Source organism: Streptomyces sp. NPDC051104 (genome assembly GCF_040682835.1).
GTDB lineage: Bacteria > Actinomycetota > Actinomycetes > Streptomycetales > Streptomycetaceae > Streptomyces > Streptomyces cynarae.
In genome coordinates, this window is record NZ_JBFBBS010000047.1 from 1 (window position 1) to 41983 (window position 41983).

Below are 41983 nucleotides of genomic sequence, written 5' to 3' on the forward strand. Positions count from 1 at the left end.
ATCTTGAGCCTCAGCAACTCGAAACCCTAAGCAGGGAACGGCGTGTTTTATGCATCAGGGCTGGTCAGGTACCCACACATCAAGCAGAAGAGCCATTTTTTTTCCGGCCGGCCGGTGAACCCGTCCCGGTTCCCCTCCCGTTCCTCCAGGGAGGAACTCCTGCGGTTGTGGTGTTCATCGGCCGGCCGTCGCAGGACCGGGGCGGTCGTCCTCGCACTCTTCCCCGATGTGGGGCGGTCGCTCCACCCACGGCAGCCGACCGGACACGCCCGCGTCGGACACCGGGCTCGCCGGGGGGTGCGGGCCGGGAGCGGGTGTGCGGGCTCAGGACTTCGAGGCCAGGAAGCCGAGCCGGGCCGTGGCGGCGTACTCCGAGTACCGCGTGTAGCGCAGACGGCCGTTCAGGCCCACGTCGTCCCAACGGACCTGCTCATCGGCGGCACATGAGTGGCAATGGGCGGCAAATGTGACCAACTCCGCCTTCTCCCCTCACGATTGCGCCCACCCGCCCCGGCACGGCAGAGTGTTCCAACTGCCGGAACCGGCAAGGGAGATACCCTCACACCGTCACGTCGTGACGTCGCGGACGTACCGGAAGGGAAGCGCGTGAGTCGGATATCGGTCCGGGGAGTCGCGGTGGCCTCGGCCACGGCGGTCACCGCTGTCGGAAGCGTTGTCGGAGTCGCCTCGGCCGACACCCAGCAGTCGAACGGCGCCGAGGCGGCGTCGGCCGACACCACGCTCCTCGCGGACATACCCGCGGGCCAGCAGGCGCAGGTGCAGTCCGCGTCGCTGACGCAGCAGGCCGAAGCCCAGGCCGTCGCCGCGGACTCGAGCGGAAAGAAGGACGCCGAGGAGGCGGCCCGCAAGGTGGCCGCCCAGACCGCGGTCGCGAAGAAGGCGGCGGCCGAGAAGGCGGCCAAGGAGCGCGCCGAGGCGAAGGCCGCGGCCAGCAACGTCGGCGCGGGCGGCTCCTCCAGCTTCCCGGTCCAGAGCAGCTACACGGTTGCGCAGATCCAGGCGATGGCGAGTCAAATGGTCGCCGCGGACCAGTTCCAGTGCTTCAGCCACATCGTGGACCACGAGTCCGGCTGGAACTACCACGCGGTCAACGCCTCCTCCGGTGCCTACGGTCTCTTCCAGGCCCTGCCCGCCGGCAAGTACGCCTCGGCCGGCGCCGACTGGCAGACCAACCCGGCCACCCAGATCAAGTGGGGCCTCAACTACATGAACACCAGCTACGGCAGCCCCTGCAAGGCCTGGTCGTTCTGGCAGGCCAACCACTGGTACTGAGATCCTTCGGACCCGGATCGGCGACCGCCGCTCAAGCCCGCACATGTCCCGCCCGCGAGGACACACTTCGAGTCGGCTGCGTAGGGTCGATAGAAACTTGTGTCGGGGCCCGAGGGACGAAGTATGAACGGAATGCCGCAGGACGCCGGTCCGGTTCAGGACGCGGGCCGCGCAGGCGGGCGATGTGTCGGCGCCGGCCCTGCTGCTGGAGCGGCACCGGCCCGGGGTGCGCGCGGTGGCGGTGAGACCACCTCCTACCAGCAGATAGCCGAAGCCTGCGCGGTCCCCGTCGATACCGTGCGCAGCAGGCTGAACCAGGCACGCACCGCTCTGGCACAGGCCCACGGCCCCCAGTGAACCGGTGCACCTCCGAAATCCGCGCAGGGCCGCGCGAGTCCGCTCCGCCCCACCGCGGAAACCGCCCGTTCCCGCGAGGCTCAGTCGCGCCACTCCACCTTGAACACCCACACGTACCGGCCCGCCCTGCGAGCCGCCGCCGGTACGTCCACGACCAGGGCGCCGTTGCGGAGGGTCCAGCTGAGGGGCCGGTCATGGCCGAGCATGGTCACTTCGTCGCCGCTGCGGACCGGCACGGGGGCTTCGACGGTGAGCGTGGGGCCGGGCTCGGCGAGCGAGTGGATGTAGAACGCCTCGCCCGGGCGGACGGTGAACCTGAGGTCCTCGCCCAGCTGGGCCATCCGCGACCAGTACGTCGTGTCGTAGATCGCCTCGCCGTTGGTGCGCAGCCAGCGGCCGGTCTCGCGCAGACGGGTCTGCATGATCTCCGGGATGGTGCCGTCGGCGCGGGGGCCGATGTCGAGGAGGAAGTTGCCGTTCTTGGAGACGATGTCGACGAGACTGTGCACAACCTCCTCGGCGGTCACGTAGGCGTCGTCGGGCGTGGCCCGGTTGTAGCCGTAGCTGAAGGGGTCGAGGCCGCGGCTGGACTCCCATGTGGCGACGACCGTGTTGTCATAGGGCTGTCAATGGCGGGCAGAAGAAAAGGAGTTCAGCTATTGATCGGATGACTCTGGAGTGCTGGAGGCCGACCACCGCCTGGAAATGCCCGTCCGTCTTCTCCGCGCCGGCTCAGGAAGGCGCTCCGGTCAGGACTTGTACCTTGCCGGTGTCGAGTGAGTAGTAGGCGCCGACGACCGACAGGGAGCCCTTGCGCACCAATGGGGCGAGGTCCTGGTTGGAGCGAAGGGCGGTAGCGGTCAACTTGACCTGGGCTCGCGCCATCGTCTCGACCGGGTCGGCACCGCCCTCCCTCGCTGCCTGCTCGTACGCCGGCCGCAGAGCTTTGACGATCGCCTGGAGGTTCCCGGGCAGAGGTTTGCCGTCACGCATGGACTGGTACGCCGCTTTGACGGCGCCGCAGCGTTGATGACCGAGGACGACGATGAGCGGGGTGCCACTCGTCATGGGTCCGTACTCGACAGAACCGGTGACCACGGGGTCGACCGCCTGCCCGCCCGTGCGCATGACGTAGAGGTCACCCAGCCCGGTGTCGAAGAGAAGTTCAGGCGGCACCCGGGAGTCGATGCACGACAGAACCGCCCCGAAGGGCTCCTGTTCCTGAGCCACGAACTGACGCCGGTCCGGATCCCGGTCGGGATGCTGAAGGTTTCCGCTCACCCAGCGTGCGTTGCCGTCCATCAGTCTCGCGAACGCGGCGGCGGGCGTGGTCGGCCGCGCTCCGGGCGAAGCGCTGCTCCCCGACGTGCCGGCGCTCGTCGACGAACACCCCGCAAGCGCGACCGTGGCGCCCGCGAGTGAGCCGGTGAGCAGAGCTCTACGGTTCGGACGCCCTGCTGTGCCCATCGGTCGTTCCCCTCTGTGCCGCTGGAACCCGTGCCTGCCCCTGCAGACCAGGCTGATTGTTCAGCGTGGTGGGGGTGGCCTGGCGACAGGCACGCGTGGGCGCGGGCTGCTTTGCCCCCGACGGCCCACGGGTGAGACCGGCGATGACCGGCTCCCGGTCACGGTCGAATTCGGCGGCGAGGGTGTGGTGCGGGGACTGGAGGTCGTCCTTCGAACGGAACCAACACCGCAGCAGCGCGTGGGGGTGCCGGCGAAGGCCGCCTCGCCGCCTTGGCCGGCAGGAAGGCCACCTACGCGGCGGAGGGCCGACGTATTGTCGTCGGAGAGGTCGGCAAGGCCCTCGGGTCAGCGTCGGCCAAGCCCGCTTCCGAATGATCCACTGCCTCCCGCACCGCTGACGCCGGCAGACGCCCGCATACGTGGCGGCTGCTGGTGGTGGGCGCCTGAGCGGCGCCCGATGAGGACACCAGGCACTTGGCCCCCGCGTGGCCCGCCGTCCCGGGACCGGCGGGCCGGCGCTTCGGAAGGCGCCGTCGCGGGGTAACCGGAACATACGCCTCCGCTCGCCGAAACGGAAGACCTCTCGGGCACTCGCTCATGCGTTCGAGCATGAGAAACCGTGCCGCCGAGCGACGCGGGAGGGCCGGCGGGCGGCCTTCGGCCGCGAGGGCAAGTCACCCAGCCGTCTCAGTGGCCGGCGGTGGCGTTCCAGTCGACCAACTGGACGATCACGCCGTTGGGGTCCCGTACCTGGAAAGCGCGCTCGCCCCACTCTTCCTCGGTCAGCGGCATGGTGACCTTGACACCTTCGCCCTGCAGGCGCGCCAGCTCGCCCTCGAGGTCGTCGACGACGAAGGCGAGGATGAGTCCGGCGGCGTGCTCGTCGCGCTGGTCTGCCGGGAGGGTCCGAAGCCCCCGCCGCAGGAAGACGACGTTCACGCCGAGGTCGTCGCGCGTGAGGGACGCAAAGCCGTCGGCAGCCATCTCCTCACGGAAGCCGAAGTGCGTGCGGAGGAAGGCGCTGGAGGCCTGAACATCGTCGACGTTGAGTGACACGGCACTGGAAGTGACCTTCACGGGGCTCCTCGGATGTCGGATCTCTATACGGCGTACAATGTACATTGTACAGAGATCGGGTGCGAGAAGATTGGACTCGTGCCTACCGACCGAACCAGCGCCGGCGATCCGGCCCGTACCCTGCAAATGCTGTGGCGTGAGGCCGCCCCCGATCGCGGCCGCGGGCCACGGCGCGGGCTGAGCATCGACGCGGTGGTCGAGGCGGCCACCGCCATCGCCGACGCCGAAGGCCTGGAGGCGGTGACCATGCGCCGCGTCGCCCAGGAACTCGGCGTGGTGCCGATGACGCTCTACACCTACGTCCCCGGCAAGGCCGAGCTGCTCGACCTCATGCTCGACGCCGCCTACGCCCGCATGCCCCGCACGGACACAGCAGGACAGCCCTGGCGCCAACGCGTCACCGCCATCGCCGACGAGAACAAGGCACTCTTCGAACGCCACCCCTGGGCCGCGGCCGTCTCCACCTCCAGGCCCCCGCTGGGACCGGGACTGATGCGGAAGTACGAGCACGAGCTGTCCGCATTCGAAGGCCTCGGCCTGACCGACATCCACATGGACGACTGCCTCACCTACCTGCTCACCTTCGTCCAGGCATGCGCCCGAGCCACTGCCGACGCCCGGGCCGCCCAGCACGACAGTGCCATGAACGACGAACAGTGGTGGCAGGTCAACGCCCCGCTCCTGGCCCGGGTCCTCGACCCGGACACCTACCCCACCGCCGTCCGCGTCGGCACGGCGGCAGGCACAGCACACGGCAGCGCCTACGACCCCGACCACGCCTACGCCTTCGGGCTGCGACGCACCCTCGACGCCTTCGCCGCCCTCATCGACCAGAGCCGCAATACGAACGCACCCACCTCGACGTAAAGGCGTCAAGCCGGTGCCGGGTCAGTGCGCCACGCCCTGGAGGGGCAGCGGGGAGACGCAGGTCACATCCGTCCATGTCACAGGGAGTCCGGCTACCCCACGATATTTCGCGACCGCGACGGCAGGATCCTGCACCCCTTGGTCCTCGAGGTGCTCGGCGGGCAGATTCAGGCCATCCGCGTGGTGATCAATCCCGACGAGCTCGGCCATCTCGGACCGGTCGCCGACGCCTGGGCCATCGACCGGGAGGTGAAGCAGGCCCGTAGGCAGTCCACCTGACCCCGACGGTGGTGCGGGGCTCAGGCGCCGGCAGGGCGTGCGTCGTCGGGGTGCGCCTACAGGTCGAACTCCACGTGGTCCACGTCGGTGAACTGCACCTCCAGGCCCTGGGCGCGGCGGCCGCGGTCACGGAAGTAGATCTCGCCCAAGCCCTCGGCCGCGATGTCGCGCAACTGCTGCTCGGTGGCCCCCTGTTCCTGGGCATCGAAGAGACGGGCCGCGAACTCGGGGGGCAGCGCCACGGTCAGGTGACGCTGCCGCGGGTCGTCGGTAGTGCCCGGGGCGGCGGTGTACCCGAAGCGGGCGCGGGTGTCGATGACGATGCCGGTCCTGCTGGCCGCCTGCTTCTTGGCCCGGGCGCGGACCTGCGGCTGCCAGCGTCTGCGGACTTCGCGCTCGAGCCGCTCGGCGAGCTCCGGTCTGGGCTTTCTGAGCTGGTCCCTGACATAGCGTTCGACGGTGCGCTGGGTGATGCCGACCAGCTCGGCCACCGGCCTGGTGCCCTTGAGCTGCTTGACGAGGTACCGCATCTGGGCACCGGCGCTCTTGGGGATCGGGCGGGTGAACGCCTTCTGCAGGACCTCTTCGAGACCGTCCCCGACCGTGTCCATCGGTCAGCCCCCTTCTCACTCTCCGCCGTCGGTGGCGGTGATGTGGCCGTCCTTGATGTACCGGGCGAGGTTGAGGTCCTGGCCGTGCCTCTCGCGCACCTCTTCGGCCCACAGGGTGGTCTGGGTGCCCTCGTGCTTGACCATCCCCGGCAGGACGCCGAGCCGGAAACTGCCGGGAACGGTCTTGCCGCCCTGGTGGGGCAGGACGTCCAGTGGGCTCGGTCCGTCGGCGGCGTAGACGGCGCAGTCCGACAGGATCGCCACAGGGTACCGTCCGGTGGCCGCGGCGAGGGCGAGCATCTTTCGGTGCATGTTGACACGGGCCCGGGAGATGACGGCGGCGCGGATGTCGGGCCGCCATGTCGGCCGGGACAGTGCCGGCCACGGCCGGCCGGGGCGCCATCCGCCGCCGCGCGGGCGCTCCCTCAGTTTGCCGATGCCGCCCTTGACGGTCGCCTTGATCGCGGACAGGACGACTGCCATCTCCGCATCGCGCTGCTTGTAGCCGTCCATCGCCGCCAGGAACTCCTCCGGCGTCAGCCCCTCCGGCACGCCGAGGTCGGCCATGGTGGCCACGTATGCGTCGCGGAGCCGCTTGTACCAGCTGTCCAGGTAGCGGCCGCTCGTGGGCCGGACGTACGCCTCGAGGGGCGCGACGTCGTAGCCCAACTCGACCGCATAGGCCACGGTCGGCGTCGCGTACCAGGCCGGTCCCTGGGGCTGGTCGCCCTTGGGGGTGAACGGGCTGGGGAGCAGGTCCCCGTCGAGGTGCTTCCACTCCCCGGCGACCAGCACCTGGGACAGGTCGACATGGGAGAGGTCGACCAGCCAGGAGCCGGGCAGCTTCGGGTCGAAGGTCGGGTGCTTGACGTGGACCGGCTCGCAGGCGAGGCCGACGACCGCTCCGTTGGCGGCCGCACCGAAGGCGAGGTTGACGTCGATGCCCACCACGTAGCGCTTCAGGCACTCGTCATCCGTGAGCGGCCGGGCCCAGTCGTACGCCTCCTCCAGCAGCATCTCGGCCGGGCCCCGCTGGTGGAACCGCGGCAGGTCGGCGAGGAGGGGGTGCCCGTCCGGCGCCTCGCACGGCGCGCAGTCCACCGGACGGCTGCCCAGCGAACCGGGATTGTGCTCACTGTGGCGGCGGCCGTCGGCGGCCGGCTCGCTCGCCCTCGTGGGCGGGTGCAGAGCGGTCATCAGCTCAAGGCCCGTCACCGCGGTGGAGCCACGTGGGGTCATCACCCGCTGCGCGTACGTGCCCAGGAGCCGGGCGAGCTCCACCGGCGGAAGCTGCGCCGCGCCGTCCCAGTGACGCGTGTCCAGGGCGTCCCAGGAAGGGATGCACAGCTGCACGCACTGGCGCCTGCTGCCCTCGGCCGGGCGGTAGATCCGCGCCCACGGCCCGAACCCCCGCTTGGTCAACTGCCAGTCGGACCGCTGCAGTTGCTTGACGACCTTGTGGGAGTCGGGGATCCGCCCGGCGAGGCGTTCCTCCTGGGCGAGCCGGCCCGGCAGCCCGTAGCGCTCGCAGGCGGACGCGGTGAGCACGAGCAGCGGGTCCGCGTCCTTCCCCGAGCCGTTCAGGCGCGGGGCGCCGAGCCTGGCTTCGGTCAGGGTCCACTCGACCAGGGAGGCGAGGGACTTGGCGGGCACGTCCAGGACAAGGCCGCCGACGCAGTATGCGAGGACCTGGCCGTCCCGGTCGGCGTCGACGACGGCGAGCGGCCCGTTCTCGAACCGCGGATCGACCTCGGTCGATGTGGGCCCGGTCGCAGCGGCCTTCTGTGGGGCGGCCTTCTGCGGGGCGGACTTCTGCGGGGCGGCCTTCTGCGCGCCCGGCCGCGTCATGGACGGCCTTGTGGTGGCCGCCGGACGGGATTCCGCTACGGGGTTGGGAGGCAGCGCGGGGTTCTTGGAGGCCGTCTTGGCCGCAGCATCCGGCGCCGGACTGGTGGACGGAGTCCGTTCCTCTGCGGGTACGGCTCCCGAGGGCGCAGGCACGGTCGCGGACGTCCCGTCGACCGGCATGGCGGCTGCCGTGTCGGGGTCACCGGAGGAGGCGGAGTGGGCGGGGTAGAGCTCCGCGAGCTTCTTCAGCAGGTGCGCGTAGGCCTCGCGCTCGGGCGGCCTCGGTTCTGTCTTCCCGTTCTCCCAGCCGCTCACCGTAGCGCGCCGCACTTTCAACGCGCCGGCGACCTGGTCCAGCGTCAGCCCGTGGGCCTGGCGCAGACGTTTGCGTTCCGCCGGCGGCGGCAGCGGCGACGCGGATGCGATCAACGCCTCGACCGCCTCGAACAACTCCGACATGGAAGACCTCCGGCCCCTACCCTAGCTCAGGTAAAGGTACGGATTGCGTACGATCGGCGCACATTTCGCGCACGCACGGCTGGCAATGATCTCTCGCAGGTGGTCGTCGTGCGCCGTGGTGCCGGCGACCGGCGGCAGTCCGCGCGTCTTGCGCCGCGCTCCCCCACCACGGTGACCGTTCCGCTCGCCCGACCGCCCACGGCCGGGCCTCCGCCGGGCTCCGGCCCCTCAGGTATGCGTCCCCGCGGGAGCTGGCTTGCGGGCCAGTTCGTAGGCGAAGCCGACCCTTTCGGTGAGGCCGGCGCCGGCCGTGTAGCGGCTGAGTTCGGCAGTGAGGTCGGCGTCGAACTCAGCGGCGTGGTCCGCGAGTACGGCAGGCGGCAGGAACGACGTCGACCGGATGTGCCCGGCGAGCTCATCCATCGTCCAGTGGTGCTCGGCGGAGAACTCGTGTCGCCCGGCGGGCTCGAACCCGGCACGGGACAGTACGTCGCGGTCAGGATCCTGCTGCCGTGCTCTGTCCCAGCCGGGCGGAACGCGGCCGGCCGCACCGAGCGCGTCACGCCATCTGAGCAGCAAGTCGTCGAGCGCGCGCTGCCAGTCTCCCGGGCCAACCCACGGGGAGGTCGACCAGCACAGGGCGACACAGCTGCCCGGCTCGAGCCAGCCGTAGGACTGCTCCGCGACCAGGGCCCGGTGCAGCCGGTGGAAGGCGTTGCCGACGACGATCAGCTCGAAGCTGCCCGGCTCCGCCCGCAGCTCCTCGGCGATTGTGGTGACGGCGTGGACATGGGACGCCCCGGCGGCGATCGCTTTGGCGCGGACCACCTCGGTCATGTCGGGTTCCGCGTCCACGGCCCATACTTCCGCGAACCAGCCACGCAGCGGGAACGCGAGCTGGCCCGTGCCGGATGCAAGGTCGAGCAGGCGTCCGCTCCCTGACGGGGCTGTCCGGCGGACAAGGTCGCTGATCATCGCGTCCGGGTAGGGCAGCCGGAACCGGTCGTAGTACGCCGCGGTGCCCCGGTACAAGCCGGGCTCGAACCTCACCTCGCCGGTCATACGGGCACCATGGCATGAATTCGAGTCGGGGTGGGGCGGAATCCGCGCGGGACGCGGAACGGCCGGGCGGCTGCAGGGGACAGCCGCCCGTCCGCGCCCCGCGTCGAGCGCAGACGGCGACGCGTGAAGTGCCCTCTTCGGTCAGTTGTGCCCGTCCGTGGAGGGCGTGATGACTTCCCCTCCGTGTTCGACTCCTTGCGCGAGCCGTTCGACCAGGAGCATCGCCGCGTCGTCCGCCAGGCGGCCCCCGGCGTGGCGGATCAATCCTTGGTGCAGCTGCTCGAGGAACTCCGAGGGAGTGCACGGGTGCACCGCTTCCATGGCCTCATGCAGGGGGAAGAAGACCCCGTCAGGGCTGCGTGCCTCGATCACGCCGTCGGTGTGCAGAAGCAGACGGTCACCGGGCTCGAACGGATAGTTCTCCGCCTTGGCCGGCGTGACGGTGAGGAAGTCCTCCAGGCCCAGGGGCGGCAGTGGCGAGCTGGGCATCAGGGCCTCGACCTTGCCCTTGCGCAGCACGAGCGGCGGCGGATGCCCACGATTGACCACCTGGACCGTGCAGTTGTCGCACACCTGGGCAACGACGGCGGTGACGAAGTCCTCGGCCCGCTCTTCCTCACAGCCTTGATCGATCGCGTTTCTCCCGGTGCTCTGCCGTTCCAGTGCGGCCGCGCAGTGGTTCATCACCTCGACCAGTTCGGCGTCATAGTGCGCGGCCTCCCGGAAGGCACCCAGCACCGCAGCGGCCAACCGCACGGCGGGCAGTCCCTTGCCACGGACGTCCCCCACGATCATCCGGACCCCGTACCGGGTGTGCACAGCCTCGTACAGGTCTCCGCCGATCTGGGCCCCCGTCTCCGCCGCGCGGTACATGCTGGCCATCCGCAGCGGACCCAGCCGGGCGGGCACGGGCGGCAGGACCACCCGTTGCGCTGCCATGGCGACGCGGCGTACCTGGTCCAGCTCGCTCTGCCTGCGCATGCGCATGGTGTTGCTCATGACGATGCTGGCCACTGACACCACGAAGAGGGACAGGAGGTTGCTGTAGGCCTGTCCGCCCCAGTTCTCGTGGAGGATCGCCGTGATCACGGTGACGGCAAGAGCTCCGGCCGCTGCCGAGAGGGTGCCTTTCGGCCCCATCGTGAGCGACGCCAGGGCCGGCATCGCGGCGAGGATGGGACCGGTGGCCACGGCGTGTGCGGGCGAGAGCTCGATACCCAGCGCGAGCACGATGATCACGAACGGCACACACTGCGCGAGTCTGAGGAGGACCCCGCTGTGCCCGCCCGCTCCTGGAGGATCGGATGAGCCGAACAGCGACCGCATGGCTACAGCCTGCCTCGCTGAAGTCCCGTGCTCCACTCAGCGCCCTTGTCTCGGCCGGGCCGGTCGATCGTCGCCCGGCTTGTCGGTGTCGGCTCCTGGTCGGCCCGGGGCACGAAGAGGGCGGTGCAAGGACCTTCCGGGGCGTGTGACGCCTACGTCAGGGCCTTTCAGCAGCCGTTCCGCGAGGACCGCGGCCGATGCGGGGTTCTGCCCTGTGTACAGGTTGCGGTCCACCACCGTGTACGGCTTCCGGATCTCGCCGCGGGTGAAATCGACGCCCAACTCCTTGAGCTCGTCCTCCAGCAGCCACCGGGCCCTGGGGCCCAGTCCGACGGCGTTCTCCTCGTCGTTGGTGAAGGCCGTGACCTGGTAGCCGGCGAAGGGCGAAACACCGTGCACCCTGGTGGCCAGCATCGCGGCCGGCGCATGGCAGACGACGGCGAGCGGTTTGCCGGAGGCGAGCGCGGCGGTCAGCAGCCGGCCCGCGTCGGCGTCGGCCCACAGGTCCTCCATCGGACCGTGGCCGCCGGGGAAGTAGACGGCGTCGTAGTCCTCCAGGCGGGCGTCCGACAGCTGGATCGGCCGTCGCATCTCCTCCGCGGAGCGGATGATGCCCTCCAGTTCGAGGGCGGTCTCCGCACTGCCTGCCATCTCCGGGCGCAGGCTCATCATGTCCACGTTCGGGACGACGCCGTGGGGAGTGGCCACTACGACCTGGTGGCCGGCTTCCGTGAGCGCCTTGTAAGGGGCCGCGAACTCCTCGGCCCAGTAACCGGTGGCATGTCTGGAGCCGTCCTTCAGCGTCCAGTACGTCGCATCGGTCATCACGAACAGTAGCTTCGCCATTACGGAAACGCCTCCTCATCCTCGCCCGACGCGGCGGGAGGTCGTGCACCCCGTCACGTTATGCCGGTGTCCGATCAGGCGCATGCGGGCGGCTGCCGGCAACGCCCGCCGGACATCCGTGCCGCCGAAGCCCTCGGCTGTCGGATCAGGCGCCGGGCGCAGGGCAGGTGGGCTTCGACGATCCGTCGGGTGTCAGCCCTTCGCCAAGTGCGGCGATCGCGGCAGGTCCGTGGCCGGCGGCGAGTAGTGGGGTGCGCACGTCGAGGTCGAGGTCGGGGAGGTAGCCGAGCAGGACGTCGACCGGTCCCTCGATCCGCACTCGGCCGAGCGCGGCCGGCAGCAACAGGCTCTCGGCCCGGGCCAGTCGCTCGCGTCCGCCGGGGGTGGCCACGGTGACGGGCGGCCCCGCGTTGCTGAGGACGGGAGTGGTGCCCACCACCCCGGCGTTGACCGCGCCCGCGGCGACGATCATGCCTGGCCGCGGCCCCCACAGGGCGGTTGCGGCGGCCAGCACCGCACCGGCCCCGAGGGCGTAGCGCAGCCCTGCCCATGGCAGCGCCTGCGGCCAGTTCATGTCCCTGGCCCGCCCCAGTACCTCGGCGAGCCGCCACCGGCTTCCCGTCACCGCCGCCATCCTCCGGGTCAGAAGTCCGCCCCTTCCCCAGGACGTGTGGCTTTCCCGACCGGATGTATGCAAAGCCGCCCCTCGCGGCGTGGCGCCTTTCGTCAGTCCGTCACGTGCTCGCCGATGTCCCGGAGGCCGGCCGTCGATGCCCCCGTCGGCCGGCCGCATCCGAAGGCGGCCTCCACGAAGCACTGGCGGTACGCGGCTTCTGCCCCGTGGCTCAGTGCGCGCTCCAGCGCCGGGCCGGATACCGGAACCCTGCGGGACCAGCCGCCGCGGAGCAGGGACACGGCGAACCCGGTGAGGAACGCGTCCCCGCAGCCCATGGTGTCGGACATGGACAGCGGGTCCGCGGTCCGGGCCGGTACCGCGGCCGTGGTCCGCCCGTCGTACGCCATCGCCCCCTCAAGACCGCGGGTGGCCAGCGCCATTCCCGCCCCGCGGCCCACGGCATCGGAGAGCAGCTCACGCGTGGCGGTCTCGTCCAGATGGGAGCACGACAGCCGTGCCAGATCCACATGGGGGCAGATCCGGTCGAGGTAGGCAGGGGTTCGGTACTCCTTCGTCGGAGAGGTCGAAATTGATCAGCGAGCCGGCCGCGGCGAGCTTGGGCAGTTCGCTCTCGGTGCGGGAGTAGACGCTGGAGTGCACCAGCGTGAACGAGGCAGCGTAGGCCATCAGGCGGGCGTCCAGCGTGAGCGGTTCGCGAGCGCTGACGCCGCCCCCGTTGTAGCCGAGGAACTCCCGTCGCCGTCCCGCACGCACAGGGTGGAGACAGACGTCTCGCCGTGGCGCACCACGCTGTGCTCCACGGCCACGCCCTGGGCCGCCACCGCCGTACGGACGAACGTTCCGAGGTCGTCGTCGCCGAACACCCCCAGATAGGCGGCGTCCAGGCCCAGGCGGCGGGCGAAGACGGCGACGTTGACGCAGTTGCCGCCGGGGTAGTCGATGCCGCGGTCCACGAAGCGGTCGACGGTGTTGTCGCCGAAACCGAGGACGTTCATCAAGGTCTCCCGAGACGGCGGGCGCGGCGTGCGGGACGCGGCGCCCGCCCTGGGCGTGCCGGTGCCGGGACACCGGCACGCGAGAGGCGGATGGACGATGCGGAAGCGGGCCGGCGGATCAGTAGTCCATGACGCGGTAGAAGCGGCGCAGGTCGAGGGAGTGGCCACGCACTCGCTCCAGGTGCTTGCTGACCCTGTCCATCACGGTGTCCAGCACCAGCGGCGCGAGCAGCCCCCGGAACTCGGGGCTGATGCCCTCCAGGGCGTAGTCGCGGGCGTCGAAGACGGTGACGTCCTTGGACACCCGCCGGGCGAACGCCTCGGCCCGGTCGGTGAGCGGCCGGGTCTCGTGCTCCCCCTGGAAGACGATCACGCTGGTGTTCTCCTCCAGCAGTTCCAGGGACCCGTGGAAGAACTCCGCGCTGTGCACGCGCGTGGTGCGCAGCCACTGCATCTCCTCGAGGATGCCTGGACCGAGCGCTGAGCGGCGCCGCGCTGGACACGGTCGTCGTGGACAACCGGGGCGCCGCCAAGGCGGCGGTGGCCCGGTTCACCGACGCGGGGCACACGCGCATCGCGGTCGTCTCGTCGGCCTCACCCGCCGACGACTCCGCGCGCCTGGCGCCGGGTGCCGACATCTGGACCACCACCGAGCGGCTCACCGGCTACCGTCAGGCACTGCATGCCGCCGGTATCCCGCGCGAGGGGGAGCTGATCCGGCACACCGGCTACGACCGGGCCTGGGCACGCTCCGCCGTACTCGAGCTCATGACCTGTGAGGACCGGCCCACCGCGCTGTTCACCACCGACAACGTGGCCACGCCGGCACCCTGGACGCCTTGCTCGACCTGGACGCCCGCATCCCCGACGACGTCTCCGTCATCGGCTTCGACGACGCGGAATGGGCCACGCTGATCCGGCCCCGGCTCAGCGTGGTGAGCCAGCCGGTGCAGAACTGGGCGGCCTGGCGGCGGACATCCTGGTCCGCCGTATCAACGGCGCCTCGCCCCGCCCCCGGCGCCACACCCTCCGCACCGCCTACATCGACCGCGAGTCGACCGGCCCGGTCCCCGCCCCCGTACGGCGGCTGCGGGCACCGCAGAGCTGAGGCGGGCGCCGTACCCCGTCGGCTCGGAGCCCCCGCGAAGCAGGTACGTCCCGCTGAGATCGATCCGACCGGGATGTCGTGTGCCTCCGAACACGACTCGGCTGCGCCCAATCCGCCGGCGCGGCCCAGGATGGCGTCGTTGCGCGCGCCGGCCGTCCTGTTCGCGCTGATGATCGTCGGCACGGTCGGTGCCTACGGCATCGCCTACCCGCTGCACTCCATCGCGCTGACCTCCGTCTTCCTGCCGGTCCTCGGCCTCGGCGGAGCGAGCTTCGCGGTGTTCACCATCTGGCTGCCCGAGCAGTACCCCACGCGGATGCGCGCCACCGCCTTCGCCCTCACCACCACCTTCTCGCGCTGGGTGGCCGCGGCCGGCACCTTCCTCATCGGCTACGGCATCCACGCCACCGGCTCCCTCACCCTCCCGCTCAGCCTCACCGCCGTCGTCTTCGCCGTCGGCATGCTCCGGCTCGCCCGCGAGACCCGCGACCAGGCGCTCCCCGCCTGACGACCGGCTCGGCGAAATCAGCCGACAGCGCGTCCAGGGCCGGTTCGCTCACCCCGGGCCGGCCTTGGGCGTCGTCGCCACAGACGTCGAACCGGGTTTGCCTTCGACGAGTTCGGGTCCGACCCAGGGCCGAGGCGGCATGACACCCGTGAGCCACACATCCGGGTCCGGCACTAACGCTCGAGGAACGGGCCCAGTACCGAGACGAGTTCGGCCGGCGCGTCCAGCGCGATGAGGTGGGCGGCGGTGGGGAACTCGACCAAGGTGGCATCGGGGATCTCAGCGGCGTACCGGCGGGCGATGTCCTGGAAGTCGGCGACATCGAGCTTGCCGATCCCGACCAGTGTGGGGACGGAGATGACGGCGATGTCACCGGTTGCGCCCCCCTGGGAGTGCTCTCCCACGATCTCTTGGTTCACCAGCGACGTTCGTATCGGGTCCCGGAGTCGGTCGGCCAGTCCGACAGCGACGTCCTCCCACTGCCGAGCCGGCCCGCGCAGCCACATATCCAGGTTGATACGGACGGCGGCGTCCAGGTCGCCCGAAGCCAGCGCCGCCGTTTCCGCCTCGTCGTAGGTGACCATTTCCGAAGACCAGTGGTACCCCCGCCATGGCGGGGCGAGCACTGCCAGGGAGTGTACTCGGCCGGGGTGGGTGAGGGCGAAGTCCAGGGCCACGCGACCGCCCCAAGAGGCGCCGACGAGCCGGACACGTTCGTGGTCGAGGTGGTCCAGGAGACGGCGCAGATCGTCAGTCTCGCTGAACGGGCCGGTCGGGGGTGCGGACTCACCGAAGCCACGCAGGTCGTAGCGGATGACGGTGTGCCGTTCTGCCAGGTCGGGTGCGATGGCGTCCCACATACGGTGGTCTGCGACGCCGGCGTGCACGAGTACGACAGGAGGCCCGTCGCCGTCGCCGTCGACGACGTAGGGCAGCTGACCGAGATCATCGGTAAGAGTGAGCATCCGCAGATGCTCGCAGTACGACAGGACACGTGCCACCCGATAAGGGAAGCCTCCGCTCTCGCTGCCATGCCGTCCGACTCGGCTCAAGGTCGGAGCCACAACCCTTGAGCCCGGCGAACCACTTCGGTCGCAGCACTAGCCTGCTCCGCATGCCCGACAACACCACGCACGCGCGACGCGACGACAGGCCCGAGGACTCCCGGCGGGCGCGCCTGAGCCGGACCTTCGACGAGGACGCGGAGTTGTACGACCGGGCCAGGCCCGGATATCCGCCGGAGCTGTTCGACGACCTCGCGGAACTCGCGGGTGCCCGGCCCGGCAGCCGCGTCCTGGAGGTGGGCTGCGGCACCGGCCAGGCGACGGTGCCTCTGGCCGAACGGGGCTGCCGGATCACGGCCGTCGAGGCGGGACCGCACATGGCCGCGGTCGCCCGCCGCAACCTGGCCGGGGCCCCGGCGGTGGAGGTGGTGACGGCGGACTTCGAGAGCTGGCCGCTGCCCGAGGAGCCGTTCGACGCGGTCGTCTCGGCGACGGCGTTCCACTGGATCGACCCGGCGGTGCGGATGGCCAAGGCCGCCGACGCCCTGCGTCCGGGCGGGGCGCTCGCCGTGGTGCGCAGCCAGCATGTGAGGGGCGGCACCGAGGAGTTCTTCGTCGAGGTCCAGCGCTGCTACGAGCGCTTCGACCCGGACACGTCACCCGGGCTGCGGCCTCCCGCGGCCGCGGACATCGACGGCACGGACCATGCGGAGGAGGTCGCGCGAAGCTGCCGGTTCGGCCCCACGGTCTTCCGCCGCTACGAGCGGGATCTCACGTACACCACGTCGGACTATCTGGAGCTGCTGCGGACGTACTCCGGCCACCGGGCTCTTCCGGAAGCCGCCAGGACCGGGCTGCTGGAGTGCGTCGCGGGCCTGATCGACGGGCGGTACGGCGGCCGGGTGACCAAGCGTTACCTCATCGAGTCGGGGGTGTCGCACAGGCGGTGACGCCGGCCGGCGCCGCGGTACGCCGCGGTGCCGGCAGGTCGGCTTCGTCACCCGTACGCGGTGCGGGTGCCGGTCGTCAGGCGCTGCTGCCCGTTCCCGTTGTGCTTGGCGTGTCCGCCTTACACGACCACTGTCCGGAGAAAGGGTTCCCGTGGGCGCGGTGCCTGCCAGACGGTTCCGGCGGGCACCGCACACCCTTCCGCCGGTTCAGGCCGCTACAGCGGCGGGCTCGTCCGTGTCGGACAGCCGGTCCATGAGCGTGGCCCGGGCCCGCGCCACCCGTGAGCGAACCGTGCCCACCGGGCAGCGGCTCACCTCGGCGGCCTTCGCGTACGGCAGACCGAGCAGTTGGGTGAGGATGAACGCCTCCCGGCGCTCGTCCGTCAGTGAGGAGAGCAGGTCCAGCAGGACGATCCCGTCGTCGAAGCCGGGCAGGCCCTGCGGCTGGGCCAGTTCGACGGCAAGCTGCCAGTCCGCCGTATCGGACAGGCGCGGCCGGGCGGCGGCGTACCGATGACTGTCGATCACCGCACGGCGGGCGATGGACAGCAGCCACGCGCGGGCCGACGACCGCCCTTCGAAGCGGTGCAGACTACCGAGGGCGCGCAGGAACGTGTCCTGTGCCAGGTCGTCGACCGCCTGCGGATCGCCGCACAGGTGGGTGACGTAGCGCAGGACGTCGCGGTGCAGGGCGCGCACGAAGCGTTCTACGGCGTCCGTGTCGCCGCCCCGGGCGGCCAGGGCCCACGCAGTCGTCGACTCGTCGTCCGGTACCGCTGCATCACTTTCGTCCCGCGAGGTGGGCAGGGCAGGAGTAATCACCTGGAGTCCTTCTCGGGTCATCCGGGGTCCGGACCTCGGACACGCGAGAGCGCGGGCGGTCCGACGAGTTCCGGCGATTCCGGCGAGTGGGGAGACGGCCCTACGGTGCTCAGGCGCCAGGGTGCTTGGCGCTTTGGCGCTTTGGCGCCTGCGTGGGCGTACGGCCGTGACCCGAGGCGCGTACGGCGGCCTCGGGAAACCAACTGTCTTCAGACGACAGCCGTCCCCACAGGGGGGCCTCGATGGGTGATCGCGTGGACGAGAAGCAGGAGGCACGGCGCCCGGTGCGAGCGACGGCGACGCATCCGGGTGCGCGGGTGGTCCGGGGTGAGGGGCGGGGCGAGCAGCAGCCGCAACGGCGCGGCCAGCCGTCCGGCGACGGCCCGCAGGATGCGGAACGCGGCCTTCTCCCCGCACGCCAGCCACAGACCGCACAGCAGCGCGGCGAGCAGGTGGGCGGCCAGCATGCCCAAGGACGAGGTACCGCCCGAGGAGTGGCCCAGGTGAGCCATGGGGCTCATGCCCATGGACTCCATGCCCATGGAGTCCATGGGCATGGAGTCCATGTCCATGGGCCCCATGCCGTCCCCCGTGGAAGCCAGGGGACCCATGTCCAGGGAGGCCATACTTCCGAACGCCGGTCCCGCACCCGCCGACTGGGCGAGCGAGAACGCGGAGTGCAGCATGGCCTGGGCAGCGACCACGACAGCCACGATCAGGGGCAGCCCGCGCTCCCGGCCTGCCAGGCACCAGCCGACGGCGCCGGTCACGGCAGCACCCGCGGCCAGCGGCCACGCGGGGACGTGGCTGCCGGACATCGTGACGTGCCCAAGGGCGGCGAGCAGCACGCAGACGGCCGCGAACACCGCGGCCCGTGTCGCGCGAGAACACCACCCGACCGTCATGGCGCCTCATCCTCGCATCCGGACATGGTTCGTCAGGCGTGGGTACGGAAAACGCCCCGGCTCTCCACTCAAGCAGAAGCGCGTGATCCAGGACACAGCGCGGGCCGTGAACTGGCTTACGAGTCGGACGCGGACACCGTTCAGTTCCCGGCCCGCTCGACGGAATCGAGGCACCGGAGGGAGCACAAGAGCACGGCTGCGGTCTCCGCGCCCCCGCACGCACCTGGGGCGTGCGTCCCCGCCGTCCGTGCCGGGTATCCCCTGGACAATCCCCGCGCGACGGCCGGTCCCGGACACCCGGATACCGAGGCGCCGCAATCCCACACCCACGGAAGGTGGAGCAGCATGTCCGAGATCAACGGCCTGGAACCCGTGGCAACGTTCTGCGGGAACTGCAACTGCGGCTGTCCCCAACTGTTCGTCGACCCGAACGCCTCGGCCGACCGCCGGATCGTCCTGACCGACGACTTCGGCCAACGCGTCCAGATGAGCGCCGACCAGTTCTCCTCGCTCATCGACGACGCCAAGGCCGGCAAGCTGGACGGCATCGCCCTGCCCTGACCCACCACCGCTGCCGCGCACCGCAGTCGCCCGGCATCGCAACGGATCGCTTCGGGTCGGTTCCCCTGCGCAGGAGGAGCCGCCCGTCGCCGGCCTCCGCGAGTGGACCCGTCGGGTCCGACCACCTGTCCGGTCTGCTCGGCGGCCGGACACAGCCACAGCTCCGCGCCTGCGTACCCTGTTCCCCGTGTCCGCCTCCCGTCTGCGTCGCGTCGCCGTCCTGGTGCTCGAGGGTGCGAAACCGCTTGACGTCGGCATCCCCGCTCAGGTGTTCACGACCCGGGCGAGCATGCCGTACGAGGTGCGGGTGTGCGGTGCGGCACCAGGTCTGGTGACCGGCGGGGACGGCCTGTCGTACCACGTCGCGCACGGCCTCGACACGCCGGCGTGGGCCGACATCGTCTTCATCCCCGGTTACCGGTTCCCGGACCGCGACGACCCGCCGCAGGCCGTCGTCGACGCGTTGATCGCCGCCCACGCTCGGGGCACGCGGCTCGCCGCCATCTCGACGGGCGCCTTCGCGCTCGCCGCCACGGGCCTGCTCGACGGCAAGCGTGCCACGACCCACTGGCACTACACGCGGGCGTTCGCGGCGAAGCATCCGCTCGTCCAGGTCGACGAGAACGTCCTGTTCGTCGACGAGGGCAGTGTGCTGACGTCGGCCGGCGCCGCCTCGGGCATCGACCTGTGCCTGCACATTCTGCGCGGCGACCTCGGGGTGGCCGCCTCCAACCACGCGGCCCGGCGCCTGGTCGCCGCCCCCTACCGCAGCGGCGGTCAGGCGCAGTACGTACCGCGCAGCGTGCCCGAGCCGCTCGGCGAGCGGTTCGCCGCCACCCGGGAGTGGGCGCTGCACCGGCTCGACGAGCCCCTCACCCTCCACGTGCTCGCCCAGCATGCGGCGGTGTCGCCGCGCACGTTCTCGCGGCGCTTCGTCGAAGACACCGGGTACACGCCGATGCAGTGGGTCATGCGCGCCCGCATCGACCTGGCCCGCGAGCTGCTCGAGCGTTCGGAGCGGAGCGTCGAGCAGATCGCCGCCGAGGTCGGTCTCGGCACCGGGGCCAATCTGCGGCTGCACTTCCAGCGCATCCTCGGCACCACTCCGAGCGAATACCGGCGCACCTTCGCCCGGGGCGAGTAGCCCGCCGCGGGTGGCGCGATCCTTGCGAACCATGGCGATCGCGCCGCTGTCACGGGCGGCTGTCGCACCGGCAACCTGGTGGCGGACCGAAGGGACACATTCATGACTCGCATCGCCATCAACGGATTCGGCCGCATCGGACGCAATGTGCTGCGCGCACTGCTCGAACGCGACAGCGACCTCGAGGTCGTCGCCGTCAACGACCTCACGGAACCCGCCACGCTCGCGCGGCTGCTCGCCTACGACACGACGGCCGGCCGGCTCGGTCGCCCGGTGACCGTCGACGGGGACGCTCTCGTCGTCGACGGCCGTCGCCTCACGGTGCTCGCCGAGCGGGAACCGGCGCAGCTCCCGTGGGCGAAGCTGGGCGTCGACATCGTTCTCGAGGCGACCGGCCGCTTCACCTCGGCCAAGGCCGCCCGCGCCCACCTGGATGCGGGCGCGAAGAAGGTGCTCGTCAGTGCGCCGTCGGACGGCGCCGATGTGACCCTTGCGTTCGGGGTCAACACGGACGCCTACGACCCGGCCGTACACACGATCGTCTCGAACGCCTCGTGCACGACGAACGCGCTCGCACCGCTCGCCGCGGTGCTGGACGAACTCGCCGGCATCGAGCACGGCTTCATGACGACGGTGCACGCCTATACACAGGAACAGAACCTGCAGGACGGTCCGCACCGCGACGCCCGCCGCGCCCGCGCCGCGGCTGTCAACATCGTGCCGACCACGACGGGCGCCGCCAAGGCGATCGGCCTGGTACTGCCGAACCTCGACGGCAAGCTGTCCGGCGACTCGATCCGGGTGCCGGTCCCCGTCGGCTCGATCGTCGAACTCAACACGACCGTCGCCCGCGACGTGACGCGCGACGACGTGCTGGCGGCGTACCGCAGCGCGGCGGAGGGGCCGCTCGCCGGGATCCTCGAGTACTCGGAGGACCCGCTGGTGTCGTCCGACATCACGGGCAATCCCGCTTCGTCGATCTTCGACTCGGCCCTCACCCGCGTCGACGGCCGCCATGTCAAGGTGGTCGCCTGGTACGACAACGAGTGGGGCTTCTCCAACCGCGTGATCGACACACTCGAGCTCCTCGCCACCCGCTGACCGGAATCCCCGCGCTGAACCGTCCGGTCAGGTCGGGGGCGCGCCGCTGTCGATGCGCGTGAGGGCGCAGGTCCGGCGCCAGGCGGCCCCTGGACCGCCTGTGGGGCGTTCCAGGGGCCGCTCGTCAAGCGGGGATTCCGGAGTGCGCGTGTTTCAACTGGTGGTGAGCATCCCTTCGCGCAGCCGGGCGAGCGTGCGGGACAGCAGGCGGGAGACGTGCATCTGGGAGACGCCGAGGCGTTCGCCGATCTGCGCCTGCGTGAGTTCCTCGACGAACCGCAGGTGAATGATCTGCCGGTCCCGCTCGCCGAGTTCGGCGATCATGGGGGCCAACGCCTGGAAGTCCTCCACCAGTTCGAGCGCCTGGTCGTCGGCGCCGATGAAGTCCGCGAGCGCCGTCTCACCGTCCTCGCTGTTGCTGATGGCGGCGTCCAGCGAGGAGGAGTTGTAGCCGTTGGCCGCCAGACGAGCCTCGATGACCTCCTCCTCGGACAGGCACATCAGCTCCGACAGCTCCTTGACCGTCGGAGCGCGGCCCAGGCGGCTGCGGAGCTCCTCGGTGGCGCGTGCGAGCTGGACCCGGGCCTCCTGCAGGCGCCGTGGCACGTGCACCGCCCAGGAGGTGTCACGGAAGAACCGCTTGATCTCGCCCACGATGTACGGAATGGCGAAGGAGGTGAACTCCACCTCCCGCGAGAGTTCGAACCGGTCGATCGCCTTGATCAGGCCGATCATGCCGACCTGGACGATGTCCTCCATCTCCTCCGGCCCCCGGCTGCGGAACCGGGCCGCCGCGAAGCGGACTAGGGACATGTTCATCTCGATCAACGTGTTGCGCGCGTACTGGTACTCGGGCGTACCCTCCTCCAGCACTGCCAACTGGTCAAAAAACAGCTTCGACAACGCACGGGCGTCCTTGGGTGCGACCCCGGACGGGTCGGCGAGCTGCGGAAGTCCGGCTATGTGCGCGTCCATCTTCGCCGTGATCGCTGCCGTCACGTGTTTCCCTCCCGGATCCGAGCAGGCCTCCCTGCCTGCACAAGCTGACGAAGCCTCGTGTACCCCGGCATCCGCTGCACATGCCTGCGTTCGGCGCACGGCTTTCCACCGCGGCTCCCCACCGAGGCTTCCCCGTCGCGGGCGGCGGGACAGCCCGGTGGCCGGGACCGCGGGGCCGGATCTCGTGGGAGGGGGTGAAGACAGCGTGGGGCCGCTGCAAGGCCGCGGCCTCCACTGGCTGGGCGCACGACCCGGGGGTCGCCGCAAGCATCGCGCGTGCGGCGCACCCTGACGCGCCGCTCGGGCTACCCGGAGCGGCGCCGGGCTCCCGTGCGCCGCTTCAGCGCGCGGCGTTCGGTTTCGCTCGTACCGCCCCACACACCGATGGCCTGATCGGTCTCGAGCGCCCACTGCAGGCACTCCTCCTGCACGGGGCAGCGTCGGCAGACCGCCTTGGCCCGCTGAGTCTGCAGCAGTGCCGGACCCGTAGTGCCGATCGGGAAGAAGAGGTCGGGATCCTCGTGTCGGCACGCGGCGTGGTCTCGCCAGTTGTCCATGAAAAGTCACCTGCGATCGAAAGTCGTCCGTGCCCTTGGGAAACGTGCACTTCGTGTACGCGCTTCGGGTCACCTGCCGACGTACGGATGAAACCGGGCGAAAAGCCGTGCGTGTGCAGCTTCGCGGAATCCTCACAACTGCCCGCTCGGACGAGCCGACCGCTCCGCTGCGTCAGACGGGCCGCGCCCGCGGCGAGGCGGACCTGGTCAACCTCTGGGCGGGGCAGACATATCCCTTGGTGCGCGACCTGCCGGCCGCCGAACTGGTCCGCCGCATCGACACCGAGGCCAGAACCGCACTGCGGGCGGCGCTGTCCGCCGTGAACCGCCCCGGCCCCCCGACCGCACAACCGTAGGACTCAGCGGCGGCCCACATCCCGTGCGGGTGCCCTCACTCGACGCCCCGGAAGGTGTTGCGGTACGCGCGTGGCGACACACCGAGGGACTCGCGGAAGTGCTGCCGCATCGCGGTCCCCGTGCCGAACCCGGTCCTGGCCGCGACGCGGTCGACCGGCTCGTCGGTGCGCTCCAGAAGTCGACGCGCGTACTGCAACCGCTGCTGCGTGAGCCACTGCATCGGGGTGACGCCGGTCTCCTGCCGGAACTTCCGGGTCAGCGTGCGCACGCTCATCGCCGCCCGGCAAACCAGGTCCTCCAGGGTGAGCGGTTCGTCCAGGTGCCGCAGCGCGTACGCCCGCGCCGCGGCGGTCGAGGTGTCCCCCGGCTCAGGGACGGGCCGCTCGATGTACTGCGCCTGTCCGCCGTCGCGGTGCGGCGGTACCACCGTGCGCCGGGCGACGGCGTTGGCGATGTCCGCGCCGTGGTCGCCACGGATCATGTGCAGACACAGGTCTATTCCGGCGGCCACGCCGGCGGAGGTCAGTATGCCGCGGTCATCCGTGTAGAGCACGTGGGGATCGACGTCTATCTCCGGGTACAGCGCGGCCAGTTCGGCGCACGACTTCCAGTGCGTCGTCGCCCGCCGTCCCGCCAGCAGCCCCGCCGCCGCCAGCACGAACGACCCGGTGCAGATGGACGCCAGCCGCCCCGTCGCGGGCATGCGCTCCAGAGCCCCGCGCACGTCGTCGCTCAACCGCCCGCGGACCTGGGGCTCGTAGTCCTCCAGAGCGGCCGGCACGATCACGGTGCCGGCGTCCTCCAGCACCTCGGGCCCGCAGGGCACGTTGACGGTGAAGTCGGCGTCCGTGGGGATCTCGCCGGGCGACGGGGCACAGGTCACAACGGAGTACAGCGGCCGTCCCCGGTCGTCCTCGGCCGTCCCGAACAGACGGTGCACGATACCCAGTTCCATCGGCAACAGCCCCGGGCGCACCAGTACCACCATCCGGTGCGCCGTCCCACCTGTGACAGTCATGGCCGGATTCTTTCACTACCGGTCCATCTGGCCAGTGGTTTCGGGCCGCGGTCTCCACCAAGCATGGACGGCATGCGAGACACGAGCGGCAATCCCCGAACCCCCTTGGCCCACCGTGCCTGGTGGGTCGCCACCGTCACCGGAGCAGCCGTCGTCGTGGCCGGCGCGTTCTCCACCATGCCCGGCATCCTCCAGGAACCGCTGCACGACGAGTTCGCCTGGTCGCGCGGATCGATCGGCCTCGCCGCCTCGGTCAACATGGTCCTCTACGGACTCACGGCCCCCTATGCGGCGGCCCTGATGGACCGCTTCGGCGTCCGCCGGGTCGTCGTCGCCGCGCTCGGCGCCGTCGCCGCGGGCGCCCTGCTCACCACCGCGATGAACGCGGCTTGGCAGTTCACGCTCTGCTGGGGGTTCCTCGTCGGCCTGGGCACCGGTTCGCTGTCGATGACGCTGGGGACCACCGTGACGAACCGCTGGTTCGTCCGTCGCCGCGGCCTGGTCACCGGAGTCCTCTCGTCGGGCAGCGTCCTTGGGCAGATGGTCTTCCTTCCCGCCCTGTCATGGACCATCGAGCACCACGGCTGGCGCCCCGCCCTGGTAACCCTCGCCCTGGCGGCCCTCGCCGTCACTCCCCTGGTGTACCTGGTGGTGCGCAACCACCCCGCCGACCTCGGCCAACGCCCCTACGGCAGCCTGACGTCCGTGCCGCGGCCGGCTCCGGCGCCCGGCGCCGCGCGCCGCACCCTGACGGCTCTGCGCAGCGCCTCGCGGAGCATCCCCTTCTGGTTGCTCGCCGCAGCGTTCGCCATCTGCGGGGCGTCCACCAACGGCATCATGTGGACCCACTTCGCGCCGGCCGCCCATGACCACGGGATGCCGGTCACCACCGCCTCGACACTCCTGGCGTTCATCGGCGTCTTCAACGTGATGGGCACCATCGCCTCCGGCTGGCTCACCGACCGCAGCGACGCGCGCCGACTCCTCGCCGCCTGCTTCATCCTGCGCGGCCTGCTCCTGGTGAGCCTGCCGCTGATCATGACGGCCACGGCCGACCCGCCGATGATGGCCTTCGTCGTCCTCTTCGGCCTGCTCGATCTCGCGACGGTCCCCCCGGTCATCGCCCTGTGCCGCACCTTCTACGGCGACGACAGTGCCATCGTCTTCGGCTGGGTCAACGCCGCCCACCAGGTCGGCGCGGCGTCGGCCTCCATCCTCGGCGGGGCGGCCCGCGACGCGTTCGGCAGTTACGACCCCGTCTGGCTGAGCCTGATCGCCGCCTGCGCGGCCGCCGCGCTGCTGTCCCTGGTCATCCACGCGAGCACGCCGGAACGACCCGGGGTGCCGCAGGAACAGGCCCGTGCCGGCGCCGACGCCGACCCATGAGAAGACCGAACGCCGCAGCCGCAGACCGCCAGTCGCCATCGTGGCAGCGCACCGACAGCAGAAGCGCCGGGGTGTCGCTCGCCGGGTCAGGCGAAGCGGGCGATGACGGTCGTGGTCGGTCGCAGGTTCCGTACGGCGGGCAGCCCGAGCGGGCAGAGGCGGGATGTCCTAGTGCCGCAACAGGCAACGTTCGCCCCGTCGCGACGCCCGGCACTCCCCCAAGCTCTCGGCTTCGCTCGAGCAGGGGGGACCCCCACCCCCAAGCTCTTCGAGCAGGGGGTACCCCCAGAGCACGCACCGGACACCGCTCCTTGACGGGCAAACGTTGCCTGCCGCGGCACTTAGCGGGCGTTCTCCCTCTGGCGCCGGAAGGGCGTGGACCGGTTCGCGACGGTGGTGCCGCGTGCCGCGTCGCGGGCCGGGCCGTCGGGGACGGTGAAGGCGAACACGGCGGTCGCGGCCGCGATCGCGGCCAGGGCCAGGTAGGCGTGCTGGTAGGCGGTGACGGGCGGGTCCGCCGCGGCCGCCGAGGGGGTGCTCATGACGAGGGCCATGGTCACCACCGCCGGTGCGAGGGCGCCTCCGGTCTGGCGTACGACGGTGTTCAGCGTGGACGCCTGGGCCAGGTCCGGTCGCGCGACGGTCGCCAGTGAGGCCACCGTGGTCGGCATGAAGACGCCGCCCATGGCGAGGCCGAGCAGGAACATGTAGCCGCGGAAGGTCCACAGGCCGGTGTGCTCGTCGCAGGTGGCGAAGAGCAGCAGGACCGCGCTGACACCGGCCAGGCCGCAGCCGACGATGACCCGGGGGCCGATCCTCGCGTAGAGGGCCCCGGCGACCTGAACGGTCAGCAGGACGCCGAAGGCCTCGGGGAAGGTGCTGGTGCCGGACTCCAGGGCGGTGCGGCCCTGCCCCTGTTGGAGGAAGAGCGGGCCCAGGTACATGGCGCCCAGGATCGGCACCAGACCCACCAGATTGATGAGGTTGGTGTCCCTGAAGAGCCGGTCCGCGAAGAGGCGGAGCTTCAACAGGGGCTCGGCGGTACGCAGTTCGAAGGCGATGGTGGCGGCGAGCAGGACCGCGCCGAGCACCAGGGCGGTGACCACGCCGGCGGAGGACCAGCCGCGGTTGGGGCCTTCGCTGATGCCGAACATCACGGCGCCCAGGGCCGCCGCGCTCAGCAGCAGTCCGCGCAGGTCGAAGCGGCCGGGCCGGGGGCCGCAGTGCCCGGACAGGAACAGCACCCCGAACAGCACGGCCGGCAGGCCCACCGGCAGGTTGACGTAGAAGACCCAGCGCCAGGACAGGTGGTCCACCAGTAGGCCGCCGAGTATGGGGGCGGCGGCCGGGGCGATCTGCTGGGGGATGATCATGTATCGGGAGATCCGCACCTGCTCCGAGGAGTTGAAGGTGGAGAAGAGCAAGGAGGCCGAGGCGGGGAAGAGGACTCCGGCGGACAGTCCCTGGAGCGCGCGGAAGGCGACGAGCTGGCCGAGGCCGGCGGCCGCGCCGCACAGCAGTGAGGAGCCGAGGAAGCCGGTCAGCGCGGTGAGCAGGACGCGTTTGGCGCCGCATCGTCCGACCAGCCAGGCCGAGGCGGGGATGGCCATGGCCAGGCAGACCGGATAGGCCACGACCACTCCGTCCAGGGCGGCGGTGGTCAGCCGGAACTGGCGGGCGATCGACGGCAGCGCCACCGTGGTGATGGCTCCGTCGACGATCGCGATGAACGTCACGCAGACGCACATGACGGGGACGACCAGGCGCTGGCTGGGACGGAGGGAGGGGCGGGGCAGGACGGGGAGACGGCGGAGCGGGAGCACGTACTGAGCATACTCAGTATGAGGGTGCTCATAGAATGGATTATCGCGACGGAGCGGGGAAACGACATGGCAGTGCAGGGCAGCAGCGACATCCTGGTCGACGAGCTCTACGAGACGACGCAGCAACTGCGCCGCTTCGTGGAGTCCCGGCTGCGGGCGGGCGGCGCCTCGGTCGCCCGGCTCCGCGCACTGCGGATGCTCGCACGGGCGGAACAGCCTCTGCGGATGCGGGACCTGAGCGAGATGACGGGGGTCGCGGCACGGACCACGACCAGCATCGTCGACAGCCTGGAGCGCGACGGGCTGGTGGAGCGCGTGCGCCATCCGGAGGACCGCCGGGCCTTCCTGCTCCGCCTCACCGACAAGGGCCGGCGGTGTCACCGCGAAGCGGAGGAGGTGGACCGCCTGGCGCTGGCCGAAGCCACAGCCGCCCTGAGCGCGGAGGACCGCGCCGAGCTGCGCGCCCTGCTCGCACGGATTCGCGAGGCCACGGCCTGACACCGGTTCGGCAGCCCCTGCCGCGCGGTGACACGGACCTCGGCGTCAGTGCGCGGGATCGTGGTCGTGCGGCTCGTATCCGGGGATCGTTCCGTCCGCCTTCTTCACCAGGAACAGCCCCACCATCCCCATGTCGGAGTGGCTCTGCACATGGCAGGTACATCCACGCGCCCGCTCCGACGCCCTTCCCCGCGACGACCTGGAAGCCGAAGGAGTCGGCCGGGCCGACGATCTTGGGCACGAGGTGCAGGTGCTCGACTCGCCCACCGGCGACATGTACAAGACGGGCTCGATCTACGGCTTCGACCGGGTGGGCTCGCCGGGGCCGGCGTCACGCAGAAGGGCACCTGGAACGACTACGACATCCGCGTGGTCGGCCAGCACTACTCGGTCCACCGCAACGGTGTGCTGATCAACGAGTTCGACAACACCGGGGGTCAGGCCTTCTCCCCGCCGCGCTCGGACGATCCGGGCACGGACGGGCGGCGGTTCGCCTCCGGCTACAACGGACTGCAGGTGCACAGCACGACGGATGTGATCTCCTCCCGGGACATCCGCGTCAAGGAGTTGTAGGCGGCTCCCCGCACACCCGGTTCGGCTGTACCCGCCCGGAGCCCGCGGCATCACCGGATGCACGGGCGGGTACGGCAGGCGTGCGCCCGGCCGCAGGCGCTTCAGCCGGCGGACGACGACGGGAACTGCACGGCGAGCAGGGCCCTGTCGTCGGGCATCTCCGTGTCGGGCTGCTGGTGGAGCAGCAGGGAACAGATGCCCTCGGCGTCGAGGCCCGCGGTCGAGCGCGCTGTCTGAAGGAGCTGTGCCAGGCCGACATCCAGGCTCTGGCCGCGCCGCTCGATCAGACCGTCGGTGTAGAACACGAGGGTGGTGCCTGTCGGGACGGTGGCCTCCGCCTGCGGGTAGTCGGTGAACGGGACAGGGCCGAGCGGTGGGGCGAGCGCGCCCTCGAGGTACCGGCTTGAGCCGTCGGCGTGGATCAGCAGGGGCGGAGGGTGGCCGGCCCGGGAGTAACGCAGGGTGCGGGTGCGGCGGTCGTAGGCGGCGTAGCAGGCCGTGGCCATCAGCCCGTGGTGGTAGGTGCCCAGGAAGTCGTTGAGCTCCGCCAGGACCGCGGGCGGACGGGTACCGCTGCGCCGGGCGATGCTGCGCAACACGGTGGTGGTCTGGGCCATGGCGGTGGCCTCGGCGATGCCGTGGCCGGCGATGTCGCCGATGGTGAGGCCCACGGTTTCGCCGTCGAGGATGTGGACGTCGTACCAGTCGCCGCCGACGTCGACGAGCTGGGTGCCGGGGGCGTATCCGCCGGCGATGTCCAGGCCCTCGACGGGTGGCAGGTTGGGCAGCAGGCTGCGCTGGAGGCGTTCGGCGAGCCGGTGTTCGTGCTCGAAGAGACCCGCCCTGCGCACCGCCTGGGCGATCTGCTGGCCGATGGCGACGGTGTGCTCGGCGTCCTGCTCGGCGCCCGGGGCGTAGTGGATGACCAGGGTGCCGAGGGTGACACCCTCGGTCTGAAGCGGCAGACGCTGCTCGGCGTCGTATGCCGGCGCGGAGACCGGTGCCGTGTGCAGCCGGTCGAGATCCACCCAGAGGGCCGTGGTCACGGGCAGTGTGTCGGCCGGGCCGAGGGACGGCACGATCCGCCGCGGGTGCAGCTCGAGCGTCACGTCCGCGGCGTCGAGTGCCTGGGGTGCGCACTTGTACACGGCGTCGCAGACGTCCGTGAGGGTGGCGGCGGCCGCCAAGGCCGCCGTGAGCCGGTACAGGCGCTGCATCCGCGCCCGGGCCCGTTGCTCGGTGCGCAGCAGTTGGTCCCGCTGCTGGGCGATCGCGTGCCGGTAGGCCATCTGCTGGTTCAGCAGGCTGACGCGCTGACTGAGCGCCACGAAGCGGTCGCTGACGTCGAGCCGGGACAGGTGCAGCTGGATGGCCGGCTCGGGGCCTTTCCACCAGGTGGCCCGGCCTCCGTGGCAACGCAGGCGCACCGGGACGCCGGCACTGTCGCGCACGGTCATGACGCCCGGCAGCGGGGACCCGCTGCGCGCCCACTGTGCCAACCGCCGGTACAGGTCGGCGGGGTCCAGGACCAGGTCCGCGAGTTCCGCTTCGGGACGGAGCGTGTCCACCGTACGGGTCGTGGCGGGATTGGCAGCCACCACGCGGCCCGAGGCGGTGCAGACCACGACGGCGTGGGGAAGAGCCCTGGCCATGGCCTGGAACATCGCCAGGTTCATCTCAGCCACCCGTTCCGCTCCCTGCGTCGACCGCCTCCTCCTCGACGGCCGCAGCGTCACCGAAGTACTCGCGGCCCGGTTCATCGCCCAGGTCGAGTTCCGGTTCGAGGTGCACCACGACGCGGCAGCCGGTGGCGCCGCGGGCGATGGTCTCCTCCAGTTCGACGCGTGAGTATCCGAGGTTCTGCGCGGCGATGGTGCCGAAGACGTTGGACGTCATCATGCATATCGACTCCCGCCCGAGCACCTTCTCCGCGAACGGGCAGCTGCGGCTGCCCAGGACGATCCGGTGCTCGTCCTGGGAGATGAGATAGAAGTCGCCCTCGATGCGCTGTTTGAGATCGACCAGCACGTCGGCGACCTGTTCGCGGGTCAGCTGCGGCAGGCCCATGGCCTCGGTGTAGGCCTCGTTGATCTGCAGTCCCACCGACTGGCCGACCAGGCTGATGTAGCCGGAGGCCTCCTCGAGTCCGACCACGGACTCCAGGGACGTCGCCAGCTCACGGACCAGTCCACGCATGAACACGTCCCGGTCCAGTTCCACGTGCGCGTCCTTGGCCAGGTTCACGACGGCCCCTCCCTGTCGCGGAGTACCGTGCGCACGGCCGGCGCGGATGTCGACTGACAGGTCCATCTGTCATCACACGGTCTGTTCGTGAGCATAGCGCCCCGATCACCGACGCATGAACCCCCGATTCCGGGCCCTGCCGTGTACCGGCGTTGACGTCGGCAGTACGGCGCGGCGGCCCGCGCCCGGACCGGTCACAGCAGCCGCCGGATGTCGCCGCGGACCCGGTAGAAACCACCGGCCGCCGCGTGCAGGGCGTCCACGACGTAGCGGGCCCCGGGCTCCCGTATCGCGCGCGGGAACTGCACGTTCCACGAAGAGTCGTAGCCCTGGGACACCACATGCACGCGGAGGCGGCCGCTCTCCTGGACGCATTCGACGACGACCGCCCCGGCAGGCGCGTGGGCGACGGTGGCCACCGCGCCGGCGGCCGTGGCCGGAGCGTAGGTCGGCAGCGCGGCGGCGAGCTTGACGTCCCGCGGCACCGGCACCGTCCCCTGCTGCGCCGCGGAGACGGCCGCCTCGCTCGCGTCCACGCACACCAGCGAGCCGTCCGTGGTCACCACATACAGCCGCTCGTCGCGGTACTGCATCGACAGCGCCGAGCCGCCGCCCGTGCCGAGCTTCCACAGGCGCGTGCCGTCGCGGTCGAAGCAGTACACGGACGAGGCGGCGTCACCGGCGAAGACGAACCGCCCGCCGGGCGATGTGGCGCACGAGTACACCGCGCTGTCGCATGCGTAGGTGGCCTCAATCGCGCCGGTCGCCTTCGACAGCCGTTGGACCACGCGGTGCGCGGTTCCCGCGTAGACGGTGTCGTCCTCCTGCCAGCCGAACAGGACGCCGCCCCGGGTGGGCGTGTGCCACAGCTCGCGGCCCCCGTCGGGCGCGTAGGCGGTGACACCCCGGTGGTGGCCGTGGTAGACGGCCCGGTCGTCCGCGCGGACCATCCAGGCGTGCTCGCCCTGGCTGCGGCGGGCCCACTGGTGTTCGTCCTCGTGATCGATGACGGTCAGGCGGCCGTCACGGTCCGAGACGTCCAGGACGCCCTCGTGGATGTCCAGCCAGAAGATGTCGACGTCCGGCGCGATCTCGTACGCCGCGAACGGCAGTTTGGAGGACAGGTCGTACACCCTGCCGTCGTCGCAGCCCGCGTAGATCCAGAAGTCGTCGGCCACCAGGCACTTCACGCCGTCCGGCAGGCTGAAGCGGGCGAGTACGCCACCGTCGTGGTCCAGGGTGTAGACGTCGCCCGCCTGGTTGCCGACCCAGCAGTGCTCGTCGTCGACATGGATACCGAACGCCGAGGAGCCGGTACGGAACCGCCACAGCACGGGCGCCACGGCGCGGGCGGTTGACGGAGCCGAGGCGACCTGACGCCGCGTCACCGTTCGCGGAGCGCGCTGCCCGGGAACGGCCGGGGCGTACCCCTTGCGGACCTTCTCCCCCACCTTCTTCGCAGCGGCGGCCCGTGCCTTCTCCGCCGTCGGGAAGGTCGTCGTCTGGGTCTGGCCCGCTGCACCGATCCGCCCGTACCGCACCGTCACCACCTGGCCGGCGACGGCCACTTCGTAGAACTTGTGCGCACCGCCGCCTTCCTGCGACAGCTCCAGATACGTCGTCGACACCGCGGACCCGGCAGACATGACAGACAGACCCCTCCCCAAGAGCGGACCAGCGGCCTTTCCGCCGGGTCCCACTGCTCACACCGTAGGAGGGGCCACTGACAATCGCCCCGCACCGCGGCTTGCGGACCGGGTGCCGGTGCTGCGGCTCGGGTCACGGGCCGAGCGCCGCGGAGACTTGGCCAGGCGGTGGGCCGGGAGGGCCAGGAGTGGGCAGGATCGCGGCGGCCGTGCGGGCCGGCGTTCCCCTATGCCGCCGGCCCGCACGGACTCTGGTGGGCCACTCGCCATCGACCCCATGAGGCGGATCAGGCACCCCCCGGTCGCCTGATCCACTCTGCCGCACCGCCCAGCGCCCGTGGGCCGGAGTGCGTCCGGGAACGTCGATGTCGCTTCGGTTGGAGTGTGGATCAGCGAGGGGCGCACCGGTATGGGTAGAACTGCGTACGACGAACGGCCGGATGAGCGGAGCGACACATGGAACAGGGGCTGGACGCGGCCTACGAACGCATGCTCTCGGTGGCCACGGCGGCGCTCCACCAACGCGAACCCGCACGGCTGTGGCCCCTGATGGCCGCCACGCTGCCGGATGTGTGCGGCGGTGAGGTCCTGATCTACAAGCTGGACGACTGGAGCGAGAGCGCGGGCACGGTCGGCACGGCGCCCGAGGCGGCGTCGGCGTTGGACGTACTCGACGACGAGGCCCTGGGGCTTCTGCGCGCCGGGTTCCCGTTCGCGGGGCATTACGCGAACGATCGCAGCCGCGCGCCGGTCACAGCCGGCCGGGTGCTCGGTGCCGCCTGGTCCGCGAGCGCGACCGCCCGTCTGGTCGGCGATGCGCTGGACATGGACCACGTGCTGGCGATCCCGCTGCCCGAGGCGACCACTCCCATCACCGGGTGTCTCGTCTACCGCGCGGGAACGGACTTCACCGACGACCAGCTCCGTTTCGCCCGGCGGGTGCAGCCCTTGCTGGCGGCCGTCGACCAGCAGCGGCAACTCCTGGAAAGCTGGCAGCGACTCGTCGCTCCGGGCGCTCCGCAGGACGTGGCCGCGGACTGTGATCTCACTCCCCGGGAGACGGCCGTCCTGCTGCTGCTCACCGAAGCGCTGACCGCCGCCGCCATCGGCCGCCGCCTCGGCATATCCGACCGGACGGTGCACAAGCACATCCAGAACGTCTACCGCAAACTGGGCACCCGGGACCGCATCAGCACCGTGCTCCGCGCCCAGCAACTCGGCCTCGTCCCCGCACCGAACCGGCCCCACCGTCAGCGCGACGGGGCGTAGGGCAGCGAGCGCGGGCCCCGGAGGGGCCGGAGGCGGCCTGCTGGTTGTCCGGCTCGCCGGGGGGCGGAGGGGCCGAGTGCTGCGGCACCCCGTCCGGCTGCCAGGCCGGATGCCGTCGCAGGCCATGACGGTCGGAACGCCGGCGCAGCGCGCCGTGGCCGGGCGCAGCCACCGGCGCCCGGCCTTCCCGACGCCCCCGCACACCTCGCCCCGCGGGCCGTCGGCCGTCACCCCCGTCCCGTCGGCAGCAGTCGGGCGATGGCCGGTTCCAGTCGGGGCAACGCCTGTTGGCCCATCAGCGCGAGAGCGATCGCCGCGGCGACGCCCGCCCAGGCGAACGGTCCGAGCGGAGTACAGCCGAACAGACGGCTGACGCCCGGCGTTTGGATGAGGCCGATGAGTGCGACGGCCGAGCCGAGGGCCGTGACCCGGACCAGCGGGCTGTCGCGGCGGTCGGCCAGGGTCTGGGCGAGCTGGGTGCCGACCACCCCGCACAGGGCCATCGTGCCGGCACGGCGAGCGCTGCCCGGGGTGAAGCGGCCGATCAGCCAGGCCGCCACCGCACCCAGGCACGTGGTCAGCGCGCGATGGCGGATCTGCCGGACCAGGGGCGCCCCGAGGACCCGTGGCACCCCGTCCACGGACGCGGCGCCCTCCCCCTCCCCGTCCGGCTCCTGCCGCTGCGGGGTCACCGCCACCGCCATGGCCGGGAACAGGTCCGTGAACAGGTTCACCAGCAGCATCTGACGCGTACTCAGCGGTGCGGTCCCCGACAGCAGGGTGCCGATGACGCCGAAGCCGATCTCGCCCGCGTTCCCGCCGATCAGGATGGCGACGGCGTCGGCGACGCTGCGCCACAGCGCGCGGCCCTCGCGGACCGCCTCGACCAGGACGGTCAGATCGTCGTCGGTGAGCACCAGGTCGGCGGCGTTGCGGGCGGCGGCCGATCCCCGGGCGCTGATGCCCACGCCTACGTCGGCGGCGCGGATCGCCGCGGCGTCGTTGGCGCCGTCGCCCACCATTCCGACCACCCGGCCGGCGTCCCGCAGGGCCTCGACGACCTGGAGCTTCTGCTCCGGCACGACCCTGGCCACGACGCCCGCGTCGGCCAGCATCCGGACCCTCACCGACCGGTCCGCGGCGGCCAGTTCGTCCCCGGTGACCACGACGGTGTCCTCGGGCCAGCCCAGTTCGGTCGCGATCGCCCGGGCGGTCTGGGGATGGTCACCGGTCAGCATGACCGGCCGTACGCCGGCGTCCCGCAGACCGCGGACCAGGGCCGTGGACGTCTCGCGCGGCGCGTCGGAGAGCGCGAGCAGACCGGCGAACTCCAGCCGCTCCAGCGGTCGTTCGATGACGTCGGACTCCTTCTCGTCCTCGCCCAGGGTGCGCCTGGCCACCGCCAGGACACGCAGGCCCTCGCCGGCGAGCGTCTGGGCCGTGGCGGACGCGTGGTCCGGCATTCCGGAGCAGGCGGGCAGGACGGTCTCCGGGGCGCCCTTGACCACGAGCGTGCGCGGGCCGTTCGCGGCGCGGCCGACCGCCGCGGCGTACCCGCGGGCCGCCTCGAACGGCAGGCCCTCGGCCTGCTCCCACCGCGGGTCGGCACCGGCCGCGTCCAGGACGGCCGCGTCGGTGGCGTGCACCGGCCGCTCGGAGCCGCCGTTCAGGCGGGGGCAGGCACGCGCCGCGTCCCGTACGATGCCCGCGACCGCCGCCTCCTTCACCCCGTGGACCGTGCCGTCGGCGTCGGCGACACGGGTCAGGCGCAGCCGGTTCTGCGTGAGGGTTCCGGTCTTGTCGAAGCAAATCGTGTCCATGCGGCCCAGGGCCTCCAGCGTGCGCGGGGTGCGTACCAGGACGCCGCGGTGGCCGAGCCGCCGGGCGGCGGCGAGCTGCGCGACCGTGGCCACCAGGGGCAGCCCCTCGGGCACGGCGGCCACGGCGACGGCCACGCCACCACTGACCGCCTCCCGGATGGGCGTGCCGCGCAGCAGCGCCAGTCCGGTCACCGCCGCTCCGCCGCCCAGGGTGAGCGGGAGTGCCTTGCGGGTGAGTTCCTGCAGCCTGGCCTGCACCCCGGCGGAGGGCGGAGTGCGCGCGGCGAGCGTCACGGCGCGGGCCGCCTCGGTGGTCTCGCCGGTCTGCACCACGACGGCCCGCGCGTGTCCGGCCACCACGGTGGTGCCCTCGAAGACCATGCAGCTGCGGTCGGCGACAGGGGCGCCCGGGGTCGGATCGACCTGCTTCACGACCGGCAGGGACTCCCCGGTCAGCGCCGACTCGTCGACCTCGAGGCCGTCCTCCCGGAGGAGGCGGGCGTCGGCGGGTACGACGTCGTCCGCCTTGAGCTCGATCACGTCGCCGGGCCTGAGCCGGGCGGCGTCCACCGTCCGCGCGGGCTCCGCCGCGTCCTTGTGCGCGGGTGCCACGCGCGCCTTCTGCTTCTGCTCGGCGAGCAGGCCGGACAGCGCCCGTTCGGCGCGCAGCCGCTGGATGCCGCCGACCAGCGCGTTGAGGTCGAGCGCACCGACGACGAGCGCCGCGTCGACGACGGAGCCGAGGATCGCGGAGGCGGCGGAGCCGACCGCCAGGACCGGCGTGAGCGGATCGTCGAGTTCGCCGCGCACCGCCCGGGCCAGCTGGAACGTCCAGCGCGCCGGGGCCAGGGCGGGCAACCGTCCGACGGTGCGCGTCGCCTTGCGCAGCCGGGTCGTGACCAGGTCGACCGGGTCCGGTTCGCGGGCCCGTTCGGTTGCCAGCCGGGCCTGGGCCTCCTGGGGTGGCAGCTCGTGCCAGGGCACGCGCGGGCGGGGGTGCGGGGCGCGGGCCGCCGCGACGCCCAGCGCCGCCCGCGCCCCGGACACCAGGGCCGCCGCCGCGCTCACGTCGACCGGAACGTGCCGCAGGCCGGGCAGCAGACCGCGCCGCCCCCGGCCGCCCTTGGACTCGCCGACGGCCACCAGCAGACCGGAGAGCGCGGCACCGGAGCGGGCCAGGGTCTGCGCGCGGCGGCCGACGGCGCGGGCCGCGGGGACCGCGACCAGCAGCCGCCACACGTCGGCCAGGCCGTGTACGGCCAGGACGTCCGCTCCCCATACGACGGCGGCGTCCCGGTCCGTGAGGGCGACGGCGACGTCGCCGGCGAGCAGCCCGGCCAGGACGGTGTGTTGGTCGGCCGAGCCCAGCCGGGCGACCGTGACGACGCCGCCGGAGTCGCCGCGCAGCCCGTGCACCACGTCGTCCAGGGGACGCCGCGCGTCCACGACCTGGTCGGCCAGGCCGGTGAACTCCTCCAGTGCGGGGTCGTCCACGACCACGACGCGCAGCCCGGCGCGGCGCGCCGCGTCCAGTACCGCCTCGGCCCAGGGGTCCGCCTCACCGCTCTCGGTGCGCAGCGCGCTCGGGTGCAGCACGATCGTGCCGGCCGTCTCGAGTTGCCGCAGCCGCTGCGGGTCGCGCACCAGCACACCCTCCCGTGACAGCGCGCCGCTCAGGACGGCCTGGAAGGCGGCGGGTCCGTAGCGCGCGGCCTTCGGCGATCCCGCCAGCACCGCCTCGGCGGCCTCGTCGACACTGCGCTTGACCAGCAGCGTCACTGCGGCTCCGACCAGGCTGCCGGTGGAGGCGCGGGAGGCGTACTCCTGGGCCGGGGCCGTGCGCAGCGGCGGGCGCGGCACCTCGCCCGCGGGCACGCTGACCCGCTCCGGCGTGCACACCTCGTCGTGGACCGCGTCGAAGGCGGCGGCACGTGCCACCGTCTCCGCCAACTGACACGACCGCAGCGCTCCGTCGAGCACCAGGGACGTGGGTGTCTGGCCGGCGCCGTGTGCGGCCGCGTTCGCCCAGGCCAGCGCCAGGTCCATGCCGGTGCGGCCGAGCCGGGCGCGCAGCAGGTCGCGGAAGCGCGGGTTCTCCCGCAGCAGTGTCACGGCCGCGGTCACCAGGCGCGGCGACGGCGGCAGGCGCAGCGCCGACCCGATCACCGCGGCCGCGGTGCCTACCACGTCGGCCGCCAGCGCGGCCGCGGCGGCCCGTACCCCTGCGGGCTCGGCCGGATGCGGGAACTCGTCCGGCAGGTCGTCCGCCCGGACCAGCCCGTGGCGTTCCGCGAGGCCGGTCGCGTCCTCCACCACACGGTCGGTGACCGCCTCCTCGGTCGCGGCCACCACCAGGCGGGCCAACCCACCGTCCCAGTACGCGAAGGCCACGTCCGGGTGATCCGCCAGCGCCGCGGCCACCCGGCGCGCCCTCGTCGCGATTCCGTCCGCCCGCCGCTCCTCCCCTGGAACCGCCTGCCGCAGCGGGAGATGCGCCCGCGTGCCGGACCGCCACGGGCGGGGGTGGCCCGGTAGCGCGTGCCGGGCGACGCGGGCGACGCGGACCGCGGCGTCCGCGCCCCGCACCCCCGCCCGCGCCGTCTGGGCCACGGCTCCCGCGGCCGCGCCCACCACGGTCGGGGCCGACCGTTCGAACAGGTGGACCGCCGACGGCACGATACGTCCGGCGGCGGAAGGCCTCGTCAGCAGCGCAAGGACCATGACGCGCCCTCAGCCGGCGGCACGGGCGCGGCGCGTGCCGGAGCCGGCGCGTCCGGAGGACGCCGAAGGCTTCTTCGAGGGCGCGGGCTCGGGTGCCGTGGACGTGGGCTTCTTCGCCCGGGACGCCCTTGGCCGGGTTGCGGTGGAGGTCGTCCCCTCGCTCTCGGACGCCTGGGCCGGGGCCTGCCCGGATGCCTGCGGCCGGGGCTGCGTGAGCCAGGCCACCGCCGCACCGGTGAGGGCGACGGGCCACTCGACCACGCCCACGGCGCCGAGCACTCCGGCCCCGGCATAGACCGCGAGCCGCCGCCCCCGCGGTGACACGGCGCCGACCTTCTCCAGCGCTCCCTCGGCCGCCCTGCCCACCATCCCGGCGCCGGGAAGCCGGCCCAGGACCGAGGCCGCGTCGCGCACCGGCCGGGGAACGGCCCTCAGCGGCGTCGGCAGGGACGACGACTTCTGCTCTGCCATGACTCACCTCATCCGTGGTGACATCGCCTTCTTGCGGGGCCCGGGTTCCCGCGTCGACGCCGACCATCCCCAGGTCTTGGTCATGTGTGATGTGCGCAGCAGCGCGGCGACGGGTCAGGTGATGTGCCGCAGCAACGCGGCGACGGCGGGAGGCGTCTGTCCCGGCTGGTGGACGACTCTCACCGTCCACGCCGGTGCCTGTCCGGCGAACGGGCGTACTGGCAGATCGGGGAATCGGGAGGCGAGCGACGGGGGCATGATGCACACGCCCAAGCCGTGCCGGACCAGGTCGGTCGCCGCCAGCACGTCGTTCACCTCGAAGGTGGTGGAGCGTTCGAGCGAAGCCGACCGGAAGGCCTTGTCGACCTCGTGCCGGATCGCCCAGCCCGGGGGGAAGTCCACGAGCGCGAGGCGGGCTGCTTCGGCCAGGGTCACCGGCCGCCGGTCCGACGGGGCACCGGTCGCCGGACCTGTCACCAGGACCATGTCCTCCTGGGCCAGCAACCGGGCTGTGAGTCCCCGCAACTGCGGCGTGTCGAGGGCGACGACGGCCAGGTCCACGCTGCCGTCGCGCACCGTCTGCGCGATGTCGCCGACGGGTGCCTGGCGCAGCCTGAACGTCACCGCGGGGTACTCGCGGTGGAAGTCGGCCAGTGCCCGGGCGAGGCCGGTGAACAGGCCCTGCATCACACCGACGGTGATCTCGCCGCGCAGTGCGTCCTTGAAGGGGTCGACGGCCGTACGGGCCTGTTGGGCGGCCTGCAGGGTGGCGCGGGCGGCCGGCATGAAGGCCTCCCCGGCGGGGGTCAGCGACACCCGGTGGGTGGTGCGGTGGAACAGCGGTGTGCCCAGCTCGCGCTCCAGGGACTGCACCGTGGTGGACACCGCGGACTGCACCACGTGCAACCGCCGTGCCGCCGCGCTGAACCCGCCTTCTTCGGCGACCGCGACAACGACCTCCATCTGCCGAAGATCCATGGCCGCCTCCTCCCGTAGCAACGCGTTCGGTCACCCCGTTCGGTCATCCCTGGGGGCTCGCCGAACGGGGTGACCGTCGTATCAGGCACCGCGCCCCCGCGGGTCACCATCACCCCGAACACCGTATCGGCCGCCGAGCGGCTGCCGCCTGGGCCGCAGCCGGGATGCCGGTACGGCTTCTCCGCGCGCCGGAGCGGCGTGGACGCAGGGTCAGGTCCGGATGCTCAGTGAGCCTCGTGGGCGTACTTCTCGGTGGCGAGATAGATGCGGGTGGTCGTGCCGGCCGGGCCGGTGTGCAGACGGACCAGGTCGGCGAGGATGTTCACCAGCAGCAGGCCCCGGCCGCCGGGCCGGGCACTGGGCGGAGGGATACGTCCGGCGAGCGGATCGGTGTGCACCCCGGCGTCGTTGACCTCGCACACCAGCTGCCGGGCCTCCGCCCACAGGCGCAGGGTGCCGCGGCCACCGCCGTGCACCACGCTGTTCGTGGTCAGCTCGGACACTGCCAGCTCCAGGTCCGCCGTCCGGTCCTTCGGCAGGCCCAGCAGTGCCGCCCGCTCGGTGGCGAAGCGGCGGGCGGCGGGCAGTGCGGCGGCGTCGAAGGGGAACTCGGCGGCGCGGAACGGTGCGGGAGGCAGGGGCTGGTTGTACCGGCTGACGACCTGATCGGGCGCGTAGGCGCCGCTGGCGCGCTCCTGGCCGCGCTCGATGACCGTCGGGTGGGTGGCGTGCGCGTCGGAGAGCACCGCGGAATCCAGCCGGGAGGTGTCGTAGGGGCACAGGATGCTCACAGCCCGACCCCGGAAGGCCGCGTTGATCAGGGCCTCGTGCTGCACACACGCGGGGTACTCGGTCGCGGTGCGTCCGGCCCAGATGGGCTCCCCGATGATCCGTACCCGGCCCGTGGGGTGGGCGTCCGCGAAGCCGCGCAGCACCCGGGGGATGATCCGCCCCGGATTGCGCCCGGCCTCGGTCATGTCCAGGAACTGCACGGCCTCGGCCTGTTCGCCGAGAGCGTCCCGCAGCAGACGCAGATTGCCGCCCGGTACGGCCACTGCCACCGGCTCCCCGGCGGCCAGCCCTTCCCGCACGAACGACACGGTGCCGGCCACGTACTCGTCGCGGCCGGAGTAGAACAGGGCGGGGTGCCAGAACCGGTCGTCCACCGTCGTGCCCATCATGACTGCGCCACCTCGATCACCGACAGCTCGGGCCAGAACAACTCCAGCGTTCGCCTCAGACTCGCCGGGGGCTGCCACAGCACGATGCGTCGCCCCTTCCCCAGGGCTTGGGCCGCCGCCGCGAGCGAGGCTGCGCCGCGGACGTCGATGAAGGTGACCGCGGACAGCTCCAGATGGCACACCGGCTCGTCCCCGTCCACGAGTTCCTCCAGCAGGCGCTCCCACACCGGCTGCGTGGCCAGGCTGATTTCACCCACCGCCCGCATCCCGGCCCGGTCCCGTAGTGGGCCGCCCTTCAACGCTGCCGTCGGCAAGGGCTGGGGGGCCGCCTGCCGCGTGCCTTGTGGTGTGTCCATCTCTCCACCTCTGCGGCTGCTCCGGAACCCAGCCAGTATGGCCTACGGCCGAGCGAGGCCAGGCGGCGGCATCCCACGGGCGGGCACACGACACGGGCCGGAGCCGTCACGGCGGTGCTTGTCGGTGCCCGGCCTCCGGGCCGGGCACGTCGTCCGCCGGGACACCGAGAGCGGCAATCACCGCTGCGTCGTGGCCGATGGCGGGCGCCGGTCAGCCGAGTGCCTGGTGGGCGACCGTGTCGGCCGCCCCGGCCGACAGGACTTCGGTCACGGACCGCACACCGAGCACTCCCCCGTGGTGTGAGCGAGGTGGGGACGGACGGACAGACCCTTCGAGTTCCCCGGGCGCGGCATACAAACGCCGCCGCTCGAGTGACGGCTGCTCGGGTGTCGTCCGTGGCGGGGAGACCGCGCCCCGCCGCGGGCTCCAGCGGCGGTACGAGGCCCGTGCCGTGCGACCGAGCTCCACGAGCACAGATGTGGCCGCCTCTCAACAGGGACGAGCGTCGCCCGACGGCACCGCAGCGGGCCCCTGTGCACGGTGGTAAGCGGAATGCATGAGACCCTCGCGTATCGCCGCCCGTCTGTGCTCACTTCTCACCGCCGTCTGCACCCTCACCGTAACTCCCACGGCACACGCCGCGCCTCGGGGGTTCGCCACCGGGTACGTCGCCCTCGGCGACTCCTATTCCGCCGGTGTCGGTGCCGGCAGCTATCTCACCTCCAGCACCGACTGTCTGCGCAGCAGCCACTCCTTCCCCGCGTTGTGGGCCGCGGCCCCCAACGCGTCCCGCTTCGACTTCACCGCCTGCAACGGCGCCCGCGCCCGCGACGTGCTGAGGCGCCAGCGCGGGTCGCG

Annotated in this window: 40 protein-coding genes and 8 pseudogenes; 18 read left to right on the plus strand and 30 right to left on the minus strand. The window is 71.8% G+C overall.

Annotated elements, in window-relative coordinates; all coding sequences use genetic code 11:
* Positions 1–324 precede the first annotated feature (324 nt).
* Complete coding sequence (locus AB0N14_RS34675; RefSeq protein WP_366029675.1) at positions 325–474, minus strand: hypothetical protein; 150 nt, start codon at positions 472–474, stop codon at positions 325–327.
* A gap of 132 nt (positions 475–606) precedes the next feature.
* Here AB0N14_RS34675 and AB0N14_RS34680 point away from each other — a divergent pair, with 132 nt between their 5' ends.
* Both AB0N14_RS34680 and AB0N14_RS34685 read left to right on the plus strand, forming a co-directional pair.
* On the plus strand, positions 607–1293 hold the full coding sequence (locus AB0N14_RS34680) for a lytic transglycosylase domain-containing protein (RefSeq protein ID WP_366029676.1): 687 nt from the start codon (positions 607–609) through the stop codon (positions 1291–1293).
* A 123-nt stretch (positions 1294–1416) separates the two neighbouring features.
* Positions 1417–1650: a sigma factor-like helix-turn-helix DNA-binding protein gene (locus AB0N14_RS34685; protein ID WP_366029677.1), complete on the plus strand. Its 234-nt coding sequence runs from the start codon at positions 1417–1419 to the stop codon at positions 1648–1650.
* 80 nt (positions 1651–1730) lie between these two features.
* Here the strand turns inward: AB0N14_RS34685 and AB0N14_RS34690 are convergent, their stop codons facing one another.
* The 4 genes and pseudogenes from AB0N14_RS34690 to AB0N14_RS34705 all read right to left on the minus strand — a co-directional run bounded on the left by AB0N14_RS34690 (position 1731) and on the right by AB0N14_RS34705 (position 4194).
* On the minus strand, positions 1731–1991 hold the full coding sequence (locus tag AB0N14_RS34690; protein WP_366029710.1) for an alpha-L-fucosidase C-terminal domain-containing protein: 261 nt from the start codon (positions 1989–1991) through the stop codon (positions 1731–1733).
* Between the two features lie 42 nt (positions 1992–2033).
* Positions 2034–2240: pseudogene (locus AB0N14_RS34695) on the minus strand (alpha-L-fucosidase); the annotation flags it as partial.
* Positions 2241–2382: 142 nt separating this feature from the next.
* Positions 2383–2931: a carbonic anhydrase gene (locus AB0N14_RS34700; protein ID WP_366029678.1), complete on the minus strand. Its 549-nt coding sequence runs from the start codon at positions 2929–2931 to the stop codon at positions 2383–2385.
* 873 nt (positions 2932–3804) lie between these two features.
* Positions 3805–4194 (minus strand): VOC family protein, encoded by a 390-nt coding sequence (locus tag AB0N14_RS34705; protein ID WP_366029679.1) that lies wholly within the window; start codon positions 4192–4194, stop codon positions 3805–3807.
* 78 nt (positions 4195–4272) lie between these two features.
* Between AB0N14_RS34705 and AB0N14_RS34710 the strand changes: the two genes are divergently transcribed.
* Complete coding sequence (locus AB0N14_RS34710) at positions 4273–5061, plus strand: TetR/AcrR family transcriptional regulator (RefSeq protein WP_366029680.1); 789 nt, start codon at positions 4273–4275, stop codon at positions 5059–5061.
* A gap of 102 nt (positions 5062–5163) precedes the next feature.
* Positions 5164–5340, plus strand: a pseudogene (locus tag AB0N14_RS34715) (RNA polymerase subunit sigma-24); the annotation flags it as partial.
* A gap of 56 nt (positions 5341–5396) precedes the next feature.
* On the opposite strand, the gene AB0N14_RS34720 reads toward AB0N14_RS34715, so the two are convergent.
* The 9 genes and pseudogenes from AB0N14_RS34720 to AB0N14_RS34760 form a co-directional block, all read right to left on the minus strand.
* Positions 5397–5951, minus strand: a complete 555-nt coding sequence (locus tag AB0N14_RS34720) for an XRE family transcriptional regulator (protein ID WP_366029681.1) — start codon at positions 5949–5951, stop codon at positions 5397–5399.
* Positions 5952–5966: 15 nt separating this feature from the next.
* Positions 5967–8258: a helix-turn-helix domain-containing protein gene (locus AB0N14_RS34725; protein WP_366029682.1), complete on the minus strand. Its 2292-nt coding sequence runs from the start codon at positions 8256–8258 to the stop codon at positions 5967–5969.
* Positions 8259–8486: 228 nt separating this feature from the next.
* Entirely contained in the window at positions 8487–9320 is an 834-nt protein-coding gene (locus AB0N14_RS34730) for a class I SAM-dependent methyltransferase (protein WP_366029683.1), read from the minus strand.
* Between the two features lie 141 nt (positions 9321–9461).
* Positions 9462–10568, minus strand: coding sequence for a PP2C family protein-serine/threonine phosphatase (locus tag AB0N14_RS34735; protein WP_366029684.1), 1107 nt, complete (start codon positions 10566–10568; stop codon positions 9462–9464).
* A 243-nt stretch (positions 10569–10811) separates the two neighbouring features.
* A pseudogene (locus AB0N14_RS34740) lies at positions 10812–11492 on the minus strand (type 1 glutamine amidotransferase domain-containing protein); the annotation flags it as partial.
* A gap of 145 nt (positions 11493–11637) precedes the next feature.
* Complete coding sequence (locus AB0N14_RS34745; RefSeq protein WP_366029685.1) at positions 11638–12117, minus strand: hypothetical protein; 480 nt, start codon at positions 12115–12117, stop codon at positions 11638–11640.
* Between the two features lie 101 nt (positions 12118–12218).
* Positions 12219–12635 (minus strand): PfkB family carbohydrate kinase, encoded by a 417-nt coding sequence (locus AB0N14_RS34750; protein ID WP_366029686.1) that lies wholly within the window; start codon positions 12633–12635, stop codon positions 12219–12221.
* A gap of 159 nt (positions 12636–12794) precedes the next feature.
* Positions 12795–13124: a PfkB family carbohydrate kinase gene (locus tag AB0N14_RS34755; protein WP_366029687.1), complete on the minus strand. Its 330-nt coding sequence runs from the start codon at positions 13122–13124 to the stop codon at positions 12795–12797.
* A 118-nt stretch (positions 13125–13242) separates the two neighbouring features.
* The gene (locus tag AB0N14_RS34760; protein WP_366029688.1) at positions 13243–13578 is read right to left on the minus strand and encodes a hypothetical protein; all 336 of its coding nucleotides are present in this window, start codon (positions 13576–13578) and stop codon (positions 13243–13245) included.
* A 56-nt stretch (positions 13579–13634) separates the two neighbouring features.
* On the opposite strand from AB0N14_RS34760, the pseudogene AB0N14_RS34765 reads away from it, so the two are divergent.
* The 4 genes and pseudogenes from AB0N14_RS34765 to AB0N14_RS34780 form a co-directional block, all read left to right on the plus strand.
* A pseudogene (locus AB0N14_RS34765) lies at positions 13635–13868 on the plus strand (LacI family transcriptional regulator); the annotation flags it as partial.
* Positions 13869–13963: 95 nt separating this feature from the next.
* Positions 13964–14020 (plus strand): annotated as a pseudogene (locus tag AB0N14_RS34770) (hypothetical protein); the annotation flags it as partial.
* Positions 14021–14025: 5 nt separating this feature from the next.
* Positions 14026–14232, plus strand: coding sequence for a hypothetical protein (locus AB0N14_RS34775; protein WP_366029714.1), 207 nt, complete (start codon positions 14026–14028; stop codon positions 14230–14232).
* Positions 14233–14371: 139 nt separating this feature from the next.
* Positions 14372–14740, plus strand: a complete 369-nt coding sequence (locus AB0N14_RS34780) for a hypothetical protein (RefSeq protein ID WP_366029715.1) — start codon at positions 14372–14374, stop codon at positions 14738–14740.
* A gap of 173 nt (positions 14741–14913) precedes the next feature.
* On the opposite strand, the gene AB0N14_RS34785 is transcribed toward AB0N14_RS34780, so the two are convergent.
* The gene (locus tag AB0N14_RS34785) at positions 14914–15741 is read right to left on the minus strand and encodes an alpha/beta hydrolase (protein WP_366029689.1); all 828 of its coding nucleotides are present in this window, start codon (positions 15739–15741) and stop codon (positions 14914–14916) included.
* A gap of 113 nt (positions 15742–15854) precedes the next feature.
* On the opposite strand from AB0N14_RS34785, the gene AB0N14_RS34790 reads away from it, so the two are divergent.
* Positions 15855–16694: a class I SAM-dependent methyltransferase gene (locus AB0N14_RS34790; RefSeq protein WP_366029690.1), complete on the plus strand. Its 840-nt coding sequence runs from the start codon at positions 15855–15857 to the stop codon at positions 16692–16694.
* A gap of 207 nt (positions 16695–16901) precedes the next feature.
* Here the strand turns inward: AB0N14_RS34790 and AB0N14_RS34795 are convergent, their stop codons facing one another.
* Both AB0N14_RS34795 and AB0N14_RS34800 read right to left on the minus strand, forming a co-directional pair.
* Positions 16902–17516, minus strand: a complete 615-nt coding sequence (locus AB0N14_RS34795) for a sigma-70 family RNA polymerase sigma factor (protein WP_366029691.1) — start codon at positions 17514–17516, stop codon at positions 16902–16904.
* 209 nt (positions 17517–17725) lie between these two features.
* The gene (locus AB0N14_RS34800; protein ID WP_366029692.1) at positions 17726–18421 is read right to left on the minus strand and encodes a hypothetical protein; all 696 of its coding nucleotides are present in this window, start codon (positions 18419–18421) and stop codon (positions 17726–17728) included.
* 345 nt (positions 18422–18766) lie between these two features.
* On the opposite strand from AB0N14_RS34800, the gene AB0N14_RS34805 reads away from it, so the two are divergent.
* From AB0N14_RS34805 to gap, 3 genes are all read left to right on the plus strand, one after another.
* Positions 18767–18982, plus strand: a complete 216-nt coding sequence (locus tag AB0N14_RS34805; RefSeq protein ID WP_200422927.1) for a hypothetical protein — start codon at positions 18767–18769, stop codon at positions 18980–18982.
* A gap of 187 nt (positions 18983–19169) precedes the next feature.
* Complete coding sequence (locus AB0N14_RS34810; protein ID WP_366029693.1) at positions 19170–20126, plus strand: helix-turn-helix domain-containing protein; 957 nt, start codon at positions 19170–19172, stop codon at positions 20124–20126.
* A gap of 102 nt (positions 20127–20228) precedes the next feature.
* Positions 20229–21227: a type I glyceraldehyde-3-phosphate dehydrogenase gene (gene gap / locus AB0N14_RS34815; RefSeq protein ID WP_366029694.1), complete on the plus strand. Its 999-nt coding sequence runs from the start codon at positions 20229–20231 to the stop codon at positions 21225–21227.
* A gap of 153 nt (positions 21228–21380) precedes the next feature.
* Here the strand turns inward: gap and AB0N14_RS34820 are convergent, their stop codons facing one another.
* Entirely contained in the window at positions 21381–22202 is an 822-nt protein-coding gene (locus AB0N14_RS34820) for an RNA polymerase sigma factor SigF (RefSeq protein ID WP_366029711.1), read from the minus strand.
* 329 nt (positions 22203–22531) lie between these two features.
* Positions 22532–22783 (minus strand): WhiB family transcriptional regulator, encoded by a 252-nt coding sequence (locus tag AB0N14_RS34825; RefSeq protein ID WP_366029696.1) that lies wholly within the window; start codon positions 22781–22783, stop codon positions 22532–22534.
* Positions 22784–22896: 113 nt separating this feature from the next.
* Here AB0N14_RS34825 and AB0N14_RS34830 point away from each other — a divergent pair, with 113 nt between their 5' ends.
* Entirely contained in the window at positions 22897–23139 is a 243-nt protein-coding gene (locus tag AB0N14_RS34830; protein WP_366029697.1) for a hypothetical protein, read from the plus strand.
* Between the two features lie 35 nt (positions 23140–23174).
* Here the strand turns inward: AB0N14_RS34830 and AB0N14_RS34835 are convergent, their stop codons facing one another.
* Positions 23175–24158 (minus strand): helix-turn-helix domain-containing protein, encoded by a 984-nt coding sequence (locus AB0N14_RS34835; protein ID WP_366029698.1) that lies wholly within the window; start codon positions 24156–24158, stop codon positions 23175–23177.
* A 63-nt stretch (positions 24159–24221) separates the two neighbouring features.
* Here AB0N14_RS34835 and AB0N14_RS34840 point away from each other — a divergent pair, with 63 nt between their 5' ends.
* Positions 24222–25544 (plus strand): MFS transporter, encoded by a 1323-nt coding sequence (locus AB0N14_RS34840; protein ID WP_366029699.1) that lies wholly within the window; start codon positions 24222–24224, stop codon positions 25542–25544.
* 341 nt (positions 25545–25885) lie between these two features.
* On the opposite strand, the gene AB0N14_RS34845 is transcribed toward AB0N14_RS34840, so the two are convergent.
* Positions 25886–27292 carry a DHA2 family efflux MFS transporter permease subunit gene (locus AB0N14_RS34845; RefSeq protein ID WP_366029712.1) on the minus strand — a complete coding sequence of 469 codons (1407 nt, stop codon included), beginning with the start codon at positions 27290–27292 and terminating at the stop codon, positions 25886–25888.
* 141 nt (positions 27293–27433) lie between these two features.
* On the opposite strand from AB0N14_RS34845, the gene AB0N14_RS34850 reads away from it, so the two are divergent.
* Positions 27434–27865 carry a MarR family transcriptional regulator gene (locus AB0N14_RS34850; RefSeq protein WP_366029700.1) on the plus strand — a complete coding sequence of 144 codons (432 nt, stop codon included), beginning with the start codon at positions 27434–27436 and terminating at the stop codon, positions 27863–27865.
* A gap of 45 nt (positions 27866–27910) precedes the next feature.
* Here AB0N14_RS34850 and AB0N14_RS34855 read toward each other — a convergent pair.
* Positions 27911–28100: pseudogene (locus AB0N14_RS34855) on the minus strand (multicopper oxidase domain-containing protein); the annotation flags it as partial.
* On the opposite strand from AB0N14_RS34855, the pseudogene AB0N14_RS34860 reads away from it, so the two are divergent.
* A pseudogene (locus tag AB0N14_RS34860) lies at positions 28101–28438 on the plus strand (DUF1080 domain-containing protein); the annotation flags it as partial.
* Between the two features lie 101 nt (positions 28439–28539).
* Here AB0N14_RS34860 and AB0N14_RS34865 read toward each other — a convergent pair.
* The 3 genes from AB0N14_RS34865 to AB0N14_RS34875 form a co-directional block, all read right to left on the minus strand.
* The gene (locus tag AB0N14_RS34865; protein WP_366029713.1) at positions 28540–30114 is read right to left on the minus strand and encodes a PP2C family protein-serine/threonine phosphatase; all 1575 of its coding nucleotides are present in this window, start codon (positions 30112–30114) and stop codon (positions 28540–28542) included.
* Position 30115: 1 nt separating this feature from the next.
* Positions 30116–30682 carry a methanogen output domain 1-containing protein gene (locus AB0N14_RS34870; RefSeq protein WP_366029701.1) on the minus strand — a complete coding sequence of 189 codons (567 nt, stop codon included), beginning with the start codon at positions 30680–30682 and terminating at the stop codon, positions 30116–30118.
* A gap of 194 nt (positions 30683–30876) precedes the next feature.
* The gene (locus AB0N14_RS34875) at positions 30877–32328 is read right to left on the minus strand and encodes a WGR domain-containing protein (RefSeq protein ID WP_366029702.1); all 1452 of its coding nucleotides are present in this window, start codon (positions 32326–32328) and stop codon (positions 30877–30879) included.
* 456 nt (positions 32329–32784) lie between these two features.
* On the opposite strand from AB0N14_RS34875, the gene AB0N14_RS34880 reads away from it, so the two are divergent.
* Positions 32785–33597, plus strand: a complete 813-nt coding sequence (locus AB0N14_RS34880; protein WP_366029703.1) for a LuxR C-terminal-related transcriptional regulator — start codon at positions 32785–32787, stop codon at positions 33595–33597.
* Positions 33598–33824: 227 nt separating this feature from the next.
* Here AB0N14_RS34880 and AB0N14_RS34885 read toward each other — a convergent pair whose 3' ends face one another.
* The 5 genes from AB0N14_RS34885 to AB0N14_RS34905 all read right to left on the minus strand — a co-directional run bounded on the left by AB0N14_RS34885 (position 33825) and on the right by AB0N14_RS34905 (position 41124).
* The gene (locus tag AB0N14_RS34885; RefSeq protein WP_366029704.1) at positions 33825–38138 is read right to left on the minus strand and encodes a cation-translocating P-type ATPase; all 4314 of its coding nucleotides are present in this window, start codon (positions 38136–38138) and stop codon (positions 33825–33827) included.
* A gap of 9 nt (positions 38139–38147) precedes the next feature.
* On the minus strand, positions 38148–38609 hold the full coding sequence (locus AB0N14_RS34890) for a hypothetical protein (protein ID WP_366029705.1): 462 nt from the start codon (positions 38607–38609) through the stop codon (positions 38148–38150).
* Positions 38610–38723: 114 nt separating this feature from the next.
* Complete coding sequence (locus AB0N14_RS34895; protein ID WP_366029706.1) at positions 38724–39587, minus strand: LysR family transcriptional regulator; 864 nt, start codon at positions 39585–39587, stop codon at positions 38724–38726.
* Between the two features lie 224 nt (positions 39588–39811).
* The gene (locus AB0N14_RS34900; protein ID WP_366029707.1) at positions 39812–40768 is read right to left on the minus strand and encodes a sensor histidine kinase; all 957 of its coding nucleotides are present in this window, start codon (positions 40766–40768) and stop codon (positions 39812–39814) included.
* Entirely contained in the window at positions 40765–41124 is a 360-nt protein-coding gene (locus AB0N14_RS34905) for an STAS domain-containing protein (RefSeq protein WP_366029709.1), read from the minus strand. Before AB0N14_RS34905 ends, AB0N14_RS34900 begins: the two co-directional genes overlap by 4 nt.
* A 557-nt stretch (positions 41125–41681) precedes the next feature.
* On the opposite strand from AB0N14_RS34905, the pseudogene AB0N14_RS34910 reads away from it, so the two are divergent.
* Positions 41682–41983 (plus strand): annotated as a pseudogene (locus AB0N14_RS34910) (lipase); the annotation flags it as partial.

Bases quoted from the DNA above. Each gene is read 5' to 3' on its own strand.
- AB0N14_RS34685 (WP_366029677.1), top strand. From the start codon at position 1,417: ATGAACGGAATGCCGCAGGACGCCGGTCCGGTTCAGGACGCGGGCCGC.
- AB0N14_RS34690 (WP_366029710.1), bottom strand. From the start codon at position 1,991: ATGGCCCAGCTGGGCGAGGACCTCAGGTTCACCGTCCGCCCGGGCGAG.
- AB0N14_RS34720 (WP_366029681.1), bottom strand. From the start codon at position 5,951: ATGGACACGGTCGGGGACGGTCTCGAAGAGGTCCTGCAGAAGGCGTTC.
- AB0N14_RS34725 (WP_366029682.1), bottom strand. From the start codon at position 8,258: ATGTCGGAGTTGTTCGAGGCGGTCGAGGCGTTGATCGCATCCGCGTCG.
- AB0N14_RS34730 (WP_366029683.1), bottom strand. From the start codon at position 9,320: ATGACCGGCGAGGTGAGGTTCGAGCCCGGCTTGTACCGGGGCACCGCG.
- AB0N14_RS34755 (WP_366029687.1), bottom strand. From the start codon at position 13,124: ATGAACGTCCTCGGTTTCGGCGACAACACCGTCGACCGCTTCGTGGAC.
- AB0N14_RS34760 (WP_366029688.1), bottom strand. From the start codon at position 13,578: ATGCAGTGGCTGCGCACCACGCGCGTGCACAGCGCGGAGTTCTTCCAC.
- AB0N14_RS34775 (WP_366029714.1), top strand. From the start codon at position 14,026: ATGGGCCACGCTGATCCGGCCCCGGCTCAGCGTGGTGAGCCAGCCGGT.
- AB0N14_RS34790 (WP_366029690.1), top strand. From the start codon at position 15,855: ATGCCCGACAACACCACGCACGCGCGACGCGACGACAGGCCCGAGGAC.
- AB0N14_RS34800 (WP_366029692.1), bottom strand. From the start codon at position 18,421: ATGACGGTCGGGTGGTGTTCTCGCGCGACACGGGCCGCGGTGTTCGCG.
- AB0N14_RS34805 (WP_200422927.1), top strand. From the start codon at position 18,767: ATGTCCGAGATCAACGGCCTGGAACCCGTGGCAACGTTCTGCGGGAAC.
- gap (WP_366029694.1), top strand. From the start codon at position 20,229: ATGACTCGCATCGCCATCAACGGATTCGGCCGCATCGGACGCAATGTG.
- AB0N14_RS34820 (WP_366029711.1), bottom strand. From the start codon at position 22,202: ATGGACGCGCACATAGCCGGACTTCCGCAGCTCGCCGACCCGTCCGGG.
- AB0N14_RS34825 (WP_366029696.1), bottom strand. From the start codon at position 22,783: ATGGACAACTGGCGAGACCACGCCGCGTGCCGACACGAGGATCCCGAC.
- AB0N14_RS34835 (WP_366029698.1), bottom strand. From the start codon at position 24,158: ATGACTGTCACAGGTGGGACGGCGCACCGGATGGTGGTACTGGTGCGC.
- AB0N14_RS34840 (WP_366029699.1), top strand. From the start codon at position 24,222: ATGGACGGCATGCGAGACACGAGCGGCAATCCCCGAACCCCCTTGGCC.
- AB0N14_RS34845 (WP_366029712.1), bottom strand. From the start codon at position 27,292: ATGTGCGTCTGCGTGACGTTCATCGCGATCGTCGACGGAGCCATCACC.
- AB0N14_RS34850 (WP_366029700.1), top strand. From the start codon at position 27,434: ATGGCAGTGCAGGGCAGCAGCGACATCCTGGTCGACGAGCTCTACGAG.
- AB0N14_RS34865 (WP_366029713.1), bottom strand. From the start codon at position 30,114: ATGAACCTGGCGATGTTCCAGGCCATGGCCAGGGCTCTTCCCCACGCC.
- AB0N14_RS34875 (WP_366029702.1), bottom strand. From the start codon at position 32,328: ATGTCTGCCGGGTCCGCGGTGTCGACGACGTATCTGGAGCTGTCGCAG.
- AB0N14_RS34880 (WP_366029703.1), top strand. From the start codon at position 32,785: ATGGAACAGGGGCTGGACGCGGCCTACGAACGCATGCTCTCGGTGGCC.
- AB0N14_RS34885 (WP_366029704.1), bottom strand. From the start codon at position 38,138: ATGGTCCTTGCGCTGCTGACGAGGCCTTCCGCCGCCGGACGTATCGTG.
- AB0N14_RS34890 (WP_366029705.1), bottom strand. From the start codon at position 38,609: ATGGCAGAGCAGAAGTCGTCGTCCCTGCCGACGCCGCTGAGGGCCGTT.
- AB0N14_RS34895 (WP_366029706.1), bottom strand. From the start codon at position 39,587: ATGGATCTTCGGCAGATGGAGGTCGTTGTCGCGGTCGCCGAAGAAGGC.
- AB0N14_RS34900 (WP_366029707.1), bottom strand. From the start codon at position 40,768: ATGATGGGCACGACGGTGGACGACCGGTTCTGGCACCCCGCCCTGTTC.
- AB0N14_RS34905 (WP_366029709.1), bottom strand. From the start codon at position 41,124: ATGGACACACCACAAGGCACGCGGCAGGCGGCCCCCCAGCCCTTGCCG.